General features: G+C 71.3%; 50 protein-coding genes (1 of these 50 running past the window's edge). 8 read left to right on the forward strand and 42 right to left on the reverse strand.

Translation table 11 applies throughout. The annotated features are described in order from the left end of the window. Nucleotides 1-502 precede the first annotated feature (502 nt). The 9 genes from tyrS to argC form a co-directional block, all read right to left on the reverse strand. Nucleotides 503-1,768: a tyrosine--tRNA ligase gene (tyrS, locus tag Mam01_RS26690; RefSeq protein ID WP_204287972.1), complete on the reverse strand. Its 1,266-nt coding sequence runs from the start codon at nt 1,766-1,768 to the stop codon at nt 503-505. Between the two features lie 131 nt (nt 1,769-1,899). Further along, nucleotides 1,900-2,583 (reverse strand): DNA-3-methyladenine glycosylase, encoded by a 684-nt coding sequence (locus Mam01_RS26695; protein ID WP_150938690.1) that lies wholly within the window; start codon nt 2,581-2,583, stop codon nt 1,900-1,902. Further along, a complete protein-coding gene (gene argH, locus Mam01_RS26700) occupies nt 2,565-3,977 on the reverse strand; it encodes an argininosuccinate lyase (RefSeq protein ID WP_204287973.1) in 1,413 nt (470 codons plus the stop codon). The genes Mam01_RS26695 and argH overlap by 19 nt, the downstream gene beginning before the upstream one ends. 252 nt (nt 3,978-4,229) lie before the next feature. Further along, a complete protein-coding gene (locus Mam01_RS26705; RefSeq protein ID WP_150938688.1) occupies nt 4,230-4,814 on the reverse strand; it encodes an arginine repressor in 585 nt (194 codons plus the stop codon). Then, nucleotides 4,811-5,800 carry an ornithine carbamoyltransferase gene (argF, locus tag Mam01_RS26710; protein WP_204287935.1) on the reverse strand — a complete coding sequence of 330 codons (990 nt, stop codon included), beginning with the start codon at nt 5,798-5,800 and terminating at the stop codon, nt 4,811-4,813. The genes Mam01_RS26705 and argF overlap by 4 nt, the downstream gene beginning before the upstream one ends. Further along, entirely contained in the window at nt 5,793-6,983 is a 1,191-nt protein-coding gene (locus tag Mam01_RS26715; RefSeq protein WP_204287936.1) for an acetylornithine transaminase, read from the reverse strand. The genes argF and Mam01_RS26715 overlap by 8 nt, the downstream gene beginning before the upstream one ends. After that, nucleotides 6,980-7,972 (reverse strand): acetylglutamate kinase, encoded by a 993-nt coding sequence (gene argB, locus Mam01_RS26720; protein ID WP_204287937.1) that lies wholly within the window; start codon nt 7,970-7,972, stop codon nt 6,980-6,982. The genes Mam01_RS26715 and argB overlap by 4 nt, the downstream gene beginning before the upstream one ends. After that, nucleotides 7,969-9,123 (reverse strand): bifunctional glutamate N-acetyltransferase/amino-acid acetyltransferase ArgJ, encoded by a 1,155-nt coding sequence (gene argJ / locus Mam01_RS26725; protein WP_150938680.1) that lies wholly within the window; start codon nt 9,121-9,123, stop codon nt 7,969-7,971. Before argJ ends, argB begins: the two co-directional genes overlap by 4 nt. Before the next feature lie 28 nt (nt 9,124-9,151). Continuing rightward, nucleotides 9,152-10,174, reverse strand: a complete 1,023-nt coding sequence (gene argC, locus Mam01_RS26730) for an N-acetyl-gamma-glutamyl-phosphate reductase (RefSeq protein ID WP_204287938.1) — start codon at nt 10,172-10,174, stop codon at nt 9,152-9,154. Nucleotides 10,175-10,358: 184 nt separating this feature from the next. Here argC and Mam01_RS26735 point away from each other — a divergent pair, with 184 nt between their 5' ends. Beyond that, complete coding sequence (locus Mam01_RS26735) at nt 10,359-12,014, forward strand: class I adenylate-forming enzyme family protein (protein ID WP_204287939.1); 1,656 nt, start codon at nt 10,359-10,361, stop codon at nt 12,012-12,014. On the opposite strand, the gene Mam01_RS26740 is transcribed toward Mam01_RS26735, so the two are convergent. Then, nucleotides 12,011-13,195: a serine hydrolase domain-containing protein gene (locus Mam01_RS26740; protein WP_204287940.1), complete on the reverse strand. Its 1,185-nt coding sequence runs from the start codon at nt 13,193-13,195 to the stop codon at nt 12,011-12,013. The genes Mam01_RS26735 and Mam01_RS26740 overlap by 4 nt on opposite strands. 678 nt (nt 13,196-13,873) lie before the next feature. On the opposite strand from Mam01_RS26740, the gene Mam01_RS26745 reads away from it, so the two are divergent. The 4 genes from Mam01_RS26745 (at nt 13,874) to Mam01_RS26760 (ending at nt 20,010) form a co-directional block, all read left to right on the forward strand. Beyond that, nucleotides 13,874-14,218, forward strand: a complete 345-nt coding sequence (locus Mam01_RS26745) for a hypothetical protein (protein WP_204287941.1) — start codon at nt 13,874-13,876, stop codon at nt 14,216-14,218. 453 nt (nt 14,219-14,671) lie between these two features. Next, the gene (locus Mam01_RS36960) at nt 14,672-15,838 is read left to right on the forward strand and encodes a polysaccharide deacetylase family protein (protein WP_239101639.1); all 1,167 of its coding nucleotides are present in this window, start codon (nt 14,672-14,674) and stop codon (nt 15,836-15,838) included. A 276-nt stretch (nt 15,839-16,114) separates the two neighbouring features. Next, nucleotides 16,115-16,621 carry a Uma2 family endonuclease gene (locus Mam01_RS26755; RefSeq protein ID WP_307820133.1) on the forward strand — a complete coding sequence of 169 codons (507 nt, stop codon included), beginning with the start codon at nt 16,115-16,117 and terminating at the stop codon, nt 16,619-16,621. A gap of 209 nt (nt 16,622-16,830) precedes the next feature. After that, nucleotides 16,831-20,010: a penicillin acylase family protein gene (locus Mam01_RS26760; RefSeq protein ID WP_204287942.1), complete on the forward strand. Its 3,180-nt coding sequence runs from the start codon at nt 16,831-16,833 to the stop codon at nt 20,008-20,010. A gap of 55 nt (nt 20,011-20,065) precedes the next feature. Here Mam01_RS26760 and Mam01_RS26765 read toward each other — a convergent pair whose 3' ends face one another. From Mam01_RS26765 to Mam01_RS26840, 16 genes are all read right to left on the reverse strand, one after another. Continuing rightward, nucleotides 20,066-22,651 carry a phenylalanine--tRNA ligase subunit beta gene (locus Mam01_RS26765; RefSeq protein ID WP_204287943.1) on the reverse strand — a complete coding sequence of 862 codons (2,586 nt, stop codon included), beginning with the start codon at nt 22,649-22,651 and terminating at the stop codon, nt 20,066-20,068. Beyond that, nucleotides 22,651-23,751 (reverse strand): phenylalanine--tRNA ligase subunit alpha, encoded by a 1,101-nt coding sequence (pheS, locus tag Mam01_RS26770; RefSeq protein ID WP_204287944.1) that lies wholly within the window; start codon nt 23,749-23,751, stop codon nt 22,651-22,653. The genes Mam01_RS26765 and pheS overlap by 1 nt, the downstream gene beginning before the upstream one ends. A gap of 107 nt (nt 23,752-23,858) precedes the next feature. Then, nucleotides 23,859-24,953: a sensor histidine kinase gene (locus tag Mam01_RS26775; protein ID WP_204287945.1), complete on the reverse strand. Its 1,095-nt coding sequence runs from the start codon at nt 24,951-24,953 to the stop codon at nt 23,859-23,861. A gap of 96 nt (nt 24,954-25,049) precedes the next feature. Beyond that, nucleotides 25,050-25,883: a TrmH family RNA methyltransferase gene (locus tag Mam01_RS26780; protein WP_150938657.1), complete on the reverse strand. Its 834-nt coding sequence runs from the start codon at nt 25,881-25,883 to the stop codon at nt 25,050-25,052. Nucleotides 25,884-25,952: 69 nt separating this feature from the next. Then, the gene (rplT, locus tag Mam01_RS26785; RefSeq protein WP_150938656.1) at nt 25,953-26,333 is read right to left on the reverse strand and encodes a 50S ribosomal protein L20; all 381 of its coding nucleotides are present in this window, start codon (nt 26,331-26,333) and stop codon (nt 25,953-25,955) included. 25 nt (nt 26,334-26,358) lie between these two features. Beyond that, on the reverse strand, nt 26,359-26,553 hold the full coding sequence (gene rpmI, locus Mam01_RS26790) for a 50S ribosomal protein L35 (protein WP_150938654.1): 195 nt from the start codon (nt 26,551-26,553) through the stop codon (nt 26,359-26,361). 142 nt (nt 26,554-26,695) lie between these two features. After that, nucleotides 26,696-27,307: a translation initiation factor IF-3 gene (infC, locus tag Mam01_RS26795; protein WP_204287975.1), complete on the reverse strand. Its 612-nt coding sequence runs from the start codon at nt 27,305-27,307 to the stop codon at nt 26,696-26,698. A gap of 260 nt (nt 27,308-27,567) precedes the next feature. Next, entirely contained in the window at nt 27,568-28,407 is an 840-nt protein-coding gene (locus Mam01_RS26800; protein WP_204287946.1) for a shikimate dehydrogenase, read from the reverse strand. Next, a complete protein-coding gene (gene mltG / locus Mam01_RS26805; RefSeq protein ID WP_204287947.1) occupies nt 28,404-29,558 on the reverse strand; it encodes an endolytic transglycosylase MltG in 1,155 nt (384 codons plus the stop codon). The genes Mam01_RS26800 and mltG (Mam01_RS26805) overlap by 4 nt, the downstream gene beginning before the upstream one ends. A 166-nt stretch (nt 29,559-29,724) precedes the next feature. Further along, nucleotides 29,725-30,759, reverse strand: coding sequence for an endolytic transglycosylase MltG (gene mltG / locus Mam01_RS26810; protein ID WP_204287948.1), 1,035 nt, complete (start codon nt 30,757-30,759; stop codon nt 29,725-29,727). Next, nucleotides 30,756-31,259 carry a Holliday junction resolvase RuvX gene (gene ruvX, locus Mam01_RS26815; protein WP_204287949.1) on the reverse strand — a complete coding sequence of 168 codons (504 nt, stop codon included), beginning with the start codon at nt 31,257-31,259 and terminating at the stop codon, nt 30,756-30,758. Before ruvX ends, mltG (Mam01_RS26810) begins: the two co-directional genes overlap by 4 nt. Nucleotides 31,260-31,266: 7 nt before the next feature. After that, the gene (gene alaS, locus Mam01_RS26820; RefSeq protein ID WP_204287950.1) at nt 31,267-33,939 is read right to left on the reverse strand and encodes an alanine--tRNA ligase; all 2,673 of its coding nucleotides are present in this window, start codon (nt 33,937-33,939) and stop codon (nt 31,267-31,269) included. Between the two features lies 1 nt (nt 33,940). Next, entirely contained in the window at nt 33,941-34,210 is a 270-nt protein-coding gene (locus Mam01_RS26825) for a hypothetical protein (RefSeq protein WP_150938642.1), read from the reverse strand. Beyond that, nucleotides 34,207-34,677, reverse strand: a complete 471-nt coding sequence (locus tag Mam01_RS26830; protein ID WP_204287951.1) for a DUF948 domain-containing protein — start codon at nt 34,675-34,677, stop codon at nt 34,207-34,209. Before Mam01_RS26830 ends, Mam01_RS26825 begins: the two co-directional genes overlap by 4 nt. Before the next feature lie 137 nt (nt 34,678-34,814). Further along, complete coding sequence (locus Mam01_RS26835) at nt 34,815-36,158, reverse strand: replication-associated recombination protein A (RefSeq protein ID WP_239101641.1); 1,344 nt, start codon at nt 36,156-36,158, stop codon at nt 34,815-34,817. Between the two features lie 16 nt (nt 36,159-36,174). Next, nucleotides 36,175-36,654 (reverse strand): DUF2231 domain-containing protein, encoded by a 480-nt coding sequence (locus tag Mam01_RS26840; RefSeq protein WP_204287952.1) that lies wholly within the window; start codon nt 36,652-36,654, stop codon nt 36,175-36,177. Nucleotides 36,655-36,841: 187 nt separating this feature from the next. On the opposite strand from Mam01_RS26840, the gene Mam01_RS26845 reads away from it, so the two are divergent. After that, the gene (locus Mam01_RS26845; RefSeq protein WP_239101642.1) at nt 36,842-37,750 is read left to right on the forward strand and encodes a peptidylprolyl isomerase; all 909 of its coding nucleotides are present in this window, start codon (nt 36,842-36,844) and stop codon (nt 37,748-37,750) included. A gap of 89 nt (nt 37,751-37,839) precedes the next feature. Here the strand turns inward: Mam01_RS26845 and aspS are convergent, their stop codons facing one another. Genes aspS through Mam01_RS26860 form a run of 3 tightly spaced genes read right to left on the reverse strand, consistent with a single transcriptional unit; the run spans nt 37,840 to nt 41,554 of the window. Further along, nucleotides 37,840-39,618: an aspartate--tRNA ligase gene (gene aspS / locus Mam01_RS26850; protein WP_204287954.1), complete on the reverse strand. Its 1,779-nt coding sequence runs from the start codon at nt 39,616-39,618 to the stop codon at nt 37,840-37,842. After that, the gene (gene hisS / locus Mam01_RS26855) at nt 39,615-40,871 is read right to left on the reverse strand and encodes a histidine--tRNA ligase (RefSeq protein ID WP_150938630.1); all 1,257 of its coding nucleotides are present in this window, start codon (nt 40,869-40,871) and stop codon (nt 39,615-39,617) included. The genes aspS and hisS overlap by 4 nt, the downstream gene beginning before the upstream one ends. Then, complete coding sequence (locus Mam01_RS26860) at nt 40,871-41,554, reverse strand: MBL fold metallo-hydrolase (RefSeq protein WP_204287977.1); 684 nt, start codon at nt 41,552-41,554, stop codon at nt 40,871-40,873. Before Mam01_RS26860 ends, hisS begins: the two co-directional genes overlap by 1 nt. A 237-nt stretch (nt 41,555-41,791) precedes the next feature. Here Mam01_RS26860 and Mam01_RS26865 point away from each other — a divergent pair, with 237 nt between their 5' ends. Beyond that, the gene (locus Mam01_RS26865) at nt 41,792-42,667 is read left to right on the forward strand and encodes a peptidylprolyl isomerase (RefSeq protein ID WP_150938628.1); all 876 of its coding nucleotides are present in this window, start codon (nt 41,792-41,794) and stop codon (nt 42,665-42,667) included. 59 nt (nt 42,668-42,726) lie between these two features. Then, entirely contained in the window at nt 42,727-43,956 is a 1,230-nt protein-coding gene (locus Mam01_RS26870) for a DUF349 domain-containing protein (protein WP_204287955.1), read from the forward strand. Nucleotides 43,957-44,026: 70 nt separating this feature from the next. Here Mam01_RS26870 and Mam01_RS26875 read toward each other — a convergent pair whose 3' ends face one another. From Mam01_RS26875 to Mam01_RS26940, 13 genes are all read right to left on the reverse strand, one after another. Then, nucleotides 44,027-46,207: a RelA/SpoT family protein gene (locus Mam01_RS26875; RefSeq protein ID WP_204287978.1), complete on the reverse strand. Its 2,181-nt coding sequence runs from the start codon at nt 46,205-46,207 to the stop codon at nt 44,027-44,029. A gap of 277 nt (nt 46,208-46,484) precedes the next feature. After that, nucleotides 46,485-46,991, reverse strand: coding sequence for an adenine phosphoribosyltransferase (locus Mam01_RS26880; RefSeq protein WP_150938623.1), 507 nt, complete (start codon nt 46,989-46,991; stop codon nt 46,485-46,487). A gap of 131 nt (nt 46,992-47,122) precedes the next feature. Next, a complete protein-coding gene (secF, locus tag Mam01_RS26885) occupies nt 47,123-48,166 on the reverse strand; it encodes a protein translocase subunit SecF (RefSeq protein WP_204287957.1) in 1,044 nt (347 codons plus the stop codon). After that, nucleotides 48,166-49,881, reverse strand: a complete 1,716-nt coding sequence (secD, locus tag Mam01_RS26890; RefSeq protein WP_307820131.1) for a protein translocase subunit SecD — start codon at nt 49,879-49,881, stop codon at nt 48,166-48,168. The genes secF and secD overlap by 1 nt, the downstream gene beginning before the upstream one ends. Before the next feature lie 98 nt (nt 49,882-49,979). Further along, complete coding sequence (gene yajC, locus Mam01_RS26895; RefSeq protein ID WP_373868727.1) at nt 49,980-50,288, reverse strand: preprotein translocase subunit YajC; 309 nt, start codon at nt 50,286-50,288, stop codon at nt 49,980-49,982. 341 nt (nt 50,289-50,629) lie between these two features. Further along, nucleotides 50,630-51,676, reverse strand: coding sequence for a Holliday junction branch migration DNA helicase RuvB (gene ruvB, locus Mam01_RS26900; RefSeq protein WP_239101644.1), 1,047 nt, complete (start codon nt 51,674-51,676; stop codon nt 50,630-50,632). A gap of 220 nt (nt 51,677-51,896) precedes the next feature. After that, a complete protein-coding gene (gene ruvA, locus Mam01_RS26905) occupies nt 51,897-52,514 on the reverse strand; it encodes a Holliday junction branch migration protein RuvA (protein WP_150938616.1) in 618 nt (205 codons plus the stop codon). An 88-nt stretch (nt 52,515-52,602) separates the two neighbouring features. Continuing rightward, complete coding sequence (ruvC, locus tag Mam01_RS26910; RefSeq protein WP_204287980.1) at nt 52,603-53,154, reverse strand: crossover junction endodeoxyribonuclease RuvC; 552 nt, start codon at nt 53,152-53,154, stop codon at nt 52,603-52,605. 94 nt (nt 53,155-53,248) lie between these two features. Next, nucleotides 53,249-54,625, reverse strand: a complete 1,377-nt coding sequence (locus tag Mam01_RS36965) for a GNAT family N-acetyltransferase (RefSeq protein WP_239101645.1) — start codon at nt 54,623-54,625, stop codon at nt 53,249-53,251. 87 nt (nt 54,626-54,712) lie between these two features. Further along, nucleotides 54,713-55,465, reverse strand: a complete 753-nt coding sequence (locus tag Mam01_RS26925) for a YebC/PmpR family DNA-binding transcriptional regulator (protein ID WP_117408942.1) — start codon at nt 55,463-55,465, stop codon at nt 54,713-54,715. A gap of 3 nt (nt 55,466-55,468) precedes the next feature. Then, nucleotides 55,469-56,059: a pyridoxal 5'-phosphate synthase glutaminase subunit PdxT gene (gene pdxT / locus Mam01_RS26930; protein ID WP_204287960.1), complete on the reverse strand. Its 591-nt coding sequence runs from the start codon at nt 56,057-56,059 to the stop codon at nt 55,469-55,471. An 84-nt stretch (nt 56,060-56,143) separates the two neighbouring features. Beyond that, the gene (locus Mam01_RS26935) at nt 56,144-56,569 is read right to left on the reverse strand and encodes a MarR family winged helix-turn-helix transcriptional regulator (protein ID WP_204287961.1); all 426 of its coding nucleotides are present in this window, start codon (nt 56,567-56,569) and stop codon (nt 56,144-56,146) included. Between the two features lie 40 nt (nt 56,570-56,609). Then, a protein-coding gene (locus Mam01_RS26940) for an alkaline phosphatase D family protein (protein ID WP_204287962.1) crosses the window boundary here: on the reverse strand, nt 56,610-57,671 show its 3' portion. The gene runs 645 nt beyond the window's last position; 1,062 of the gene's 1,707 nt are visible here — the last part of the coding sequence; its start codon lies off the right edge, out of view; it ends in the stop codon at nt 56,610-56,612.

A 57,671-nucleotide genomic window follows, 5' to 3' on the forward strand; every position in this document is an offset into this window, starting at 1 on the left:
GAAACCCGTAACGGGTCCCGAGATCCAGGGCGATTACTTCCGTCCGGCCGACTCTTCGCGATCACCGCATCACAGACCCGAAGCGGATCATGCGATCTCGGCCGATGCTCTTGTTAGAGTGACCTTCCCCTTTCGGGGCAACCACTCCATCTTAAACCCTCGCCCGCCTCACGTCAAACCTCTCGGTTCCGCCGTGCCGCAGACGATCCGGATCCGGCGCGAGCGCCTCGTCTGGATGGTTGTCAGAGTGGCTTGCCCGTCGGGGTCCGGCCGCCTCTCGGCGTCCCGCTCTCCCCGGGGGCGAGGAAAACATTAGGCAACGTCCGCCCGGCCGTCAAATCACGCCGAGATGGCCAAAACCCCAGGCCACACCGCAACTTCGGGCAATCACTGCCGCCAAGGCCACAAGATTGTTACCTGCGCCACAACGAACCTTGACCACGAAAGAGCCGCCCCGGACCGGGTCGGCCGGGACGGCTCCTGGTGATCGACGTACGGACGATCAGGCGACCTCGATGCCGCCGACGGTCTTCTTGCCACGGCGCAGCACGAGGAACCGGCCGTGCAGGAGGTCGTCCGCCGAGGGCACGTACTCCTCATCGGTGATCTTGGTGTTGTTGAGGTACGCGCCGCCCTCCTTCACGGCCCGGCGCGCCGCTGACTTGGACTCGACGAGCCCGCTCTGCGCGAGCAGGTCGACGTACGACGCCCCCAGGGCCGGCACGGCCGCCTTCGGCACCTCCGCGAGAGCCGACTCCAGCGTCCGGGCGTCCAGTTCCGTCAGCGAGCCCTGCCCGAACAGCGCACGCGAGGCGGCGATCACCCGGGCGAGCTCGTCGGCGCCGTGCACCAGGGTCGTCAGGTCCTCGGCCAGCGCGCGCTGCGCCGCGCGGGCCGCCGGCCGTTCCGCCACCGCCTTCTCCAGCTCCTCGATCTCCTCCCTCGTACGGAAGGTGAAGACCTTGAGGAACCGGACGACGTCGCGGTCGTCGGCGTTGAGCCAGTACTGGTAGAACGCGTACGGCGAGGTCAGCGCGGGGTCGAGCCATACGGCGCCGCCGGCCGTCTTGCCGAACTTGGTGCCGTCGGCCTTGGTGATCAGCTTGCCGGTGAGCGCGTGGACATGGGCGCTCTCCACCCGCCGGATGAGATCGACGCCGGCGATGATGTTGCCCCACTGGTCGCTGCCGCCGAGCTGGATCGTGCACCCGTGCCGGCGGTACAGCTCCAGGTAGTCGTTGGCCTGCAGGATCTGGTAGCTGAACTCGGTGTAGCTGAGCCCTTCACCGGCCAGCCGCGCGGAGACCGACTCCCTGGCGAGCATCCGGTTGACCGGGAAGTGCTTGCCGACGTCGCGCAGGAAGTCGATCGCGCTCAGCTCCGCCGTCCAGTCCAGGTTGCTGACCAGCGTGGCCGCGGTGGGCCCCTCGTCGAAGCTGAGGAACTTCTCGACCTGCACCCGGATGCGGGACACCCATTCGGCGACGATGTCGCTGGAGTTGAGCGCCCGCTCCGTGCTGCGCCCGCTCGGGTCGCCGATCAGACCCGTCGCGCCGCCGACCAGGCCGATCGGGCGGTGTCCGGCCCGCTGGAAGCGGGTCAGGATGAGCAGGGTCGCGAGGTTGCCCACATGCAGCGAGGGCGCGGTCGGGTCGAAGCCCGCATACACGGTGATCGGACCGTCGGACAGCGCCTTGCGCAGCGCGTCGATGTCGGTGGTCTGCGCGAGCACGTCGCGCCACTCGAGTTCGTCGAGGATGTCACCCATCTCCGACGTCGGCACGAGATTGCCTGAAGTTACGGTCACGGTCGTGGCTTTCGCTTATCGATGGTGGGTGTACGGGCTTCCGTACAAGCCTGCCTGATCACGGAACCCTATCGCCACTTGATAGCGACGCGTCAGCGTGCCGTTCGGCCACGGTGCCGGGGTACGTGCGCGCGGTAGGGAGACACGGTGGGGTCACCGTCGATCCAGAACCTCCAGGGCGTGTCGGCGCCGGCGGACACACCGGTGCGCGGACCCGTCCTCACCTGGGCGGGCGGCACCGGCCGGCCCTCGTGCACCTGGATGGGGCCACCCGAGCAGCAGTCCGTCCCGTTGTGCTCCCTGACCAGGCCGAGGGCCACCGTGAGCCGGGCCGGTCCCCTGGCGAGGTCCCGGTCGGGGACCCGGCGCGCCAGGCCCTCCATACCGGGGCCGTCGGCGTGCGGCATGCGGCGGATGCGGGCGGTGTGCACGCCCGCGACCACCTCGCCCGCCCGTAACAGGACGGCCGAGCCGGTGCCCGCAGGCATGCACACGAGGTTGGCGCAGTAGTGCATCCCGTACGTGAAGTAGACGTAGAGATGCCCCGGCTCCCCGAACATGACGGCGTTGCGCGGTGTGCGCCCCCGGTAGGTGTGGGAGGCCGGGTCCTGCCCCGGGCCGCCGTACGCCTCGACCTCGCTCAGCCGGACCGCCACCGACCCGTGCACGACCACCCGGCCGAGCAGATCGGGGGCGACCACCTCCGAAGGGCGGTCGAAGAAGTCGCGGCCGAGCGGCTCGCCCGCGACGTCGTCGATCAGTTCTCGTTCGCCCATGCCGCCTGGCCGTCGACGATCTCCCGGAGATTCGCGACCTGGTCGCGGACCCGGTCGGGCGCGGTGCCGCCGAGGGCGCTGCGGGCGGCCAGCGCGCCGTGCACGTTCAGCACGTCGCGGACGCTCGCGCCCGTCTCGTCCACCGCGAAGTGCGGCGAGACCTTCGCCAGCTCCTCGTCCGTCAGCTCGCCGAGGTCCTTGTCGTTCACCTGGCACCACACCACCAGGTGGCCGACGGCCTCATGCGCGTCCCGGAACGGGACGCCGCGGCGGACCAGCAGTTCGGCGAGGTCGGTCGCCAGCGCGAACCCGTCGGGCGCGCTGGTCTCCAGCTTGGCCTTGTTGACCCGCATCGTGGCGATCATGCCCGACACGGCCGGGAGCACCAGGAGCAGGGTGTCGACGGCGTCAAAGACCGGCTCCTTGTCCTCCTGGAGGTCGCGGTTGTAGGTGAGCGGCAGGCCCTTCAGCGTCGTCAGCAGCGACATCAGCGCGCCGATCAGGCGGCCGCTCTTGCCCCTGGCCAGCTCGGCGACGTCGGGGTTCTTCTTCTGCGGCATGATCGAGGACCCGGTGGAGTAGGCGTCGTCCACCTCGATCCACCGGAACTCCTGCGAGGCCCACAGCACGACTTCCTCGCCGAGCCGGGAGATGTGCACGCCGATCATGGCCGCGCAGAACAGGAACTCGGCGGCGAAGTCACGGTCGGCGACGGCGTCCATCGAGTTCGGCGCGGGGGCGTCGAACCCGAGCTCGGCGGCAACCGCGGCGGGGTCGAGCGGCAGCGAGGACCCGGCCAGCGCGCCGGAGCCCAGCGGCGAGACCGCCGCGCGCCTGTCCCAGTCCCGCAGCCGGTCCACGTCGCGGGTCAGCGGGTGGACGTGGGCGAGAAGCTGGTGCCCGAACGACACCGGCTGGGCGTGCTGCAGGTGCGTCATGCCGGGCGCCGCGACGTCGGCGTTCTCCTCGGCCTGGCTGATCAGCGCGGTCTCCAGTTCGACCAGCCGGGAGACGATCGTGCGGACGTGGTCGCGCAGGTAGAGGCGCAGGTCGGTGGCGACCTGGTCGTTCCGGCTGCGGCCGGCCCGGAGCTTGCCGCCCAGCGAGCCGAGCCGCTCCAGCAGGCCGCGCTCCAGCGCGGTGTGCACGTCCTCGTCGGCGACCGTGGGACGGAACTCCCCCTTGCGGCAGGCCCGGTCGAGATCGTCGAGCGCGCCCAGCATGCGGTCGAGCTCCTCCTGCGTCAGCAGGCCGGCGCGGTGCAGCACGCGTGCGTGCGCGCGTGAAGCCAGCAGATCGTACGGCGCGAGCCGCCAGTCGAACTGCACACTCACCGACAGGCGCGTGAGGGCGTCCGCGGGTCCCCCCTCGAACCTGCCACCCCAGAGCCGCATCGGCTTGTTGTCCGCCACCGTGTTCTCCCTCCGAATTCCGAATCTCTGCCGACAAAGGTGACCGCGTGCGTTTGCGCAGAAGCCCTCGTACGGAGATCTCACGCCATTCCGGTCGTCCCTGGGACGAGCCCTCGGCACGTTTCTCCATTTGGATCCTCGCGTCGAATCCTCGTATCGGATCCTCGTGCGACTAATCCGCGACCTTAGCCGACGGACTGCCCGGTCCCCGCACACGGCCCGGGCCACGCGGGGTCACGCTTCGTCGTCTCCATGCGCGTGATCATGGAGGTCGGCGGTGAGCTTGTGCCTGGTCACGTCAGGCGTCCTTCGGGTGGCCAGACTGAGCAGGGACTCCGCCAGCGCCTGCCCTCCCGTAGGGCTCCTGCTGATCACGAGGATCGTGTCGTCACCGGCCACCGTGCCGAGGATCGAGTCCCAGCCCGCGTGGTCGACGGCCGAGGCGAGGAACTGGGCCGCTCCCGGAGGCGTGCGGAGGATCACCAGGTTGGCGGACGCCTCCGCCGACACCAGGAGTTCCTCGGCGATCCTGCGCAGGCGCGCGTCGGGATTCTCGGTGAAGCCGTTGGCGACGCCGGCCCGATAGATCGGGATCCGGCCGCCGCCCTCACCGGGCAGCGCGTAGACCAGAGTGCCGTCGTCGGCCCGCAGCTTGAGCGCGCCGAGCTCGTCGAGATCGCGGGACAGCGTGGCCTGGGTCACCTCCACTCCCTGCTCGGCCAGCAGCCTGGCCAGCTCGGGCTGCGAGCGGACCTTGTGCCGGGTCAGCAGCTCGACGATCCGGGCGTGCCGGGCCGCCTTGGTGAGCGGGATGCTCACAATCCCTCCGCGCTCCGCGTCACGAGCCAGTGCAGCAACGCCTTCTGCGCGTGCAGCCGGTTCTCCGCCTGGTCCCACACGACGCTGCGCGGTCCGTCGATGACGTCGGCGGCGATCTCCAGCCCCCGGTACGCCGGCAGGCAGTGCAGCACGATCGCGTCGGCGTCGGCCAGGGCGAGCAGGGCGGTGTTCACCTGGTAGGGCGTGAACGCCGCCACCCGCTCGTCCTTGCCGTCCTGACCCATCGAGACCCAGGTGTCGGTGGCGATCACATGCGCCCCGGCCGCGGCCGCCTCGGGATCGCTGAGCGCCACGACCGATCCCCCGGTGGCTGCCGCGATCTCGGCCGCCCGGTCCAGCACCGCGGCGTCGGGCAGGTAACCCGCGGGCGCCCCGATCCGGACGTGCATCCCGGCCGTGGCGCAGCCCAGGAGGTAGGAGTGCGCCATGTTGTTGGCGCCGTCGCCCAGGTAGGCGAGCGTCAGCCCGGCGGCCGTGCCCTTGTGCTCCCGGATCGTCTGCAGGTCGGCGAGGATCTGGCAGGGGTGGAACTCGTCGGTCAGCGAGTTCACCACCGGCACCGACGAGTAGGCCGCCATCGTCTCGATGCGCTCCTGGCCTCCCGTGCGCCAGACGATCGCCGCGACCTGCCGCGACAGGACCCGCGCGGTGTCCTCGACGGGCTCGCCGCGTCCCATCTGCGAGGTGCCGCCATCCATGATCAGCGGTAGCCCGCCCAGCTCTGCCACGCCCACCGAGAACGAGGCGCGGGTCCGGGTCGACGGTTTGTCGAAGAGGAGAGCGACTGCCCGGGGGCCTTCGAACGGCCGGTAACCGAACCGGTCCTTCTTCATCGCCTCGGCGAGGTCGAGCACCTGCGCCTGCTCCTGGGGGGACAGGTCGTCGTCGCGGAGGAAATGCCGAACCCGCGCCGCGGTGGCGTCAGGCGCCGGGTTCGCGGCGGTGTCGATCAGGGTGTCAGGCATCGGCGGCCTCCAGGATGCCGGGCAGCGCGTCGAGGAAGACCCGCGCGTCGGACTCGGTGATCACAAGCGGCGGCGCGAGCCGGACCGCGTCGGGCTGCAGGGCGTTGACCAGGAAGCCGGCTTCCTGGGCCGCGGCCTGCACCTGTGCCGACCTGGGGGCGGTCAGCACGGCGGCGAGCCACAGTCCGCGCCCTCTGACGCCCTTGAGCAGCGGGTGCCGCACGGCGGCGATGCCCTCCGAGAGGAGCGCTCCCACACGCACCGCGTTGCCGAGCAGGCCGTCACGCTCGATGGTGCCGAGCACCGCCAGCGCCGCCGCGCACGAGACCGGGTTGCCGCCGAAGGTCGAGCCGTGGTCTCCCTTGGCGAAGACCTCACCGGCCTCTCCCAGGCCGATGCAGGCCCCGATCGGCATGCCCCCGCCGAGCCCCTTGGCCAGCGTCACGATGTCGGGGACGACTCCCTCCGCCTGGTGGGCGAACCAGTGTCCGGTGCGGCCGATGGCCGACTGGATCTCGTCGGCGACCAGGAGGGCGCCGGTGGCGGAGCAGATCTCCCTGGCCGCGCGGAAGTAGCCCTCGGGCGGCGGGACGACCCCGGCCTCGCCCTGCGTGGGCTCCAGGAAGACCGCGGCGCAGTCGTCGGTCACGGCGTTCTTGAGCGCGTCCGCGTCGCCGTACGGAACGAACCGCACGTCAAGCGGGAACGGGCCGAACTGGTCGCGGATCGACTGCTTGCCGGTGAGTGACAGCGCGCCGAGCGTGCGGCCGTGGAAGCCGTTCTCGGCCGCCACCATGTAGCCGCGGCCATGCGTCCGGCCGTACTTGATGGCGATCTTCAGCGCGGCCTCGTTGGCCTCGGTGCCGGAGTTGGCGAGGAAGACCCGGGCCGGCTCCCCGAGCAGGGTGCGCAGCCTCTCGGCGAGCAGCACCTCCTGCTCGTGCAGGAACAGGTTCGAGGTGTGGGCGAGCGTGGCGACCTGCCGCGACACCGCTTCGACCAGGGCCGGGTGGCCGTGCCCGAGCGAGCTCACCGCGATGCCGCCGATCAGGTCGAGGTAGCGGCACCCGTCCACGTCCCAGACGGCGCAGCCCTCGCCACGCGCCAGGGCGACGGGCGGCACCCCGTAGTTGTGCATGAACGCCGACGCGAAACGTCCGCGCAGTTCGTCGTTGCCGGTCACCTGGCATCTCCTCCGCTCACGACACCGCTCACGACACCGTCCGCGACCTCCGCGGGGCTCCGGCCGTCCGTCTCCGGGTCCGCGTCCGGCTCGACCATCGTGCCGATCCCCTCGTCGGTGAAGACCTCCAGCAGCAGGGCGTGCGGCACCCGCCCGTCGAGCACGTGCGCCTGCGGGACGCCGCCGCGCACGGCCGTCAGGCACGCCTCCATCTTCGGCACCATCCCGCTGGACAGCGAGGGCAGCAGCGCGGCGAGCTCCGAGGCGGTGATCCGGCTGACGACCTCCAGGCCCGAGCCTGGCTCCTCGCCATCGCCTGGAGGCTGCCAGTCCGCGTACAACCCCTCGACATCGGTCAGGACGATCAGCTTGGACGCCTTGAGCGCGACGGCGAGCGCCGCGGCCGCGGTGTCGGCGTTGACGTTGTATATCCCGCCGTCTTCACCGCGTGCCACCGAGGACACCACCGGGATGCGCCCGTCGTCCAGGAGTGCCCGCACGGCTCCCGCCTCGACGCGGACGATCTCCCCCACCTGCCCGATGTCGACTTTGACGCCGTCAACCGTCACGTGCTTGCGCTCGGCCGTGAACAGGTGGGCGTCCTCGCCGGACATCCCGACCGCGAACGGACCGTGTCCGTTGATCAGCCCGACGACGTCGCGGTTGACCTGCCCCACGAGGACCATCCGGACGACCTGCATGGCCTCGGGGGTGGTCACCCGCAGACCGGACACGAAGTGGCTGTCGATCCCGAGCAGGTCGAGGTGCGACTGGATCTGCGGCCCGCCGCCGTGCACGATGACCGGCCGCAGGCCCGCGTAACGCAGGAAGACCACGTCGGCGGCGAACTTCGCCCGCAGGTGCTCCTTGGTCATCGCGTTCCCGCCGTACTTGATGACGACGGTCGCGCCGTGGAAGCGGGAGAGCCAGGGCAGGGCCTCGATCAGCGTGTGCGCCTTGTCCAGGGCGCCGTTGCGTCGGACGCTCATGACGAGTACGCCGAGTTCTCGTGCACGTAGGCCGCCGTGAGGTCGGTGGTGTGCACGGTCGCGCTGTGCGGCCCGGCCGACAGGTCGATCGTGATGGTCACGTCGCGCGGACGCAGGTCCACCTTCGAGCGGTCGTCACCCGCCGCGCCTCCCCTGCAGATCCAGATGCCGTTGACGGCCACGTTGACCCGCTCGGCCTCGAAGACCGCATCGGTGGTGCCGACCGCGCTGACCACCCGGCCCCAGTTGGGGTCCTCTCCGTGGATCGCGCACTTCAGCAGGTTCGAGCGGGCCACGGCCCGGCCCACCGCCACCGCGTCGTCCTCCGACGCCGCGCCGACGACCTCGATGGCGATCGCCTTGGTGGCGCCCTCGGCGTCCACCAGAAGCTGCCGGGACAGGTCGGCGCAGACGGCCGTGACGACCTTCTCGAACTCGGCGAGGTCGGGGCGCACGCCGGACGCGCCGCTGGCGAGCAGCAGCACGGTGTCGTTGGTGGACATGCAGCCGTCGGTGTCGAGCCGGTCGAACGTCACCGACGTCGCCTTGCGCAGCACCGTGTCGAGTTCCTCGGACGTGAGATCGGCGTCGGTGGTCAGCACGCACAGCATGGTGGCCAGGCCGGGCGCGAGCATCCCCGCGCCCTTGGCCATGCCGCCCACCATGTAGCCCCCCTCGCCACGCCGGAAGGAGATCTTGCTGACGGTGTCGGTGGTCCGGATCGCGTCGGCCGCGGCCAGCCCGCCGTCCCGGCTGAGCTGGGCCGCCGCGGTTCCCACGCCGCCGAGCAGCGCGTCGAGCGGGAGCCTCTCGCCGATCAGCCCGGTCGAGCACACCGCGATCTCGGCGGCGGAGTCGCCGAGGACCTCGGCCGCCTTCTCGGCGGTGGCGTGGGTGTCCTGGAAGCCCAGCGGGCCGGTGCAGGCGTTGGCGCCGCCGGAGTTCAGCACGACCGCCCTGACCCGTCCGCCGTCGAGAACCTGGGCGGACCACAGGACCGGCGCGGCCTTGAACCGGTTGATGGTGAAGACCCCTGCCGCGGCCCGCGAGGGGCCGTCGTTCACGACCAGGGCGAGGTCGCGGGCGCCGCCGCTCTTGATCCCGGCGACGACCCCGGCGGCACGGAAGCCCAGGGGTGCGGTGACACTCATGCACGCTCCTCGGAAGGGAAGATCTTGCTCACGGGGCGACTCCATTGGTGGGAAGGCCGAGTTCTTCCGGAAGACCCAGCGCGAGGTTGGCGCTCTGGATCGCGCCGCCCGCGGTGCCCTTGGTGAGGTTGTCGATGGCGATGACGGCCACGATCCGCCCGGCCCGCTGGTCCAGGGCGACCTGCAGGACCGCGGTGTTCGCCCCGACCGTCATCGCCGTCGCCGGCCACACGCCCTCGGGCAGGAGGTGGAGGAACGGCTCGTCCTTGACCGCCGCCTCGTACGCCTCGCGCACGGCGGCGGGGGTCGTCCCGGAGATGGCGGTAGCCGTACAGGTGGCGAGGATTCCGCGGCTCATGGGCGCGAGGGTCGGCGTGAACGACACCCGGACGGGTCGTCCGGCGACCGCCGACAGGTTCTGCTCCATCTCCGGCGTGTGCCGGTGGACCCCGCCGACTCCGTACGCGCCGACTGAGCCCATGACCTCGCTGCCGAGCAGGTTGGCCTTGGGCGCGCGCCCCGCCCCGGAGGTGCCGCTGGCCGCGACCACCACCACGTCGGGCTCGGCGAGCCCGGCCGCGAAGGCGGGGAACAGCGCCAGGGTCGCGGCGGTCGGATAGCAGCCGGGCACGGCGATCCGCCGGGCGCCCCGCAGGACCTCCCGCAGGCCGGGCAGTTCGGGAAGGCCGTAGGGCCAGGTGCCGGCGTGGACGCCTCCGTAGAAAGCCGTCCACTCCTCCGCGCTGGCCAGCCGGAAGTCGGCGCCGCAGTCGACGACCAGCGTGCCGTCGCCGAGTTCGGCCGCGACGGCGGCCGACTGACCGTGCGGCAGCGCCAGGAAGACCACATCGTGCCCGGCCAGCGCCTGCGGGGTAGTCTGCTCGATGACCCGGTCGGCGAGGGACGGCAGGTGGGGCTGGTGCGCACCCAGTCTCGATCCGGCGCTGGACGCCGCGGTGAGCGCGCCGATCTCGACGGCGGGGTGGCCCAGCAGCAGGCGGAGCAGCTCTCCCCCCGCGTATCCGCTCGCTCCGGCGATCGCCGCCCTCATCGGCCCCCCAGACTCCTCTGCATGGCTATGCAGACAACCTCATGTTCTTGCTTGTGTAGAGAGTATGCACCGCCGGGCATGGGCATGCAAGCGGCGTTTCGCGAGGTGGACACCTGGCGGCCATACCTACCGGTCGGTATCGTGAAACCTCCGGTTAACGTATTCATCCGGGAGCACCTCCATCATGACGATCACGCATGAACAGGTCCAGGCCCAGCTCACCGCCCCCGGTCAGCTCTTCGAGATGGAGGAGATCGAGGTCGGCGGCGGCAGGATCCGGGCGTGGAAGCACGCCCCCGCGACCTTCCGCGCGCTCCTGGAGATCACCCGGTTCCACGGGGACAAGGTGTTCGTCGTCTACGAGGACGAGCGGATCACCTACGAGGAGCACTTCCGGCTGGTCGCGACCCTCGCCAACCGGCTCGTGGACGACTACGGCGTGCGCGCCGGCGACCGCGTCGCCCTCGCCATGCGCAACTACCCCGAATGGATCGTCTCCTTCTCCGCCGTGCTCGCCGCCGGCGCGGTGGCCGTACCGCTGAACGCCTGGTGGACCGAGCAGGAACTGGAGTACGCCCTCGGCGACTCGGGCGCGAAACTGGTGATCGCCGACGGCGAGCGCGCCGCGCGCATGTCCGGCAGCGGCCTGCCCGTGATCGTCGCACGTGGTGAGGGCGCCAACTGGGCCGGCGTCCTCGGCGAGGTCCGCGCCGACGTGACCCTGCCCCCGGTCGACCTCCGCCCCGACGACCCGGCGACCATCTTCTACACCTCCGGCACGACCGGCAGGCCCAAGGGCGCGCTCGGCAGCCACCGCAACCTCGGCCAGGCGCCGATGACCGTGGCGTACGCCATGATGCGCACCGTGGCCCTGGCGGGCAGGGACGTCTCCTCGGCGGCCGGCAAGCGCAGGATCACCCTGCTCACCGTGCCGCTCTTCCACGTCACCGGGTGCTTCGCCGTACTGATGACCACGATGTTCAGCGGCGGCGGGCTCGTGCTGATGTACAGGTGGGACCCCAAGCGGGCCCTGGAGCTCATCGAACGCGAGCGGGTCACCATCCTGAGCGGCGTCCCGACCAACGCGTGGCAGCTGCTGTCCCATCCGGGCCTGGACGGGCACGACATCTCGTCGCTCGGCTCGATCTCGTACGGAGGGGCGCCCGCGCCGCCCAAGCTGCTGGAACGGATCACCGAGACACTTCCCGAGCGCACGCCCGCGAACGGGTACGGCATGACCGAGACCACCGCGCCGGCCATCTACAACAGCGGCCGGGACTACCTGGCCAAGCCCGGCAGCATCGGCCGCCCGCTCGCGGTGGTGGACGTGAGGATCTGCGACCCGTACGGCGCGGAACTGCCGCCCGGCGAGGTCGGCGAGCTGTGCGTGCGCGGGCCGATCGTGATCAGCGGCTACTGGAACCGCCCGGACGCCACCGCCGAGACGTTCGTGGACGGCTGGCTGCACACCGGCGACCTGGCCCGCGTCGACGAGGACGGCTTCGTCTACATCGTCGACCGGGCCAAGGACATGGTCATCCGCGGTGGCGAGAACGTCTACTGCGCCGAGGTCGAGGCCGCCCTGTTCGAGCATCCGGCGGTGGACGACGTGGCCGTGATCGGCGTACCCGACGACGAGATGGGTGAGCAGGTCGGCGCGGTGGTCCGGCTGAAGCGGGGCGCCGAGGCCGGCGGCGAGGAACTGCGCGACTTCCTGCGCGACCGGATCGCGGCGTTCAAGGTGCCGTCGCGGTTCTGGTTCAGGGAGGCCGAACTGCCGCGCAACCCCGGCGGCAAGGTGCTCAAGACCCGCCTGCGCAAGGAGACCCTGGGACTCTAGCTGGGCCTCTGGCTGGGCCTCGGCGTCGCCGGGCAGAACTCGGCGACGTTGGCCGCCGTGGTGAGCTCCGCCTGGTTCACGGTGTCGCCGTTCAGGTCGAAGGACAGGGTGTGGCGGCCGTCCCGGGTGCCCGCCATCCAGGTGAGCGAACCGAAGATGGTGCCGCCGTGTCCGTACACCGTGACCCCGCAGGGCAGGGTGACCATCATGAGGCCGAGCCCGTAGCGGTACGGGCCGGGTCCGTGGAAGACGTCCGACTTCGGCGTCGGGGTGAGCATCTGCTCCAGCAGCGCCGCCGGCAGCAGGCGCCCGGAGAGCAGCGCCGCGTCGAACCGGCTCAGGTCGCCGACAGTGGAGATCATCTCACCGGCGGCCCCGGCCCAGGACGGGTTGAACCGCGAGAGGCGGTCCTTGCTGTACGCGTGGATGAAGGGCGCGCGGACGTCCGGCGAGGTGCCGGGGAAGTAGGTCTCCCGCAGGCCCAGCGGGCGCAGGACGCGCCGGGTGATCTCCTCCGCGTACGGGTGCCCGGTCACCCGGCGGACGATCATCCCGAGCAGGGTGTAGTTGGTGTTCGAGTACTCCCAGGACGTCCCGGGCGGGAACACCGGCGGATGGCTCAGCGCGTAGCCCACCAACTGGCGTGGCGTGAAGCCCGTCAGCGGGTCATGGTCGAGTGCCTCCGGCACGCGGCGGTCCTTCGTGTAGTTGAACAGCCCGCTCGTGTGGTTGAGCAGCATCCGCACGGTGACCGCCCGCCCGTCGTTGCCGTTGCCGGTGACGAGCCCCGGCAGCCACCGCTCGACCGTGTCGTCCAGCCGTAGGCGGCCCTCGGCGACCAGTTGCAGGACGACGGTGGCGACGAAGGTCTTGGTCGTGCTGCCGACGCGGAACCGCATGTCGGCGCGGGGCCGCTCGCGGGTCCGCGTGTCCGCCAGGCCCCGCGCGACCGTCTCCGTACGGCCGGCCTTCGACACCTCGGCCAGCGCGCCGGGAGAGCCCTCGCGGACCGCCCGGTCGAGCACGGCCCCCAGCTCCGACCCCGGGACGCTGCCGGCGACGGACGCCACGGGCGCCCGCGGTCCCGGCTCGGCCACGGGCGCGGGAGCAGCGGCTCCGAGGATCAGAACCGAGGCCGTCAGCGAGCGAAGCGCCTTCGTCCCGCACGAGATGAGGCCCATGCCGACTCCTTCCGGCCAGGGCCGGCGCATCCGTCCGGACGCGCCGGCGACCCGCAGGATGAGCATTCCCCGCAGAGGGCCGGCGCAGCGTACGGAGACCTCCCGCGACCGCGGGATCTACCGCCTGGCGAAGACGGGAGTCGTCACCTGTGCCGCCCCAAGGACGAGCCGCGGCAGATGAGGTTCTCAGTCCCGTGGCAAGGACAGCCTGATCTGTCTCGATGCTGGTGACGTTGGCGTCCCCGAGGCGATGAGCCGGCAGCCCGCCGTCCATCCCGTACCGGTGCCGATCTCCAGGACTTCGTCGCCCTCGTACGGGTCGAGCAGATTCAGATCAGATATCCCGGCCCGCCGCCCGGGGAGTGTAGAGAGCGGTCACCCTGAATGGTTGACCATGGTTGGACACGGTGACCGTCTGCTGACGACCGTCGTCGAGGACGTCCAAGGCCAAAGAGAACGAACAAGAGTGCCTCAGGGTGGAGGCGTAGATCAGAAATGCTATATCCTCGTCTCGCTTCAGGGAGATGCTCCTGAGCGAGAAATAGTCTCCCCTGGGATCAAAGCCCTTCAGCATTTGAGCACGCGGCCGAGGCCTGTCTAAATCGAAGTACAGCCGAGTGATCTCGTCCGAGGCCCCGCTGCAGAAGGAACAGGCGAGGCCATGGGCGTAAGGGTCAGATGCGGGGCGACGGAAGCCAGGTTCCTCGACGACGAAGGGGGCGGCTGACTGACGGTGGCGCAACCGCCGCAGGAGAAGAGGAACCGGACAACGCGTTCTGGATCGCCCATGTGATGAGCCCGGCTACCACAGTCGCCGCGATCGTGGTGCCGGTCCATTTGATGACGGCCGGGCGTTTCAACCAGTTGACGGTTCTCGTCCAACGACCGGCCGACGACGGGCGTGAGTCCATCCGCATGCTCCCGATCCGACGCCATGACCGCCGCACGGTATCACACGCTTTTAGGAGAAATCCGCAGCCCTATCAGGATTACATCATTTCGGCATCCTCGCCGAGGCATTGACATCAGAGACAATGACCGTATGAGCATTGACACACCCCCTGTAGGACAAGAGCGGCACCGTGTTTGATTTCACCCATATCGACTATGTCTTTTCACGCTTGGGCGCCGGGCAGGTTGTTGTGCGTCGCGCTGCGGCCGACCTCACGGCGGCGGTGCCGTCGCCGGCGTCCCGGCAGCGCGACGGGAGGACCGCCGAGCATGCGCTCACCCATCAGCGGAGCGGAAGGCATCCACGGCGACGTGAAAAGTTCATCGGAGTTCCAGCAGCTCAAGCCTGGTCTGATCGACATCTGACTGAAACATTTCTGGCCAGTCTTTGACATGTTTCGGTGATGGTTTCCAGAATGAGGCCTCGGCGAACCCCCGGGGCCGGGCGTCGCTCCCCACCCAGGACACCGCGCCGCCCGGCCCGCCACCGTGCCCGATCACAGGGTTCCGACTTGAGGAGCAAAGATGGCCGACAGCGCCGTGCCCGTCGTCAGACGTCCCGGTTTACGCAAGTCCCTCGCCGCCGCGCTCGCGAGCGTCGCCGCCGCGGCACTGGCGACCGTGGCCCTGTCCCCGACCGCGGCCAACGCCGCCGACTGCAGCGCCGGATACGTCGGCCTCACCTACGACGACGGACCCAACCCCAGCAACACCACCAACCTGCTCAACACCCTCAAAGCCAACGGCCTGCGCGCCACCATGTTCAACATCGGGCAGAACGCGCAGAACAACCCCTCACTCGTGAGGGCGCAGGTCGACGCCGGGATGTGGGTGGGCAACCACAGCTACACCCATCCGCACCTCACCCAGCAGAGCAGCTCCCAGATCCAGTCGGAACTCCAGCGGACCCAGCAGGCCATCCAGCAGGCCACCGGAACCGCACCCAAGCTGTTCCGGCCCCCGTACGGCGAGACCAACAACACCCTCAAGTCCGTCGAACAGCAGCTCGGCCTCCGGGAGATCATCTGGGACGTCGACTCCCAGGACTGGAACGGCGCCAGCACCTCCCAGATCGTCCAGGCCGCCGGCCGTCTCCAGAACGGCCAGATCATCCTCATGCACGACCAGTACTCCACCACCGTCGCCGCCATCTCCCAGATCGCCGCCAACCTCCGCAGCCGCAACCTCTGCGCCGGCATGATCTCCCCCAGCACCGGACGCGCCGTCGCCCCCGACGGCAGCGGCCCGGGTTCCCCGTCTCCGTCGATCCCGCCGCAGTCCCCCAGCGCGACCCCCACCTCCGGTGGTGGCAGTGGGGCGATCAAGGGCGTGGCCTCCGGCCGGTGCCTGGACGTGCCCAACGCCAGCCAGAGTGACGGCACGCAGGTGCAGCTGTACGACTGCAACGGCCAGAGCAACCAGACCTGGTCGTCCTCGTCCTCCGGCGAGATCCGGGTCTACGGCAGCAAGTGCCTCGACGCCGGCGGCACCGGCAACGGCGCCGTCGTACAGATCTACTCCTGCCACGGCGGCGACAACCAGAAGTGGCGGGTGAACTCCGACGGCAGCATCCAGGGCGTCCAGTCCGGGTTGTGCCTCGACGCCGCCGGAGCCGGCACGGGCAACGGCACCAAGCTCCAGCTCTACAGCTGCCACGGCGGCACCAACCAGAAGTGGACCTGGACCAGGTAGTCCGCCTGGGCTGACCACCGGGAACGGTGCGGCGCTCTCCGGGAGCGCCGCACCTTCTTGCTGTCCGGGTGTGCTCCGCGACCGCGGTGCCGTCATGGAAAGCCCGCGTTCCGGCAGGGGACAGCGGGGGGAACACTTCGCGTGACGCTCACGCGTTGCTACCGTGAGTGCATGACGGCTGAGGTGTGGAGCCAAGTACCCATGAGCGGTCTATGTGGCGTCCCGCGCTGGGTCTTCCCTCCCCCGGAAGGATTTCGGGCCACCGACCTCGATCACATGCCGCAACTCCCTGCGCACACAGAGTTGATTGACGGAAGCTTGGTCTTCGTGAGATCCCGAGCTTCCTTCCACACACTGATGTTGTTCCTCCTGGAGCGGGAACTGCGCCGTTACGTCCCCTCTCAGCTACGCGTACGTCGCGACATGAGCGTCGTTCTCGGAACTCGCCAGAGGCCCGAGCCCGACATGGTGATCATTCGCGCGGAGGCGGTGCAGGGAACAGGCGAGACCGCCTATCAGGCCGGCGATGTGATCCTGGTTGTGGAGGTCGTCTCGCCCGAGTCCGAGGAGCGGGACCGCAAGCGTAAGCCGCAGCTCTACGCAGAGGCGGGGATCGCGCACTTCTGGCGCATCGAGAACCAGTCCGGGCGGCCCACGGTCTACGTGTACGAACTCGATCCCGCCACCGCCGCGTACGCGCTGACCGGGATCTACCACGACCGGCTCAAGGTGTCGGTGCCCTTCGACGCCGACATCGACCTCGCCGAGATCGACGAGCTGTAGGCCCCGGCCCTCCCCCATCGCGACGCGCGCCGGCACGGGCGCGCATTGACTGCGATCGGCAGGTTCTGCCACGATCGCGGCAAAGTTGGCATTGCTCCTCTGGTTACCCCCGCGTATCGTCCAGAGTTGAGCCCGACTCACGTTCACGCGCGTGACAGCACCACCCTGCCGTCCCTTCACCCCCTGACACCGCGAAGGGAAGTTCCCCCATGCACGCGCGCCTTCGACGGGCGATCACCGCTGCCGTCGCGCTGGCCCTCGTCGCCGTCGGCCTGCCGGCGACGACGGCCGTAGCCGCCCCCTACTATCCGCCTGACGACTACTGCCTGGGCCAGTGCGCGGACATCCTGCCGCCCGGGCAGAACGGCAACGCCACGCTCGTGGACATCCTGGGCAACCAGACTCTGGGCACCTACCCGGCCCACAGCAGGGACCAGCTCGGCAGGTACGCCGACCTGATCTCCGGCTACACCGGGCTGACCGACGAGCAGATCTCCGCGTTCTTCGGCGACAGCGGCTTCGGCGTGCCGGCGAACCAGGTCGAGAGCACGGTCAGCCCGCGATCGGACGTCACGATCGTCCGGGACAAGGCCACCGGCGTGCCGCACGTCACCGGCACCACCCGCGAGGGCACGATGTTCGGCGCCGGATACGCCGGGGCCCAGGACCGCCTGTGGCTCATGGACCTCATGCGGCACGTCGGCCGGGGCGAGCTGACGCCGTTCGCCGGGGGCGCGGCGGGCAACCGGGAGCTTGAGCAGAGCGTCTGGCGCAACTCCCCCTACACCGAGGCCGACCTCCAGGCCCAGATCGACCGGCTGCGGACCTCCGGCGGCCGCGGCGCCCAGCTCTACACCGACGTGCAGAACTACATCGCCGGGATCAACGCCTACATCGACCGCTGCATGTCCGCGCGCAACTGCCCGGGCGAGTACGTCCTCACCGGCCACCTCGACGCGATCACGAACGCGGGAGGCCCGAAGTACTTCACGACGACCGACCTGGTCGCCGTCTCCGGGGTCATCGGCGGCCTGTTCGGCGGGGGCGGCGGCGCGGAGATGCGGTCCGCCCTCGTACGGGTGGCCGCGCGGGCGAAGTTCGGCGCCACCGAGGGCGACCGGGCCTGGGCGGCCTTCCGTTCCCAGAACGACCCGGAGACCGTGCTCACGCTGCACGACGGGCAGAGCTTCCCCTCCGGCACGGCGCCGTCCGGCGCCACCGGCGTCGTGCTGCCCGATGCGGGCACGGCGGCCCCCGTCGACGTAACGGCGAACGAGACCGGCAGCGCGACCTCCCCCACGACGGCGGTCACGAGCGCGCTGACCGGGCTGACCGTGGACAACTCCCGGCCCGGCATGTCGAACGCGCTCGTGGTCTCGGCCGCCAAGGCGACCGGCGGCCACCCGATCGCCGTGTTCGGCCCGCAGACCGGCTACTTCGCGCCGCAACTGCTCATGCTGGAGGAGCTGTCCGGCCCCGGCATCCGGGCGCGGGGGGCGGCGTTCGCCGGGCTCAACCTCTACGTGCTGCTCGGCCGCGGCACCGACTACGCCTGGAGCGCCACGTCGGCCGCCGAGGACATCACCGACACGTACGCGGTGACGCTGTGCGACCCGAACGGCGGCACGCCCACGCTGTCGTCGGACCACTACCTCTACCACGGCACCTGCACCGCAATGGAGACGCTGAAGAAGACCAACTCCTGGAAGCCGAACACGGCCGACTCCACCGCCGCCGGTTCCTACGACCTCGTCATCAAGCGGACCAAGTACGGCCTGGTGACCTGGCGGGGGATGGCCGGCGGCGTGCCGACGGCGTTCACGGCGCTGCGCTCGACCTACCAGCACGAGACGGACTCCGCGATCGGCTTCCAGATGTTCAACGACCCGGCCGAGATGGGCTCGCCGGCGGCCTTCACGAACTCGGCGTCCAAGATCGGCTTTGCCTTCAACTGGTTCTACGTGAACTCCGCCGACACGGCGTACTTCATGTCCGGCAACGTCCCGGTGCGCTCGGCGGTGTCCGATCCGAACCTGCCGATGGCGGGCGACGCGGCACACGAGTGGAGCGGCTTCGACCCGGCGGCCAACACGGCGACTTACACGCCGCCCTCTGCCCACCCCCAGGGCGTCAACCAGGACTACTTCGTGAGCTGGAACAACAAGCAGGCCAAGGACTACGGCGCGGCCGACGGCAACTTCAGCTTCGGTCCGGTGCACCGCGCCGACCTGCTCGACGCGCCGCTCCGGGCCGCCCTGTCCGCGGGCCCGGTCGACCGGGCGGGGGTGGTGAAGATCATGGCCTCGGCCGCCGTCACCGACCTGCGCGGGTGGAAGGTGCTGCCGAAACTGCTCCGGGTGATCGGCAGCGCGTCCGTGTCCGATCCCGCCCTGGCCTCCGCCGTCACCAAGCTGTCGGCCTGGGCCGACGCGGGCGCCCGGCGGCAGGAGACCGCCAAGGGGAGCAAGACGTACGCGCACGCCGACGCTATTCGGATATTCGACGCATGGTGGCCGAAGCTGGTGCGGGCGCAGTTCCGGCCGGGCCTCGGTGACGGGCTCTACGAGTCGCTGACCGGGGCGCTGCAGATCAACGAGTCGCCGTCCGGGCACCAGCAGGGCGACGTCTCCACGCTGCCCGGGTCGGCCAACGAGTCGCAGCCGCACAAGGGCTCGGCGTTCCAGTACGGCTGGTGGGGTTACGTCGACAAGGACATCCGGGCCGTGCTGGGCGATCCGGTGAGCGCTCCCCTGCCGGCGAAGTACTGCGGCGCGACCGTGGCGGCCTGCCGTACGGTCCTGCTGGACAGCCTGTCGGCCGCGCTGGCCGAACCGGCGGCGACGACCTACCCCGGTGACGACTCCTGCTCCGCCGGAGACCAGTGGTGCGCCGACGCTATTCGGCAGTCGCCGCTCGGCGGGATCAAGCAGTCGCTGATCTCCTGGCAGAACCGGCCGACCTACCAGCAGGTGGTCTCGTTCCCGGCGCACCGGGGCGACGACGTGAGCGACCTCGCGCTGGGCCGTACGGCGAGCGCCTCGAGCACCGAGGGCTCGAACGCGCCCGGGCGGGCGGTGGACGGAGACCCGGCGACCCGGTGGGCCAGTGGATGGAGCAACAACCAGTACATTCAGGTCGATCTCGGCTCGGCGAGGACCGTGCGGCGGGTCATCCTGCGCTGGGAGTCGGCCTACGGCTCGTCGTACCGGATCGAGACGTCGCCCGACGGCGCCGCGTGGACCACCGCCGCGCAGACGACCACCGGCGACGGCGGCGTGGACACCGTGACGTTCGCCCCGGTCGGCGCGCGGTACGTGCGCATGCAGGGGGTCAAACGCGCCACCCTCTTCGGCTACTCGCTGTACTCCTTCGAGGTGTACGGGAGGTGACGCGCCCGCGGGCGAGCGCCGGCGACAGACCGGCGCCCGCCCGCGATCGTGCTCGTCAGGCGCCGCGGAGGTGGGCTCCGGTGCGCTCGGCCGCGAGGGCGACGGCGGCGTCCCGCGCCGCCGTGGTCTCCTCGGCCGTGAGCGTGCGGTCCGGCGCCCGGAACCGCAGCGTGTAGGCCAGGGACTTGTTGCCCTCGCCCACCTGCGGCCCGGTGTAGACGTCGAACAGCCTGATCGACTCCAGCAGGCCGCCCGCGCCCTCGCGCAGGGCTGCCGCCACCTCCGCGACCGGGGTCGCGGCGGGAACGGTCAGCGCGACGTCCTGGGTCGCCACCGGGTAGGCGGACACGGGAGGCGTCTGCACCGGCCCGGCGGGCCGCAGCAGCGACAGCTCCAGCTCCATCGCGCACGTGCGCGGCGGCAGGCCGTACGCCTCGATCACCCGGGGATGCAGCTCACCGGCGTGACCGGCGAGCACCTGCTCCCCGGTCTCCGGGTCCGGCACGGTCAGCGCGGCGCAGCGCCCGGGGTGCCAGGGCTCGTGCCGGTCGGCCCGTACGGCGAGCTCGACGCCGGCCGCCCGCGCGACCGTGCGGGCCGCCTCGACGGCGTCCGCCCAGGTCGCCTGCCTGCCCTCACCCCACCAGCCGGAGCGGTGGAACTCCCCGGCGAGCACCACGGCCACCCGGAACGGCTGCCGCGGCAGCGCGCTCTCGATCGCCGCCAGGTCCTCCTCGGAGGGCCGGTGATCGACCGGGAGGATCGGGGCCGTCGCGGGCGCGTCCGGAGCGGGCCGGTAGACCAGCCCCGACTCGAAGAGCGCCACGTCGGCGAACCCACGGCCCACGTTGCGCACCAGCGTCTTCAGCAGACCCGGCAGCAGCGTGGTCCGCATGTACGGCTCGTCCTCGCTGAGCGGGTTGACCAGCCGGGTCGTCCGCCTGCGCGGGTCCTGCTCCGGCAGCAGGAGGTTGTCGAGGTCGCGCGGGCCCATGAACGGATAGGCGAGCACCTCGACGTATCCCGCGTGGGCCAGGGCCCGGCCGACGCGGCGGCGCTGCCGCTGCTCCTCGGTCAGCCCGCCGCCGGCGGGGGCGGGCGGCAGCACCGACGGGATGCGGTCGTAGCCTTCGAGCCGGATGACCTCCTCCGCGAGGTCGTTCGGGTCGGTGAGGTCGGGCCGCCAGCTCGGCGGGGTGACCGTGATCAGGTCCTCGCCCTGGACGGTCAGCTTCCCGGCGAGGTCGCCCGAGGCGAGCACCCCGGTCGCGGCGACGCCCTGGCCGCCGCTCGGGCCGCCGCTCTGGGGGGAGGCGGCGGCGCCCTCGGTCACCACGCAGCCGACCTGCTCCAGCCGGCGGATCACCGTCTCCCGCCCGTAGGTCACGCCCGCGACGCGGTCGGGATGGCCGGCCGGGATCGTGATCCGCACCGGGGCGACGTCCACCTGCGCGTGCGTCACGCCGGGGTCGGCGACGGCCCCGCCCAGCTCGGCCAGGAGCCGGACGGCGCGCCAGGACGCTGCCAGCGGCAGCTCCCGGTCGACGCCGCGCTCGAACCGCTTGGACGCCTCGCTCACCAGGTTGTGCCGCCGCGACTCCCGGGCGATGCCGGTGGCGGAGAAGTGGGCCGCCTCGATCACGATGTCGGTCGAGGTCTCGGAGATCTCCGTGTGCAGGCCGCCCATCGTGCCCGCCATCGAGATCGGGCCCGAGTCGTCGGTGATGAGGATGTCCTCCTGGTGGAGCGTCCGCACGACGTGGTCGAGCGTCTCCAGCGTCTCCCCCGGACGGGCCCGCCGTACGACGATCGGGCCGGACAGGCGCGACCGGTCGAAGGCGTGCAGGGGCTGGCCGAGCTCCAGCATCACGTAGTTGGTGACGTCGACGGCCAGCGACACCGAGCGCATGCCGGCGCGGGCCAGCCGCACCCGCATCCACAGCGGCGACTCGGCGGCGGGGTCGAACCCGGTCGCCGAGCGCAGCACGAACCGGTCGCAGGCGGTCGGGTCGCCGATCGACGCCGGCCAGGACTCGCCGTCGCCGTCCGGCGTCTCGATCGCGGCGGGGTCGCGGAACGGCACGCCGAAGGCGGTCGCCGCCTCGCGGGCGACGCCCCGGATCGACAGGGCGTATCCCCGGTCGGTCGCGACCTCCAGTTCGAGCACGTCGTCACGCAGGCCGAGCAGCTCGACGACGTCCGCGCCGATCGGGGTGTCCTGCGGCAGCAGCAGGATGCCCGGGGACGACTCGGCGACGCCGAGCTCGGCCTCCGAGCAGATCATGCCGTCCGACAGCCGCCCGTACGTCTTGCGGGACCCGATCTCGAAACCGCCGGGCAGCACGGCGCCGGGCAGCGCGACCGGGACCACCGCGCCCTCGGAGAAGTTCGTCGCGCCGCAGACGATCTCGCGCGGCGTGGCCTCGCCGACCTCGACCCGGCAGTGCCGGATGGGCTTCTTGAACCCGGTCAGCTCCTCGATCTCGAGGACCCGGCCGACCACGATGTTCTTGATCTCGTGGCCGTGCGAGTGGATGGCCTCAAGCTTGAGGCCGGCGGCGGTGAGCCGGTCGGCCACCTCCTGCGCGGTGACCGCGGGGAGATCGACGTACTCCCGCAGCCATGAAAGCGGGACCTTCATCAGACCTCCATCCCGAACGGCAGGGTGAACCGGACGTCGCCCTCGACCATGTCACGCATGTCCTCGGCGTTGTGGCGGAACATCAGCGTCCGCTCCACGCCCATGCCGAAGGCGAACCCGGAGTAGACGGCGGGGTCGGCGCCGCAGGCGATCAGCACGCGCGGGTTGACCATCCCGCAGCCGCCCCACTCGATCCAGCCCTCCGACTTGCAGGTGCGGCAGGGCGGGTTGCCCGGCACCGCGGAGGAGCCCCGGCAGACGAAGCAGCGCAGGTCGAGCTCGGCCGACGGCTCGGTGAACGGGAAGTAGTGCGGCCGGAAGCGGGTCGTGATGCCGGCGCCGAACATCACCTCGGCGAACCGGTCGAGCGTGCCCTTCAGGTGGGCCATCGTCAGACCCTTGTCGACCGCCAGGCCCTCGACCTGGTGGAAGACCGGAGTGTGCGTGGCGTCGAGCTCGTCGGTGCGGAAGGTCTTGCCCGGCGACACCACGTACACGGGCAGCGGGCGCGACAGCAGGGCCCTGATCTGCACCGGCGAGGTCTGGGTGCGCAGGACCTTCCCCGAGTCGACGCTCTCCACGAAGAACGTGTCGTGATCGGACCTCGCGGGGTGGTCGGGCGCGATGTTCAGCGCGTCGAAGTTGAACCACTCGCCTTCGAGCTCGGGCCCCTCGGCCACCTCGTAACCCATCGCGACGAAGGCGTCGGCGATGCGCTCCTGCAGGGTGGTCAGCGGGTGGCGGGCGCCGCGCGGCGCGTGGTCCCACGGCAGCGTGACGTCGACGGTCTCCTCGATGAGGACCCGCGCGTCGCGCTCGGCCTCCAGCTCGGCCTGACGGGCGGCCAGCGCCTCGCCGATCGCCTTGCGCGCGGCGCCGATCCGCTTGCCCGCCTCTGCGCGGGCGGCGGGCGGGAGCGCGCCGATCTCACGGTTGGCCAGCGCGATCGGCGAGCGGTCGCCCGCGTGCGCCAGCCTGGCCTGCTTCAGGTCGTCGAGGTCGCGCGCCGCCGCTACGGCGGCGAGGGCGTCCGCCTGTGCCCGCGCGACCTCGTCGGCGTGCAGCGGCGTCACCTCGACCGGGTCATAGGTGTTCGACAAGAGAGAGCTCCGTATCCAGGGGCCTGCGAGCGCCCTGCGCTCAGCGTGGTCAGTTTAGTCCGATCAGCCCACCGGGCCGTCCTCCGCGCGAGGGCCTGTGGAAAAGCTCAGGCGAAGTCGGGGGTGCCGGTGGGCAAGGTAAATCGGAACTCGGCGCCGCCGCCGGGCGCGCGCTGCACGCTGATCGTGCCGCCGTGGGCCTCGACGAGACCCTTGACGATGAACAGGCCGAGGCCGGTGCCGCCGCGGCGGCGGCCGTTGCCCCGCCAGAACTGGCGGAAGACGCGGCCGACCAGCTCGGGCGCCACGCCCTCGCCCTGGTCCCGCACCGACACCGCCACACCCCACTCGACCGGCTCCACCACTACGGTCACGGTACCGCGTCCGTGGCGCACCGCGTTCTCCACCAGGTTGCCGAGAACCTGGTCGATCTTGTCCTGGTCGAGCCACGTCTCGGGCAGCTCGCCGAGGACCTCCAGCCGGAAACGGTCCTCCGGCTCTCCCGCCGCCACCCGGCCGGCGATGATCCGGCGCGCCCGGGCCGGCACGTCCACGACCTGCCGGTGGATCTCCAACCGGCCCGACTCGATCCGCGAGACGTCGAGGAGCTCCGTGATCAGCCGCGTCACCCGGTCGGCGTCCGCGTTGACCGTCTCCAGCATGACGAGCTTCTGCGCGTCGGTGAGCCGCTCCCACTTCGCCAGCAGAGTCGCGGTGAACCCCTTGACGCTGGTCAGCGGAGAGCGCAGCTCGTGCGCGACCGTGGACACCAGGTCGGCGCGGCTGCGTTCGACCCGTGCGCGCGCCGACGCGTCGCGCAGCGTGATGACGACCCGCCGCACCTCGCCGCCGCGCTCCGGCTCCCGGACGAAGCGCGCGGCGACCAGCAGTTCCTGCCGCCCGGGCAGGTGCAGCGGCCGTTCGGGCTGGCGGCTGCGGGTGCACAGCCCGCCGTGCGGGTCGAGCCACTTCCACCAGTCGCGGCCGTCCTGGTCGCGCAGCGGCAGGACGTCACCGATGAGCCGGCCCACCGCCGCCCGCCGGGTCACCCCGGTCAGCCGCTCCGCCGCCCGGTTGACCATCAGGATCACCCCGTCGGGATCGGTGGCGACGAGGCCGTCGGGAAGGTCGTCGACGTCGATGCGCGCCCGCCCTCCGGCGTCCCCTTCAGGGGTGCCGCCGGGGGTGTCGTCACCTCGCACGAGACCGCCTCCTGAAGCTCCGGAACTGCGCGCGCCGCCCCTTCCCGCGCGGCTTCTTCGCCGACAATAGCGGGTTTCCGCGGCGCCGCAGCAGCCTCAGCGGCCGGGGGTGGTGGGTTCTTCCACGGTTTGTAAGATCTGCCGCTGAACCCGCGCGGAAGAGTAGAGACACACCGCCGCGGCGGTGGCGAGATTGAGGCTCTCGGCCCGTCCGTAGATCGGGACGCGGACGACCTCGTCGGCCAGGGCGAGGAGCTCGGGCGGCAGCCCCCACGCCTCGTTGCCGAACAGCCAGGCGGTTGGCGCGTCCAGCGCGACCTCGTCGAGCGTCCGGGTGCCCGCTCCGTCCGCGGCCAGCACGCGCAGCCCGGCCTCCCGCACGTGCCGTACGGCGTCGGCCACGGAGGTGCCGGTCACCACGGGGAGGTGGAAGAGGCTCCCCGCGCTCGCCCGCACGCACTTGCCGTTGTACGGGTCGACCGAGGCGTCGGTGAAGACCACGGAGTCGGCGCCCGCGGCGTCGGCCGTACGCAGGACGGTGCCCGCGTTGCCGGGGTCGCGGACGTGGGCGAGGATCGCCACCAGCCGGGACGTGGGCGTGACCGCCTCCGCCAGCGGGACGTGCACGAAGCGGCACACGGCCAGCAGCCCCTGCGGGGTGACGGTCTGGGTCAGCTCGGCCATGACCTCGCCGCTCGCGCGGTGCACGGGCACGCCGGCCGCGTGGGCGGCCGCCACGATGTCGGCGTGCCGCGCCTCGGCCTCGACCGTCGCGAACAGCTCCGCCGTGACGTCCTTGACCGCGAGCGCCTCACGGACGGCCTGCGGCCCCTCGGCGAGGAACGCCCTGTCCCGGTCGCGGAAGGCGCGTTTGGTCAGCCTTCGGGCCGCCTTGACCCGCGGCGACCTGATGTTGGTGAGCTCCGCCATCCCTGCTCATTCCCCCCTTGACGTCGATGAGGGCCCACCGCAGGCGGCGGGCCCTCGTCGGAGCAGGTCTCAGGCGACCGGCGCGTTCACGTCGGACGGGAGCGCCTTCTTGGCGGACTCGACCAGCGTGGCGAAGGTCGTGGCGTCGTTGACCGCGAGGTCCGCGAGGATCTTGCGGTCCACCTCGATGCCCGCGAGGCGCAGGCCCTGGACGAACCGGTTGTAGGTCATGCCGTTGGCGCGGGCCGCCGCGTTGATCCGCTGGATCCACAGACGGCGGAACGTGCCCTTCTTGTCCTTGCGGTCCCGGTACGCATAGGTCATCGAGTGGAGCATCTGCTCCTTGGCCTTGCGGTAGAGGCGCGACCGCTGCCCCCGGTAACCGCTTGCCCGCTCGAGTACGACCCGGCGCTTCTTCTTGGCGTTGAGCGCCCGCTTCACGCGTGCCATGTTGTTCTATCTCCCCGGGTCGTTACTACTTTGCGAGCAGCTTCTTGATCTTCTTGGTGTCGGCGTCGGACATGACGACGGCACCCTCGAGACGGCGCGTACGGGTGGACGGCTTGTGCTCGAACAGGTGCTGCCGGTTGGCGCGGCGGCGGACAACCTTGCCGGTGCCGGTGAGCCGGAACCGCTTCTTCGCACCGCTGTGCGTCTTCATCTTCGGCATCTCAGCCGTCTCTCCCTCTTTGGTCCGTGCCGACGGCCCGGGCCGGTAACCCGAGCCGGCGGCTGCCTGACTCCGCGAGACCGTCCCGGTCTCGGATTCCGCGTGACGTTGCGGGCGCCCCGCCCGGTGGTTCAGGCGGGCGTCACTGCACCGGGGCGGCCTGCTCCTGCGCGGATTCCTCCGCCGGGTGGTCCTCGTCCCGGTGCGCCTTGGCGGCGGCCTTCTCGGCCCTCGCCTCGGCCTTCTTCTTGTGCGGCCCGATCACCATGATCATGTTTCGGCCGTCCTGCTTCGGCTGCGACTCGACGAACCCCAGGTCGGTGACGTCTTCGGCGAGGCGCTGCAGGAGCCGGAAACCCAGCTCTGGCCGGGACTGCTCGCGACCCCGGAACATGATCGTGACCTTGACCTTGTCGCCGGCCTTGAGGAAGCGCACGACGTGACCCTTCTTGGTCTCGTAGTCGTGCGGGTCGATCTTCGGCCGGAGCTTGATCTCTTTGATGATCGTGTGCGCCTGGTTGCGACGGGCCTCGCGCGCCTTCATGGCCGACTCGTACTTGAACTTGCCGTAGTCCATGAGCTTGCAGACGGGCGGGCGGGCCGTGGCCGCCACCTCCACCAGGTCGAGATCGCTCTCCTGCGCCAGCTTCAACGCGTCGCCGATGGAGACGATGCCGACCTGTTCGCCGTTCGGGCCGACGAGGCGGACCTCGGGCACACGAATACGGTCGTTGATGCGGGGTTCGGTGCTGATGGGACCTCCAAAGGACTTCCGCTTGTCTCGACCGTGCGGGAAAAACGAAAACCCCGCACGTCACGCATGCGGGGTCACTGAGCTCTCCTGCCGAAAACTCCGGTGTGATCCTGAACCCGTCCGCCTTTCGGCGGAGCAGGTGGGAGGAGGACCTCCGCTTGCGCGTCCAGCTCATGCCGGACCGATCGAGTTCCTACGTTACCACAAACCAGGACGGCCCCCGGAGTATTCCGGCCCGGGCCGTCCTGCCCCGGAGGCGCTCAGGAGGCCGCGCGCCGGGCGATCTCCGCCTCGCCAGCCGCGCGCATCGCCGCGACCGGCACGTCCGTCCGGCCCGTCATGAGTGCGACCTGCCGCGCCGCCTGGTGCAGCAGCATGGGGAAGCCGCCCACGACGGTGCGCCCCCGCGCCCGTACGGCCCGGGCCAGCGCCGTCGGCCAGGGCGCGTAGACGACGTCGAACACGGCCCCCTTGTCGGGCAGCCGGGCCGCGACCCGCTCGGCCAGCGCGTCGGCCGCGCCGGACGGCAGCGTGGAGACGACCAGTCCGGCCGCGGGGTCGAAGTCGTCGAAGGAGCGCACGGTCACCGCGACGCCGAGGCGCTCGGCGACGCGCAGGGTCTCCCCCGCGCGGGCCGGGTCGCGCACGACCAGGGTGGCCTCCGCGAGGCCCGTCTCCCGCAGGGCCGCGAGGGCCGAGGCCGCGGTGGCGCCGCCGCCGAGGACGACCGCCGAGGACGGCGCGGTCACGCCCGCCTCGGTCAGCGCCTCGACGATGCCGTACACGTCGGTGTTGTCCCCGTGCCGCCCGCCGTCGCGGAACACGACCGTGTTCGCGCCGCCGACCGCCAGGGCGAGATCCGACACGGTGTCGAGCAGCGGGAGCACGGCGCGCTTGAGCGGCATCGTGAGCGACAGGCCCGCCCACTCCGGGCCCAGCCCGGCGACCAGGCCGGCGAGCCCGTCCTCGGCGCACTCGATCGCGTCGTAGCGCCAGCCGCCCAGGCCCATCTCCGCGTACGCCGCCCGGTGCAGCACCGGGGAGAGCGAGTGGGCGACGGGCGAGCCCAGGACGGCGGCCCGGCGGACGGTCTCGCTCACTGGTAGTTCCTGTTGAACTCGTCGCGCAGCTTCCAGAACTCCGACTCCTTGTCGGTGAACTTGGTGATGCCCCGCTTCGGGTCGACCGTCACGAAGTAGAGCCAGTTGCCGTCGGCCGGATGCAGCGCGGCCTCGATCGCGTGGTCGCCCGGGTTGCTGATCGGGCCGGGCGGCAGGCCGGCGTACTTGTAGGTGTTGTAGCGCGAGGTGCTGGTCAGGTCCGCGTGCGAGGCCGCGATGCCGTACTTGTTCAGGCCGTACATGACCGTGCTGTCCATGCCCAGCTTCATGGGCGGGTTCGACAGCAGCCGGTTGTAGATCACGCGGGCCACCTTGGGCATGTCCTCGGCGCTGCCCGACTCGGCCTGGACGATACTGGCAATGATCATGATCTGCCGGGGCGAGAAGCCGACCTGCCTGGCCTGGCCCTCCAGGTCGATCTTGTCGGCGGTCTGGTTGAACCGGTCGACCATGCTGGTGAGGATCTGCTGCGGCGTGAGCTTGCTGTTGATCTCGTACGTCGCGGGGAACGCGTAGCCCTCCAGCCGGCCCTTGGCGTACGCGGGGAGGCCGATGTCGGCGCGGGCCGCCTTCTTGAAGTCCTCGACCGGCTTGCCCGAGGCGGTGGACAGCTCCTCGAAGATCTTGCTGAGCCGCAGCCCCTCACGGATGGTGAGCCGGTTGAGCACGCGGTTCTTCGGGTCGAGCAGGCTCAGCGCCGACGCGGCGGACATGCCCTTGCGCATCGCGTACTGGCCCGGCTGGAGCGAGGAGCTCTTCCCGGCCGCGCCGATGGCGTTGACGAACGCCCGCGCGCTGGCCACGACGCCCTGCTCCTCCAGCATCTGGGCGACGTCGGTGGCGCTCTCGCCCTCCTGGATCTCGACGACGACCTCACCCGTCCCCTCGCCGGTGAAGTCCTTGGGGATCATGACGCCGCGCGCCCAGGTGAAGCCCAGGTAGCCGAGACCGGCGAGGACCCCGACGATGATCACGACAGCGAACAGCGTGGCGACCCTGCCCTTGCGCCGCTGCCGCTTGCGGCGCCTGCGGCTGCGTCGTTGCTGGGCCCGGCCGCCGGAAGGGCGACGCCGGGGCGAGCCGTCGTCGTCCTCTGCGCCGAGCAGGAAGTCCATGTCCAGATCGTTCATAGTGCGCTGGCCAATCTCTCGGTACGAGAGGCCTCCCGTCAAGCGAGTGTGCCAGACCGAGGGGGTCCGGTGGGGGTCCGGTACGGGTCCGGTATGACTCCGGACAGGGGGACGTTCGCCTACCGTGGGCCGTCCTGGCGGCGCCCTGGACGCGCCGGGGGCACCGCTAGTTCGTCCCGAGATACCTGTTCAGCTCCTCCCGATATTTCCTGAACTCCATCTCTTTGTCAGTGAATTTGGTGATTTTACGACGGGGATCGGTGGTCACGAACCAGTACCAGGCCCCCTCGGCGGGGTGGAGCGTCGCCAGCAGCGCGCTCTCCCCCGGGTTGCCGATGGGTCCGGGCGGCAGCCCGGGGCGCGCGTAGGTGTTGTACGGGGAGCCGTTGCGCGTGTCCTCGGCGGTGACCTTCAGGGTGTGCCGGTTCAACGCGTAGTTGACCGTGCTGTCCATCTCCAGCTTCGCGCCCCGCGCCAAGCGGTTGTACACCACTCTGGCGATCTTGGGGTAATCGGCCGGGACGCCGCCCTCGGCCTGCACGATGCTCGCGACCGTCACCGCCTGCCGGGGGGTGAGGTTCAGGCGCGGCGCCAGATCCTCCAGGCCCACCTTCTTCGCGGCGAGGCGGAACCGCGCCACCATCTTCCTGAGCATGTCACCGGCCGTCGCCCCCGGCTCTATCTCGTACGTCGCCGGGAACAGGAACCCCTCGGCCTCGCCCTCGGCGTACGCGGGCAGGCGCAGGCGCCGGGGCTCTCCGGCGGCCTCGGTGAAGTCCGCCAGCGGGATGCCCGTCCCCTTCGCGAGGACGCGCAGCACCTCCCCCATGCGCAGCCCTTCGGGCACGGTGACCCTGCGCACCACCCGGCTCGCGGGCGCCAGGAGCATGTCGAGGGCGGCGGAGGCCGACATGCGGCGCCGCAGGACGTAGCGGCCCGGGTGCAGGCCGCTCTCCTTGGAGCGGCTGATCACCTGCTCCACGAACGACTGGGCGCTGGCGACGACGCCGGCCTTCGCCAGCGTCCGGCCGACCTCGCCGGCGCTGGTTCCCGGCGTGATCTCGATCGTCACCGTCCCCGAACCGCCGCCGGAGTAGTCGGGCGGACTGCCGGGCTGGCCGACGACCGCGTGCACGCCGTACGCCACCGCCGCCGCGACCAGGGCGAACCCTCCGCCGGCGACGAGCGCCGCCCGCCTCACCGGGCGGTCCCGCCGCTCGCTTCCTCACCCGGCCCCGCGGAGGGGCCCGGTGGTCCGAGAGGTCTGCCGGGGGGATTGCCGGTGGCCCGCTCGCCGTCGAGCGCGGCCTGCAGCAGCAGGACGGCCGCCGCCTGGTCGATCACGTCACGCTGGTCGCGGGCCTTCACGCCGCTGGAGCGCAGCCGCTGCTGGGCGCCCACGGTCGTGAGCCGCTCGTCCACGAGCCGGATCGGGACCGGCGCGACGCTGCGGGCCAGCCGCGCGGCGAACGCCCGCGCGGCCTCCGCGGCGTGGCTCTCGCGGCCCGACAGCGACGTGGGCAGGCCGACGACGACCTCGATCGCCTCGTGCTCGGCCGTGATCTCGGCGATCCGCGCGAGGTCGCCCCGGCCGCGCCGTACGGTCTCCACCGGCGTGGCCAGCAGGCCCGAGGGGTCGCTGCGGGCCACGCCGACGCGGACGGAGCCGACGTCGACCCCGATCCTGACGCCATGTCTCATCGGCGGATCAGGCCACCGCGGAGGAGATGGCCTCCTCGACCGCGCGAAGCGCGTCACCGATCGCCTCTGGCCGGGTGCCACCACCCTGCGCCACGTCGTCCTTGCCGCCACCGCCACCCCCGAGAGCCTTGGCGGCGACGCCGACGAGACGGCCCGCCTTCAGGCCACGCTCGCGTCCCGCCTCGCTGACCGCGGCGACGACGACCGGCCGGTCGGAGGGGACGCCGGAGACGACGACGACCGCGGCGCGGTCGCCAGGGAACCTGCCGCGCACATCGAGGGCGAGTTTACGCAGGTCGTCGGCGGAGGTGCCATCAGGCGCGCGGTGCGTGACCACCGAGACGCCCTGGATGTCGCGGGCCTGCGCCGCCAGCTCTCCGGCCACCGCGAGCACCTGGGCCGAGCGCAGCCTCTCCAGCTCCTTCTCGGCCGTGCGCAGCCGCGTCACGATGCCCTCGATCCGCTCGGGCAGCTCCTCGCGGCGGGTCTTGAGCTGCTCGCTCAGCTGCGCGACGAGCACGCTCTCCCGGGCGAGGAACCGGAACGCGTCGAGGCCGACGAGCGCCTCGACCCGGCGCACGCCCGCGCCGATGGACGACTCGCCCAGCACCTTCACCAGGCCGAGCTGGCCGGAGCTGGCCACGTGGGTGCCGCCGCACAGCTCGCGGGAGTAGTCGCCGACCTCGACCACCCGGACCTCGTCGCCGTACTTCTCGCCGAACAGGGCGAGCGCGCCCATCGCGCGGGCCTGGGCCTGGCTGGTGTAGAACGCGTTGACCTTGAGGTCGCCGATCAGGACCGCGTTGACCTCGTCCTCGACGTCGCGCAGCATCGACGCCGGCACCGCGCCCGCCGCGGTGAAGTCGAAGCGGAAGCGTCCCGGGGAGTTCTCCGAGCCCGCCTGGGCCGCCGACTCGCCGAGGGCGTTGCGGAACCCGCGGTGGACCAGGTGGGTCGCCGTGTGGCTGCGGGAGATCGCCCGGCGCCGCTCGAGGTCGATGTCCGCCTGCGCCTGGTCGCCGACCCGCACCTCGCCCGTGCGCACCTTGCCGCGGTGCACGACCAGGCCCGGCACCGGCGACTGGACGTCCACGATCTCGATCTCGGCGCCGCCGGTGCGGATCAGGCCCTGGTCGGCGAGCTGGCCGCCGCCCTCCGCGTAGAACGGGGTGCGGTCGAGCACGACCTCCAGGGTCGTCCCCGCGCCGGCCGCCGGGACCGACGCGCCGTCGACGAGCAGGCCGATCACGTTGGCCTCGGAGGTGGTGTGGTCGTAGCCGAGGAAGTCGACCTTCCCGGCCTTCTCCAGGATCGTCGTGAAGACGGAGATGTCGGCGTTGCCGGTCTTCTTCGCCGCGGCGTCGGCCTTGGCGCGGTCCCGCTGCTCCTTCATGAGCCGGCGGAAGCCCTCCTCGTCCACCTGGAGGCCCTGCTCCGCCGCCATCTCCAGAGTGAGGTCGATCGGGAAGCCGTAGGTGTCGTGGAGCTGGAACGCCTGCTCGCCGCCGAGCGTGCCGCCGCCCTTGCGCCTGGTCTCCTCCACCGCGACGTCGAAGATCGCCGTACCGGTGCGGAGCGTGCCGAGGAACGACGCCTCCTCGGCGTCGATCACGGTGTGGATGTTCGCTGCGTCCGCCTTGAGCTCGGGGTACTGCTGGCCCATGGCGTCGATCGTGACGGCGGTGAGCGCGTGCATGTGCCGCTCCTCGCCCGCGCCGAGCAGGCGGAGGTTGCGGATCGCGCGGCGCAGCATGCGGCGCAGCACGTAGCCGCGGCCCTCGTTGGACGGCAGCACGCCGTCGCCGACGAGCATGACGCCCGCCCGCATGTGGTCGGCGATCACCCGCAGCGAGACGTCCGCCCGCTTGTCGCGCCCGTAGCGCGACCGGGTGAGCTCGGCCGCCGTGTCGAGGATCTTGTACGTGGTGTCGATCTCGTAGATGTTGTCGACGCCCTGCAGGATCGCGGCCATGCGCTCCAGGCCCATGCCGGTGTCGATGTTCTTGGCCGGCAGCTCGCCCGCCACGTCGAAGTCGATCTTGGTGCGGACCTGGCTGAGCTGGAACTGCATGAAGACGAGGTTCCAGACCTCGAGGAAGCGGTTCTCGTCGGCGATCGGCCCGCCCTCGCGGCCGTACTCGGGGCCGCGGTCGTAGTAGATCTCCGAGCACGGCCCGCCGGGGCCGGGCACGCCCATGTGCCAGTAGTTGTCGGCGAGGTCGCGGCGCTGGATGCGGTCGAGCGGCAGCCCCACCTTGCGGTGCCAGATGTCCTGGGCCTCGTCGTCGTCCAGGTAGACGGTCGCCCACAGGCGGTCCTCGGGGAAGCCGAAGCCGCCCTCGGACTCGGGCCGGGTCAGCAGCTCCCAGGCGAACGGGATCGCCTGCTCCTTGAAGTAGTCGCCGAAGGAGAAGTTGCCGAGCATCTGGAAGAAGCTGGCGTGGCGGGTGGTCTTGCCGACCTCGTCGATGTCGAGGGTGCGCATGACCTTCTGGGCGCTGGTCGCCCGCCGGAACGGCGGCGTCTGCTGCGCCAGGAAGTAGGGCTTGAACGGGACCATCCCCGCGTTCACCAGAAGCAGCGTCGGGTCCTCGGCGACCAGGCTGGCCGAGGGCACGACTGTGTGCCCGCGCTCCTCGAAGAAGCGCAGGAAGCGGCGCGCGATCTCTGCCGACTCCATTTCAGCGGCCATCCTTTACGTCGTAGATTCTGTTGTTGCCGGTAGTGGTGTCATCAACGGTGTCCAGCCCGAGCTCGGCCCGCAACTGGGTTTCCCTGCTCGCCGACAGGTGGCGCACCTCGCCGGCGAAGTCCCTGAGCTGGTCCGCGAGGGCCGCCGCGCGGCCGGCGGTGCGCCTGGCCACGTGGTCGGGCCGCAATGACTGAAGCTTACGCATGGCCCAGACCGCGAGGTACGCGCCGAGGGACATGTAGAAGAGACGGCGGATCATCCGCGCCCCCTTCCGATGGCACGCGGCTCGGCCACGCGCTCGGCGGTGTGCCGCTCCCTGATCCTGTCACCGGTGCGGGGACCGCCGCGGGCGACCCTCCGGGCCGGGGCCCTGCGGGCCGCGCGGCGGGCCAGCGCGAGGCGGAAGCCGTCGCGGAAGGCGGCGATCTTGAGCACCGGGCCGGCGAACAGCGTGGACGCCACCCCGGTGATCCTCACCATGTTGCCGCTGACGTCGCGCATGTTGTCCGAGATCGTCTCGGCCGCGACCAGCCGCCGGTTCGCCTCGGTGACGGTCTGGCTCATGTCGTCGAGGAGCGGCCCCAGGCGGTCGCTCAGCTCGGCCACCGACCTGCGGGTCTCGGTCAGCAGTCTGGCCAGCCTGACCAGCACGACGACCATGAAGCAGACCAGGATCGCCCAGAAAATGGCGACCACGAGGCCCGCCAGCTCTCCCGCGGTAAGCATGTGCCGATCTCCCTGGATCACCGGAGCTGGAATGGCAAGACCCTATCGCGAACGCCCTGCCCGCCGTTCCGCAGCGCACACGCGGCACGCCCCCGTGCCCGCCGGGGCACGCACCGCCGGAGGGCGCCCGGTGACGCTCAGCCTCCGCGCAGGAAGGCCCGGATCTTCGCCCAGCGCTCGGCGAACCGCGCCTCGGCGCCGTGGGAGGTCGGTTCGTAGTAGCGGCGCTCGCGCAGTTCCTCCGGCGCGTAGTCCTGGCGGACGAGGCCGTGCTCGAAGTCGTGCGGATACTGGTAGCCCTTGCCGTGGCCGAGCTTCCTCGCGCCGGGGTAGTGGGCGTCGCGCAGGTGGCCGGGGACGCGGCCGACCAGGCCGCGCCGCACGTCGTCGGAGGCGGCGCCGATGGCCTTGACGACCGCGTTGGACTTGGGCGCCAGCGCGCAGTGGATGACGGCCTGCGCGAGGTTGATCCTGCCCTCGGGCAGGCCGATGAAGTCCACCGCCTGGGCGGCGGCCACCGCGACCTGCAGGCACGTCGGGTCGGCCATCCCCACGTCCTCGCTCGCGAAGATCACGATCCGGCGGGCGATGAACCGGGGGTCCTCCCCCGCCTCGACCATCCGGGCCAGGTAGTGCAGGGCCGCGTCGGCGTCAGAGCCGCGCATGCTCTTGATGAACGCGCTGGTCACGTCGTAGTGCTGGTCGCCCTGCCGGTCGTAGCGCACGGCGGCCTTGTCCACGGCCCGCTCGACGACCTCGATCGTGACCTCGGGCGTGGCCTCCGGGGCGGCGTCCGGAGGGGCGTCGCCGACCAGCATCGCCGCCGCCTCCAGGTAGGTCAGCGAGCGCCGCGCGTCGCCGCCGGCCAGCCGTACGAGCTGGTCGAGGGCGTCGGGCCGCACCGCGACCCGCCCGCCGAGGCCGCGCGGGTCGGTCACCGCGCGCTCCAGCACGGCGCGCACGTCGTCGTCGGCCAGCGGTTCGAGGGTGAGCAGCAGCGAGCGGGACAGCAGCGGCGAGATGACCGAGAAGAAGGGGTTCTCGGTGGTCGCGCCGATGAACGTCACCCAGCGGTTCTCCACCGCCGGCAGCAGCGCGTCCTGCTGCGCCTTGTTGAAGCGGTGGACCTCGTCGACGAACAGCACGGTCTGCCTGCCGGTCATGCCGAGGTCGCGGCGGGCCTGGTCGATGGCGGCGCGCACGTCCTTGACCCCGGCCGAGACGGCCGAGACCTCGACGAACCTCCGCTTGGTGGCACCCGCGACGACGTAGGCCAGCGTGGTCTTGCCGGTGCCGGGCGGCCCCCACAGGAAGAGCGACATCGGGGCGTCGCTCTCCACCAGGCGGCGCAGCGGGGTGCCGGGGCCGAGCAGGTGCCGCTGGCCGATCACCTCCTCCAGCGAGCGCGGACGCATCCGCACGGCGAGCGGCTCCTGGCCGCGGTGCGCCTCCTCGGCCGCCGAGTCGAACAGGCTCTCCACGCCGCCGACACTACCGTCAGTCGCCCCACACGGCCGTCGCGCCGGTGTGCCCGGTGCGCACGGCGTAGTAGGCGACGGCCACGGCGAGGATCACGGCGACGCCCGAGACGACCAGGACGACCGTGCGCGGGCCCGTCCCCTCCGGGGCCCGGCGCGCCCGGGTGAGCCACACCAGCGCCAGGGAGACGACGGTCAGCAGCGCGGTCACCGGCAGGAGGGTCTCGGCGAGCCCCGAGTGGACCTCGATCGCCTCGGAGACCTGGCCCTGGAACATCCGGTGCTCCAGCTGTTCGCCGCTCTCCTTGGCCGCGAACACCGAGACCAGCGCCGCCAGCGCCGTCGCCACCAGCGCCCAGTCGAGCCGGTGCCGCACGCGGGGCAGGACGGCGTACGCGATCGACAGCGCCGCGAGCAGTGGCGCGAAGATCACCGCGGCGTGGACGACGAGGGCGTGGACGGGGAGTCCGAAGATCTGGTCGAACATCGTGGTCGTCACTCCTGAGACGAGGGGGCCGGGCGCGTGGTCCGGGTTTGGTTCGTCAGGAGGTTCTCAGGCAGTTCTGAGAGCTAGATGAGCGCAAACACCGATGATACCCATGCGACGCCTGTTTTACACGAACCCGACGGGATCGCGGATAGAGTGACCCAGCGTCATAACAAAAGGGGAAATGGAAGGCATAGCGGTGACCGACACTGATCGGCAGAAGCAGCCGGCTTCGCGCGTGAGCACGACCGGGCGCACCACCACTCTCCGCGGTCGCCTGGGGAGCACCCTCGGCGCCGGGCTGGGGGTTCTCGCGCTCGTGGGCGGCCTGGCGGCCTGCAGTGACGGCTCGGCCAAGGAAGCGGCCGGGGCGACCCCCTCGGCCTCCGCCTCGGCGGGCCCGTCGACGGGCCCCTCCGCGGTCCCGTCCGAGTTGCCGGCGGCGACGCCGTCCGCCAAGCCCACCGACCTGCGTCAGGTCAGCTGTGAGTATCGCAAGGACGACACGGGCAGCCCGGCGAAGTTCGTGGGCTTCCCGCCCAAGAAGCTGAACAGGGCGGTCATCAAGGCGTCCAAGATGATGATCAAGACCAACCTGGGGAACATCGTCATCGACCTGGCCACCGGCGACGCGCCGTGCACGGTGAACTCGTTCGCCTTCCTGGCGAAGAAGAACTTCTTCGACAACACCGTCTGCCACCGGCTCACGACGGTCGAGACGAACGGCCTCGGCCTCCTGCAGTGCGGGGACCCGCAGGCCAAGGGGGACGGCGAGAACCCGACCGACGGCACCGGCGGGCCGGGCTACCTGTTCGACGACGAGAACCTCGGGCCGCAGTACAGCCGGGGCGTCGTCTTCATGGCCCAGCCGGGTGACGCGTCGAACTCCAACGGCAGCCAGTTCGTCATCTCCTACACGGACGAGAACGCGCAGCTGCCCCAGTCGTACACGCCGTTCGGCATCGTCAGCAAGGGCCTGGACATCGTCGACAAGATCGCCAAGGGTGGTGTCAACACGGCCAAGGACGGCGTCGACATCACCAGTGACGACGGCGGCTCCAACGCCCCCAAGATCAAGGTCCGTATCAAGGACGTCGTCGTGTCCTGATCCGGCCGGATCGGAAACGGCCCGCGATCTCGTGATCGCGGGCCGTTCTCGTGCCGGCGGGCGGAGCCGCCGGCTCCGGCACTAGACGGTCACGAGCGGGGAGCCGCTTCGGCGCCGGGCCTGTCGCCCTTCGGAGCGGCGTCCACGCCGGCCTCCTTGCGCTGCTCCACCGTGATCGGGCTGGGCGCGCCGGTCAGCGGGTCGTACCCGGAGGCCGTCTTGGGGAAGGCGATCACGTCACGGATCGACTCGCCGCCCGCCAGCAGCATGCAGACCCGGTCCCAGCCGTAGGCGATGCCGCCGTGCGGCGGCGGGCCGTACTTGAACGCCTCCAGCAGCCAGCCGAACTTGCTCTCGGCCTCCTCCTTGGAGATGCCGAGCACGTCGAAGACGCGCTGCTGCATCTCGGCCCGGTGGATACGGATCGAGCCGCCGCCGATCTCCATGCCGTTGCAGACCATGTCGTAGGCGTAGGCGAGCGCCTCGCCGGGGTGGTCCTGGAAGCTGTCGGCCCACTCCGGCTTGGGCCCGGTGAACGGGTGGTGGACCGGGGTCCAGCCGCCCTCGCCGCCCTTCTCGTCGGACACAGGCTCGAACATCGGCGCGTCCACGATCCACAGGAACGCCCACTGCGACTCGTCGATCAGGCCGCAGCGACGGCCGATCTCCAGGCGGGCGGCGCCGAGCAGGTCGCGGGAGGCCGCGGGCGCGCCCGCGGCGAAGAAGATCGCGTCGCCCGGCCGGGCCCCGGTCTGCCCGGCGAGGCCGGCCAGCTCGGTCTCCGAGAGGTTCTTCGCCACCGGGCCGCCGAGGGTGCCGTCCTCCTGCACCAGCACGTACGCCAGGCCGCGCGCCCCGCGCGACTTGGCCCACTCCTGCCAGGCGTCGAGCTCCCTGCGGGTCTGCGAGGCGCCGCCGGGCATCACGACCGCCCCCACGTACGGCGCCTGGAAGACCCGGAACGTGGTGTCGGCGAAGTAGCCGGTGAGGTCGGTCAGCTCGACCCCGAAGCGCAGGTCGGGCTTGTCCGAGCCGTACCGCGCCATCGCCTCGGCGTACGTCATCCGGGGCAGCGGGACGGGGAGCTCGTAGCCGAGCGTCTCCTTCCAGATGCGCCCGATGAGGGCCTCGCCCAGGGCGATCACGTCGTCCTGGTCGACGAACGACATCTCGATGTCGATCTGGGTGAACTCCGGCTGCCGGTCGGCCCGCAGGTCCTCGTCGCGGAAACACCGGGCGAGCTGGTAGTAGCGCTCCAGGCCGGAGACCATGAGGAGCTGCTTGAACAGCTGCGGCGACTGCGGCAGGGCGTACCAGCTGCCCGGCTGGAGCCGCACGGGCACCAGGAAGTCGCGGGCGCCCTCGGGCGTGGAGCGGGTCAGGGCGGGCGTCTCGACGTAGACGAACCCGTGCTCGCGCATGACCTCGTTGGCGAGGTAGGTCGCCTGCGACCGGACGCGCAGCGCGTGCGCGATCTGCTGGCGGCGGATGTCGAGGTAGCGGTACCTCAGCCGCGCCTCCTCCGACACGCCGGAGCCGCCCTCGATCGGGAACGGCAGCGGCGCGGACTCGCTCAGCACCTCCACCTCGGAGGCGACGACCTCGATCTCGCCCGTGGGCAGATCGGGGTTCTCGTTGCCCTCCGGGCGCGTGCGGACCTCCCCCGTGATCTTCACGCAGTACTCCGCGCGCAGGTCGTGGGCGTGGTCCTCCTCGCGGAAGACCACCTGGGCGGAGCCGGAGGCGTCGCGCAGGTCGATGAACACGACGCCGCCGTGGTCACGCCGGCGCGCCACCCATCCGGCCAGCGTCACCTTGTGGCCCGCGTGCTCCCTGCGGAGCGTGCCTGCCTCGTGGGTGCGGATCACGAGTCTTTCCCCTTCAAGAACTCGACGACCTCCGCGAGCGGGACCGCGGTCTGGTCGCCTGTTGCCAAATCCTTCACCTGCGCGGTTCCCGCCTCGATGTCCCGGTCGCCGAGGATGAGCGCGTAGCGCGCGCCGCTGCGGTCGGCGGCCTTCATCGCGCCCTTCACGCCCCGGCCGCCGAACGCCATGTCGGTGGCGAGACCGGCCCGGCGCAGCTCGCCGACCAGCGGGAAGATCCGCCGCCTCGCCTCCTCGCCGAGCGGGACGGCGAACACGCCGAGGGCGCGCGGCCGCTCGGTCAGCAGCCCCTCCGCCTCCATCGCGAGCACCGTGCGGTCGACCCCGAGGGCCCAGCCGACGCTGGGCAGCGCGGGGCCGCCGATCTGCTCGCTCAGGCCGTCGTAACGCCCTCCCCCGCCGACCGCGGACTGCGCGCCCAGCCCGTCGTGCAGGAACTCGAAGGTCGTACGGGTGTAGTAGTCGAGGCCGCGGACGAGCCGGGGGTCGTCCTCGTAGGCCACCCCGGCGGCCGTCAGCAGCCCCCGGACCTCCTCGTGGTAGGCCTTGCAGGCCCCGCACAGGTGGTCGGTGACCAGCGGCGCGCCCGTGAGCTGCGCCCGCACCTCGGGGCGCTTGTCGTCGAGCACGCGCAGCGGGTTGATCTCGATCCGGTTGCGGGTGGCCTCGTCGAGGTCGAGCCCGCGCAGGAAGTCCTGCAGCGCGGCGCGGTAGGCGGGGCGGCACTCCTTGCAGCCCAGCGAGTTGAGCAGCAGCCGGACCCGGCGCAGGCCGAGCGAGGCGTAGCCGTCCATCGCCAGCACGATCAGCTCGGCGTCGAGCGCCGGGTCCTCCGATCCCAGCGCCTCGGCGCCCACCTGGGAGAAGTGGCGGTAGCGGCCGGCCTGGGCCCGCTCGTAGCGGAAGTAGCTGCCGGAGTACCAGAGCTTGATCGGCAGCGGGCCGCCGTACAGGCCGTGTTCGAGCACGGCCCGCATCACGCTCGCCGTGCCCTCCGGGCGCAGCGTCAGCGACTGGCCGCCCCGGCTGGTGAACGTGTACATCTCCTTGGTGACGATGTCGGTCGACTCGCCGACGCCGCGGGAGAACAGCGCGGTGTCCTCGAAGGCCGGCGTCTCGATGTAGCCGTAGCCGGCGCGGCGGGCCGGCGCGGACAGCGCGTCCCGCACGGTGAGAGCCCACTCCGAGCGCGGGGGCATCCAGTCGAAGGTGCCCTTCGGCGCCTGAAACGTCATCACAATCCCCTGGTCGGGCCTGCGGACGGCGCGACGTCCCCGAGGAAGGGGTTGGTCGCGCGCTCGCGGCCGATTGTCGTCTGAGGTCCGTGGCCGGGCAGGACCAAGGTCTCGTCCGGCAGCGTCAGCGTCTTGGCGAGGCTGCGCAGCATGGCGGCGTGGTCGCCGCCGGGAAGGTCCGTGCGGCCGATGGAGCCGGCGAAGAGCAGGTCGCCCGCGAACAGGACCTGGATGTCCTCGGCGGGCGCCCGGAACGTCACCGACCCCCTGGTATGGCCGGGCCGGTGCTCGACCGTCAGCTCCAGGCCCGCCAGGCTCAGCACGGCGCCGTCGGACAGCTCGCGCACGTCGTCGGGCTCGGAAAGTTTCAGGCCGCCGAACACCCCACCGGCCTGCGGCGGAAATCCCTTCGCCGGGTTTGACAGCAGGTCGCGGTCGTCCGGATGGATCCACGCGGGCACGTCGCGGGCGCCGCACACCGGGGCCACGGACCACACGTGGTCGATGTGGCCGTGGGTGAGCAGCACCGCGACCGGCTTCAGCCGGTGCTCGCCGAGCAGCGCGTCGAGGTCCCCGACAGCGTCCTGACCTGGGTCGATGACCACGCACTCCTCGCCTGCTGCGGGAGCGACGACGTAACAGTTGGTCTGGAACGACCCTGCGGGAAACCCGGCGACGAGCACGGAAGCGGCCTCTGCGTCTCTACGGATCAATCAAGGATTGCGCGAGCGAATGTAACCGAAGGGTACCGGTGCGGGTCGGCAGGCTGCGAACCGATACCCGTCAGCCGATACGATTCGCCCACCTCAATAGTCATTCTTGGAGCAGTCGAGCCGGATGCTATAGAACGGGCCACCGCTCCGGAGGACCCCTCCGGCGCGGGCAGTCATCCGGGCGCGACCGCGTCCGGGCGCACGACCATGGGAAACACGACGAGTCGGGAGGTCGAAGTGGTCACCGGCAAGGACCGGCAGAAGCAGCTGGCCCGGGAGCACTACCAGCGGCAGATGCAGACGCGCGTGGAGCGCGAGCAGAAGGCGCGGCGCAACGCGATCATCGGCACCACCACGGCGGTGGTGGTCGTGATCGGCGGCGTCGTGGCGGCGACGACCCTCCTCGGCGGTGACGACAAAGCCGATCCCGCCGCCTCCGCCGCGCCGAGCGCCAGCGCTCTCGCGAACGACCCGAAGCCGTACGATCCGGCCACCGGCACCTGCGGGTACGTGGCCGACAAGGGCAGCGGCCAGGTCAAGGACGTCGGCGTGCCGCCGGAGAAGGTGAGCACGGCTCCGGCGACGATGACCATCAGGACCAATCTCGGTCCCATCGTCGCCACGCTCGACAGCGCCAAGGCGCCGTGCACGGTCAACTCGTTCAAGTACCTGGCGTCGAAGGACTACTTCGACGACACCAGGTGCCACCGGATGGGCACGGACTTCCCGATCCTGCAGTGCGGCGACCCGCTGGCCAAGGCCGACGGGAAGAACCCGACCGACGGCCAGGGCGGTCCCGGCTACCGCTTCGCCAACGAGAACCTGGCGGGCGCCAAGTACACGCGCGGCGTGCTCGCGATGGCGAACAGCGGGCCGAACACCAACGGCAGCCAGTTCTTCATCGTCTTCGGGGACACCGGGCTGTCGCCCGACTACACGCCTTTCGGTACCGTGACGACAGGACTCGAAATCCTGGACAAGGTGGCCAAGAAGGGCGTGATCGCCGGTGCCACCGGCGACGGCACCGGAGCCCCGAAGCAGCCCGTAGTCATCAAAGACGTGACAATCACCAGCAAGAGCTGACGTAATACAACCAAGGGCACATCGGGCCCTGGAGGCTGATTCAAGTGCGGGAGGACACGGTGAGCACCGACCCGTGGGGCCGGGTAGACGAGGACGGCACCGTCTACGTGCGTACGGCTGAGGGAGAACGGGCCGTCGGGTCCTGGCAGGCCGGAGAGCCGGAGGAGGCGCTGGCCTATTACCGCCGCAAGTTCGACGAGCTGGCCGGCCAGGTCCAGCTGCTGGAGCAGCGGGTGCGGGGCACCGACCTCGCCCCCGCCCAGGCCGAGTCGAGCATCGCCAAGCTGCGGGAGTCGGTCGCCGAGGCGCACGCCGTCGGCGACCTGGCCTCGCTGGACGACCGGCTCACGGCGCTGACCGAGCTCGTCGGCAAGCGGCGCGAGGAGCTGCGGGCGGCCCGTGACCAGGCCCGGGTGCACGCCCGGGAGGTCAAGGAGCGCATCGTCGCCGAGGCCGAGCGCATCGCCGAGGAGACGACCCACTGGAAGTCCGGCGGCGAGCGGCTGCGGCAGCTCGTCGAGGAGTGGAAGGCGGCCGAGCGGGTCGACCGGGCCACCGAGGCGGCGCTGTGGAAGCGGCTGTCCACGGCCCGTACGGCCTTCGCCAAGCGGCGCAAGGCGTACTTCTCCTCCCTGGACGAGCAGCGCGACGCGGTGCGGGGCGCCAAGGAGCGCATCGTGAACGAGGCCGAGGCGCTGGCCGGCTCGACGGAGTGGAACGCCACCGCGGCGGCCTACCGTGAGCTGATGAGCCAGTGGAAGGCCGCGGGCCGGGCCTCCCGGGAGGCCGAGGACGAGCTGTGGACGCGCTTCAAGGCCGCCCAGGACGAGTTCTTCCACGCCCGCTCCGCGGTGTTCGCCGAGCGGGACGCCTCGTTCGCGGCCAACGCGGAGGTCAAGGAGGGGCTGCTGACCGAGGCCGAGCGGCTGCTCCCGGTCGGCGACGCGCGCGCGGCGCGGTCGGCGCTGCGCGGCATCCTGGAGCGGTGGGAGGCGGCCGGCCCGGTGCCGCGCGACCAGCGCGACCGCCTGGAGGGCGGGCTGCGCAAGGTCGACGAGGCCGTCCGCAGGGCCGAGGAGAACGAGTGGAAGCGCTCGAACCCCGAGGCCAGGGCGCGCGCCCAGGACACCGTCAACCAGCTCCGCAGGTCCATCGAGCAGCTGGAGACCCGGCTGTCGAAGGCCCAGACGGCGGGCCGGGACAAGGACGTCAAGGAGGCCGAGGAGGCCCTGGCCGCCCGCCGCTCCTGGCTGGAGGAGGCCGAGCGCACGCTCGCCGAGTTCTCCTGACCCTCCCCGCTCTCCCCGGCGCTCTCCTCCCCGGCGCGGCCGCACGGCCCGCCGGGGACGGCGGCGGTCGTCAGTTGGTCACGCGGTAGACGTCGTAGACGCCGGCGATGCCCCGCACCGCCTTGAGCACGTGCCCCAGGTGCTTGGGGTCGCCCATCTCGAAGGTGAACTTGCTGATGGCGACCCTGTCCCTGCTGGTCGCGACCGAGGCGGACAGGATGTTCACGTGCTGGTCCGACAGGGTCCGCGTGACGTCCGACAGCAGGCGGGGCCGGTCGAGCGCCTCCACCTGGATCGCGACGAGGAAGACCGAGTCGTCCCCGGGCGACCAGGCGACCTCCACCAGCCGGTCGGGGACGGCGCTGAGCTGCTCGACGTTCGGGCAGTTCGCCCGGTGCACCGACACGCCGTGCCCGCGGGTGACGAACCCGACGATGTCGTCCCCCGGCACCGGGGTGCAGCAGCGCGACAGGCGCACCCACACGTCGGGATCGCCCGCCACCATCACCCCGGCGTTCGAGCCGGCCCTCGGCCTGCCCTTGAGCCGCGTCGGGACCTGGGCCTCGGCGATGTCCTCTTCGGCCCCCTCGACGCCTCCCAGGGCCTGCACGAGCTTGTCCACGACCGACTGGGCGGCGACGTGCCCCTCGCCCACCGCGGCGTACAGGGCGGAGACGTCGGCGTAGCGCAGGTCGCGGGCGAGCGCCAGCAGCGCCTCGCCGGACATCAGCCGCTGCAGCGGCAGGCCCTGCTTGCGCATGGCCCGTCCGATCGCCTCCTTGCCCGCCTCGATGGCGGTCTCGCGGCGCTCCTTGGTGAACCACTGGCGGATCTTGTTGCGGGCCCGGCCGCTCTTGACGAACTTGAGCCAGTCTCGCGACGGGCCCGCGTCCGGCGACTTCGAGGTGAAGATCTCGACGGTGTCGCCGTTGCCGAGACGGGACTCCAGCGGGACCAGCCGGCCGTTCACCCGCGCGCCGATGCACCGGTGGCCGACCTCCGTGTGCACCGCGTACGCGAAGTCGACCGGGGTCGCGCCCTCCGGCAGGGCGATCACCTGGCCGCGCGGGGTGAAGACGAACACCTCGGAGACCGACAGGTCGAAGCGCAGCGACTCCAGGAACTCCCCAGGGTCGGAGGTCTCCTTCTGCCAGTCGAGGAGCTGGCGCAGCCAGGCCATGTCGCTGACCGGCTTGACCTTCCCGGGGCCCGCCCCGATCATCTCCTCCTTGTACTTCCAGTGCGCCGCCACGCCGTACTCGGCGCGGTTGTGCATCGCCCGGGTGCGGATCTGCAGCTCGATGGCCTTGCCGTCGGGTCCCATGACCGTCGTGTGCAGCGACTGGTACATGTTGAACTTCGGCATGGCGATGTAGTCCTTGAACCGCCCCGGCACCGGCTTCCACTGGGCGTGGATCGTTCCGAGCGCGGCGTAGCAGTCGCGGACCGTGTCGACCAGCACGCGGATGCCCACCAGGTCGTAGATGTCGTCGAAGGCCACGGCCTTGGCGATCATCTTCTGGTAGATCGAGTAGTAGTGCTTGGGCCGGCCCCGGACGGTCGCCTTGATCTTCGCCTCGCGCAGGTCGGCGGAGACCTTCTCGATCACCTCGTGCAGGTACAGGTCGCGGCGCGGCGCCCGCTCCGACACCATGCGGGCGATCTCGTCGTACCGCTTGGGGTAGAGCATGGCGAACGCGAGGTCCTCCAGCTCCCACTTGATGGTGTTCATGCCGAGCCGGTGCGCCAGCGGCGCGAAGATCTCCAGCGTCTCGCGCGACTTCTGCTGGCGCTTGTGCTCGGGCATGTAGCGCATGGTCCGCATGTTGTGCAGCCGGTCGGCGAGCTTGATCACCAGCACGCGGATGTCGCGCGACATCGCGACGACCATCTTGCGCACGGTCTCGGCCTGCGCCGCGTCGCCGAACTTCACCTTGTCGAGCTTGGTCACCCCGTCGACGAGCAGCGCGATGTTGTCGCCGAAGTCGGCTCGTAACTCGTCGAGGCTGTAGGCGGTGTCCTCGACGGTGTCGTGCAGCAGGGCCGCGCACAGCGTCTCGTCGTCGGTGCCGAGCTCCGCGAGGATCGTCGCCACCGCGAGCGGGTGCGTGATGTACGGATCGCCGCTCTTCCGCTTCTGGTCGCGGTGGTGATAGGCGGCGACGTCGTACGCGCGCTCGATCAGCCGCAGGTCGGCCTTGGGATGGGTGGCACGGACCGTCTTGAAGAGCGGTTCCAACACCGGATTCATAGCACCCCACTGCCCCCCGAAACGGGCGAGCCTACGTCGCGTGGCCGGCGACGCCGGCTTGTCCTCAGGGCCCGCCGCGGGGTCGCGCGCCTCCTCGGGGGGCACGTCGGTGACGGGCTCGGGGACGTCGCGGGGCGTCTCACCGCGATCGACCCGCGCGTCGTCGGGCACGACCACATCACGGGGCACACAGACTCCTCACGTCGAGTCCAGATTCCACAGTGTATCCGTGCTGCCACAGCGCTCTCGGCCGCGTGCCCCTTTTCGCCCGGTTCACTCAGACGGTGAGCAGGGTGCGCACCTCCAGCCCGGGCAGCCGGTCGCGGCCGGAGAGGAAGGACAGCTCCATCAGGAAGGAGACCGCCACCACCTGCGCGCCGGTCCGCCTGACCAGCTCCACGGCGGCCCGGGCGGTGCCGCCCGTGGCGAGGACGTCGTCCACGATCAGCACGCGGTCGCCGGACTCGAAGGCGTCGGCGTGGACCTCGATCGTCGCGGAGCCGTACTCCAGATCATAGGACGCCTCGTACGTCTCCGAGGGCAGTTTGCCCTCTTTGCGCACTGGTACGAATCCCGCGCCGCTGCGGTAGGCCACCGGGGCGGCGAGGATGAACCCGCGGGCCTCGATGCCGACCACCTTGTCGAACGCGAGTCCCTCGCCGAGCTCGTCCACGACCTGCGTGAAGGCCGCGTGGTCCGCCAGCAGCGGGGTGATGTCCTTGAAGAGGATGCCCGGCTTGGGGTAGTCGGGGACATCCCTGATGAGTGCCGTCCAGTCAGTCACGACGTTCACCCTAGTGCCGCGACCGCCGGGATTCTCCCGGGCTCCTGAAGGGCTCCTGCGTACGTGAAGGCGCCCCCGGAACCCGTGCGGGTTCCGGGGGCGCCTCCGTGGTGTGCGCGTCCGGCGAGCGCTCAGCGCTTCTTGCGCTTGTCGTCGGCCGGGGTCGTGCCCTGCGAGCCGGCCGAGACCGGCTCCTTGACCGTACGGGAGGCCTTGGCGGTGGAGACCTCCTTGGCGTGCACCCGCTTGGCGAGCGCCTGCCACTTGGGCTCCCGCTCCTTGAGCGTGACCAGGATCGGCGTCGCCACGCACAGGGACGAGTAGGTGCCGACGACCATGCCGACGAACAGGGCCAGCGACAGGTCCTTCAGCGTGCCCGCGCCGAGCAGCGTGGTGCCGATGAACAGGATCGCCGCCACCGGCAGGATCGCCACCAGCGAGGTGTTCAGCGACCGGATCAGCGTGTGGCTGAGCGCGTTGTTGGCGGCCTGAGTGTAGGTCATCTTCGCGCTCGTGCCGAGCTTGCCGGTGACCTCCTTGATCATGTCGAAGACGACGACCGCGTCGTACAACGAATAACCGAGGATGGTGAGGAAGCCGAGCATGGTCGCCGGGGTGACCTCGAAGCCCGACCAGGCGTAGACGCCTGCCGTGATGACGAGGTCGTGCATGAGGGCGACGATCGCCGCGAGGGCCATCCGCCACTCGAACGCCACCGACAGGTACAGCATGATCGCGATCATGAAGACCACGAGGCCGATCCAGGCCTTCTGGGAGACCTCGCCACCCCAGGTCGCGCCGATGACCTGCGAGCTGACCTGGCTCTCCGGGACGCCGTACTTCTGGGCGACCGTCTGCTGGACCTTGGTCACCTCCTCGGCCTTGAGGCTCTCGGTGGTGACCCGCCAGTTCGGGCCGGCCTGCTGGACGATGACCTGGTGGGGCCCGGCCTCCGCGACGGTCTCCCGGACCTGCTCGATGCTGGAGCCGGGCGTGCGGGCGAAGTCGAAGACCGAGCCGCCGCGGAACTCCACGCCCAGGTTCAGCCCGTGCAGCGCCAGGCCCAGGATCGAGACGGCCAGCAGGAACGCCGACAGGCCGTACCAGGTCTTGCGCTTGCCGACGAAGTCGATGTCGATGTCGCCGCGGTAGAGGCGGCTGATCACTCCCGGCATCACGCCTCCTGCAGGGTCTGCTCGGCGCGGCCGGTGCGGCCCATGCGCTCCGCGTCGAGTCCGGACAGCTTGTGGCCCTTGGCGAAGAACCGCATCCGCGCCGCGAGGGACATCAGCGGCTTGGTGAAGAGGAACACGACGACGACGTCGATGAGCGTCGTCAGGCCCATCGCGAACGCGAAGCCGGCCACGTCGCCGACCGCGAGGAAGTAGAGCACCACCGCGGCGATGAACATGACGGCGTCGGCCACCAGGATGGTGCGCCGGGCGCGCCGCCAGGCCACCTCGACCGCCGAGCGCAGCGTACGGCGGCCTTCCTTGATCTCGTCGCGGATCCGCTCGAAGTAGACGATGAACGAGTCGGCCGTGATGCCGATGGAGACCACCAGGCCGATGATGTGCGGCAGCGAGAGCCGGAAGCCCGCGTTGTGGCTCAGGACGTCGACGGTCAGGAACGTGACGATCGCCGCCACGCAGAGGCTGGCCATGCCGATGAGCCCGAGGCCGCGGTAGTAGAGCAGCAGGTAGAGCATGACGATGATCAGGCCGAAGGCACCGGAGATGAGACCGCCGCGCAGCTGGTCCTGGCCGAGGGTCGAGGAGACCGACACGACCGAGCTCTGCTTGAACTTCAGCGGCAGCGCGCCGTACTTGAGCTGGTCGGCCAGGTCGGTGGCGGTCACCTGGGTGAAGCTGCCGGAGATGCGGGCGCTGCCGCCGGGGATGGCCTCCTCGATCGTCGGGGCGACGATGACGACGCCGTCCAGCACGTTGGCGAGCTGGTTGCGCGGGGCCGGCAGGCTGGTGATGCGCCGGGTGATGTCGGCGAACTGCGTGGCGCCCTTCGACTTGAAGTTCACCTGGACGATCCACTCACCGGTGGTGGGGTCGGTGCCCGCCTGGGCACCGCTGATCTCGGTGCCCTGTACGGCGGCCTTGTCCAGGATGTAGCGGGCCGAGCCGTCGTCGCTGCAGGCGACGATCTGCTTGTTCGGGTCGTCGAGGGCGCCCTGGCCGCGGTTCTTCGCGCTGCAGTCGATGTTGCGGAACTCGGTGAGCAGCGCCTGGTCGATGCCGCTCGTGTCCTGGCCCGCCAGCGGGTCGCTCGCGTCCTCGGGCGCGGCGCTCGACGACGGCGCGGCGGAGGCGGAGGCCGAGGGAGAGGCCTTCGCGGCACGGCCGCCGGACGTCCTGGCACGCTTGGTCTCGCTCGGCTCCGGCGTCGGCGCGGTCAGCGCCTTCGACAGCGCCCGGCCGGCCGGTGTGGCGTTCCCGCTCGGGGCCGCGCTGGCCTTGGCCGTCGAGGCCACGCCTGGGGAGGCCGCCGGGGAGGCCGCGGCCGAGCCGCTCGGAGCCGGCGCGGCGGTGGACGGCTGGACCGGCGGCGCCTTGGCCGCGGCCACCGCGAGCACCTGCCGCATGCGCAGTTCGGCCGTGGTGGACACCAGCTTGAGCGCCTCGTCCCGGCCCGCTCCCGGGATCTGGATCACGATGTTGTCGTTCGACTTCGCGACCTGGGCGTCGGAGATGCCGGTGCCGTTGACGCGCTGCCGGATGATCGTCACGGCGCGGTCGAGGCTCTCCTGCGAGGGAGTCTTCCCGTTCGCCAGCACCGGCGAGAGCGTCACGGTGGTGCCGCCCGCGAGGTCGAGGCCGAACTTGGGGACGAACGCCTTCTGAAGGGCGACCGTCGCGCCCATGACAATGATGAGCACGAGGAGCAGCAGGAGTGTGCGTCCCGGCTTGCTCTGGCTACTGGTCGGTGGGGCCACTGGAGGTCAGTTCTTTCGTCGAAAGGTTGCGATCAGCCTACTCAGGACTGCTTGGTGCTCGTATCGTCGCCGTTCCCCGTGTCGGGACCACCGGTCACGGTCTCCTCGGTCTCCACGCCGGTCACGTCGCCCACGGGAGTGAGCACGCGGCCGATCGCGCCCTTGACCCAGCGGGTCTCGACGCCGGGCGCGAGTTCGAGCACGACGTCGTCGTCCTCCAGGGCGACGACCGTCGCGAACAGGCCTGTCGTGGTCATGACCCGGACGCCCGGGGTGAGGGAGTTCTGCATCTGGACCTGCTCCTGCTGCCGCTTGCGCTGCGGGCGGATCAACAGGAAGTAGAAAACCACTACCAGCAAGATCAGTGGCAGGAACGTCCCAAGCGGGTTGTTACCCACGGGGGCCACCCTTCCGTAACGTGATGAACCGGCCTGACGCCGGAGGTCTGGTGCGCTGCGACACGCGGGCCACCGCGACGCTGCTCGCGCCGGCGTGAGCGGCCAGTCAAGCCACGCAGTGTATGCGAGCCCGCCGAAGCCCGGCAACGAACCCACGGCTCGGCGAGCAGGAAAGTTCCCGTTTCATGGGCTTCGCAATCGGTCTGTTACCTCTTTGCCCCGGTTTCCGCTTCCGGGGAGCGCCCGGGGAGTGCCCGGGGAGTGCCCGGAGGGCGCTTCCCGGTGACGCGCGGTCAGCCCTCGAAGAGCGTGGGGGCGACGGGCGATCCGAAGCTGTCAGGAGGCGGAGTCAGGCCGAGGTGCGCCCAGGCGGAGGCGGTGGCGACCCGCCCGCGCGGCGTGCGGGCCAGCAGGCCCTGCCGCACCAGGAAGGGCTCGGCCACGACCTCGACGGTCTCCGGCTCCTCCCCCACCGCGACCGCGAGCGTCGACAGGCCCACCGGCCCGCCGCCGAACTTGCGCAGCAGCGCGTCGAGCACCGCCCGGTCGAGCCGGTCGAGGCCCTCCGCGTCCACCTCGTACAGGTTGAGCGCCGCCGCCGCGATCTCCCTGGTGACCACGCCTTCCGCGCGGACCTCCGCGAAGTCGCGCACCCGCCTGAGCAGGCGGTTGGCGATGCGGGGCGTGCCGCGCGAGCGGCGGGCGATCTCCAGGGCGCTGTCGTCGGGCAGCTCCACCGACAGCAGGCGGGCCGAGCGCCGCAGCACCAGCTCCAGCTCCGCCACCTCGTAGAAGTCCATGTGGGCGGTGAAGCCGAACCTGTCACGCAGCGGCGCGGGCAGCAGGCCCGCCCGGGTGGTGGCCCCGACCAGCGTGAACGGGGCGATGTCGAGGGGGATCGAGGTGGCTCCGGGGCCCTTGCCGACGACGATGTCGACCCGGAAGTCCTCCATCGCGAGGTAGAGCATCTCCTCGGCGGGCCGGGACATCCGGTGGATCTCGTCGATGAACAGGACCTCGCCCTCGGTCAGCGTGGACAGGATCGCGGCGAGGTCGCCCGCGCGCTCCAGCGCGGGGCCCGAGGTCATCCGCAGCGGCGCGCCCAGCTCGGCCGCGATGATCATGGCGAGTGTGGTCTTGCCCAGGCCGGGGCCGCCGCTCATCAGGACGTGGTCGGGCGGCCGGTTGCGGCGCAGCGCGCTCTCCAGGACCAGCGAGAGCTGCTCGCGCACGCGGCCCTGCCCGATGAACTCGTCGAGCCGCCTCGGACGCAGCGCGGCCTCGATCGCCCGCTCGTCGCCCTCGGGCTCGGGCGACACGAGATCCCGCTCCACACTCACTCGGCACCATCCGCTCGGCCTGCCGGGAACCATCCGCTTCCCGGTGAATCTTTCATCGAACCGCCCGGCCCTCGCGCATTCCCCGGCCCGCCTCGCGCCTCCCGGGCCCGCCTCCCGGGTCCGGCCGCCGGACCCGATGCCGGGCCGGTCGCCGCGTCGGGTCCGCCTCTCCCGTGACCGCCGATGCTCACCGGACGGACGTTCACCGGACGCCCCATTCTCACCGGACGCTCAGGGCGCGCAGGGCCGACTTCAGCAACGCGGCCACCTGCGGGGCGCGGCCGGCCGCGACCTCCGCGTCGGCCTCCGGGGCCACCGCCGCGACCGCCTCGTCGGCGTCCCTGGCCGAGTAGCCGAGGCCGACCAGACCGGAATGCACCTGGTCGCGCCAGGCGGGCCGGGCGCCGCCGTTCAGCGCCGCGTCGACGGCCTGCGCGGGCGCGCCGAGCTTGTCCTTCAGTTCCAGCACGATGCGCTGGGCGCCCTTCTGCCCGATGCCGGGCACCATCGTCAGGGCCTTGAGATCGGCGCTCGCCACCGCCATCCGCAGCGCGTTGGGCGCGTGCACGGCGAGCATGGCGAGGGCGAGGCGCGGCCCGACCCCGCTGGCCGTCTGCAGCAGTTCGAAGACGGCGCGCTCGTCGTCCGAGGCGAAGCCGTACAGCGTCAGCGAGTCCTCGCGCACGACGAGCGAGGTGGACAGCCGGGCGGGTTCGCCGGCGCGCAGCCCGGCCAGGGTCCCCGGGGCGCAGTGGACGAGCACTCCGACCCCGCCGACCTCGACCACGGCACTGTCGGCGCCGACCGCCGTCACCTGCCCCGCAACGGATGCGATCACCGCGTGCTCCCTCCCCGGCCCTGCCACCCGGCCGCGACCGCGCCGGGCCTCCCAGTCCTACCAGAGCCTTGGTGGCCTGCGTACGGGGTCACGCGTCCTCCCGGCGTGCGGGGGCCGGTCGCGGGGCGGAGCGGGCGCGGGCCAGGGCGTCGGCCAGGCGGTGCTGCACGCCGCCGCGCCAGACGTGGCAGATGGCCAGGGCGAGCGCGTCGGCCGCGTCCGCGGGCTTCGGCATGGCGTCGAGCCGCAGCAGCCGGGTGACCATCGTGCCCACCTGCTTCTTGTCGGCGTTGCCGTGGCCCGTGATGGCGGCCTTGACCTCGCTCGGCGTGTGCAGGGCGACCGGCAGCCCGCGCCGGGCCGCGCAGACGATCGCGACGGCCGACGCCTGCGCCGTCCCCATGACCGTGCGCACGTTGTGCTGGGCGAACACCCGCTCGACGGCGACCGCGTCCGGTTTCAGCTCGTCGAGCCACCGCTCGATCTCGGCCTCGATGACGACCAGCCGGGCGCCGATGTCGTCGTCGGCCGGAGTCCGCACGACCCCGACCGACACCAGGCTCAGCGGCGCGCCGGGCCTGCCCTCCACGGCGCCGAGGCCGCACCGCGTCAGCCCCGGGTCCACCCCCATCACCCGCACGTGGGGCAATCGCACCGGCTCGCCTCTCCGCCGAACATCAGTTCGGTCGGTCACTCTACCGCGATCACCGGCGGCGCGGGGGCGCGACGCGGCGTCAGAACGCGTCGATCATGTAGGCGGCGCAGGCGAAGGCGGCGTCCAGCGCGTCGTCGGTCTCGGGGGAACCACCCGTCAGCCTGCCCGAGCGCCGCAGCGTGGCCGTGGGCACCCCGGCGAAGAGCGCGGACGCGCCGCCGATCGTCAGCCGCGTCGCCTCCCCCGGGCCGGAGCCCGGCCCAGTGCGCGGCCCGGTGCCTGGCCCGGTGCCCGGCGCCGTACGTGACGCCGGGTCCGACCGCGTCACGGAGCCGGAGCCGCCCGCCACGCGGAGCGTCCACGATCCCGTGTTGCCGGGACGCAGCCGGTCGGTCACCTCGACGACGGTCTCCAGCGCGACCCCGGCGGGGAAGCCGCGTCCCGCGACCGCGGCGGGCAGGTCGATCACCCGGAGCATCCACCGGCGCACCGTGACGTCGTCGTCCGACCGCTCGCGCAGCAGCCAGAGCACGGGGTCGGCCGGGTCGACGCAGGCGTGCACCGACTTCGCGACGGAGGAGGCGCTGCCGACCAGCGACCACAGCGCCCTGGCCGTCGCCTCCGAGCCCGCCACCAGGTTGTCGACCTCGATGTCGCCGTCGCTCCAGCGGTAGAGGACGAACCCGTCGCCTGCGAGGTAGCAGTAGTCGTCCTCGTCGGCGAGCCACAGCCGCCAGGTGCGCTCGTCGTAGGACATCGGGCCGCTCGCGCGGGTGGCGGCGTGGAGCCTGCCGATCAGTGCCACCACTTCGGCCGCGTCATCGGGGCCGGCCCGGCGCAGCCCCGGCGCGCCACCGTGACCACCGGAGGCATCCGGCTCACCGCCGCCCTGACCACCGCGACCACCGCGACCGCTGTGACCGCCGGAGACAGCGGGATCACCTCCGTGACCGCCGGAGCCACCGGGCCCACGAGAGGCACCGGGCTCGCCGTAGCCGCCGTGACCGCCGGTGCTGCCGAGGGTGCGCAGCGCCTCGGCGGGCAGCGTGATCCTCGTCATGCCGCCGGCGTGCTCGTAGCCCACGCTCCGGTAGAGCGGGGTGGTCGCGGGGTAGAGCGCCGACACCACGTGGCCGAGCGCGGCGCAGCGCTCGACGGCGGCCTCCATGAGCGCGCGGCCCACTCCCCTGCCGCGGTCCTCGGGCGCGACGGTCACGCTGGCCACGCCGCCCATCGACAGCGGCCGGCCGTGCCACCACTGGACGTACGGGTTGATCCTGGCCGCGCCGGCGAGCCTGGGCCCGTCGAACGCGCCCAGGTAACGCCCCTCCGGCAGCATCGGGGAGACCAGGTCGCGCCAGGTCCGCGCGCCTTCGGCGGACAGCGGGCCGAAGGCGCGTCTCCGGATGTCGAGCGCGGCGTCGAGGTCGCCGGCGGTGAGATCGCGGATGTCCACGACGCGTCAACCTATGCCGATCGCGGTACGGCGGGCCAGCGGTTTTCCGTCAGCCCCGATCAACCGGCCGCGATGGGGCCGGTCGGATCAGACGTCCAGCTTCTCCATGACGTCGTCGCTGACGTCGAAGTTCGCCCAGACGTTCTGCACGTCGTCGCTGTCCTCCAGCGCGTCGATGAGCTTGAAGACCTTGCGGGCGCCGTCCTCGTCCAGCGGGACGTTGAGGGTCGGCATGAAGCTCATCTCGGCCGACTCGTAGTCGATGCCGGCGTCCTGCAGCGCCTTGCGCACGGGGATCAGGTCGGAGGCCTCGCTGACCACCTCGAAGTTGTCACCGAGGTCGTTGACCTCCTCGGCGCCCGCGTCGAGGACGGCCATGAGCACGTCGTCCTCGCTCAGCGACCCCTTGGGGACGAGCACGACGCCCTTGCGGTTGAACATGTACGACACCGAGCCGGGGTCGGCGAGCGAGCCGCCGTTGCGGGTCAGCGCCACGCGCACCTCGGACGCCGCGCGGTTGCGGTTGTCGGTGAGGCACTCGATGAGAACCGCGACACCGCCCGGGGCGTAGCCCTCGTACATGATGGTCTGCCAGTCGGCGCCGCCGGCCTCCAGGCCGCCGCCGCGCTTGCGGGCCCGCTCGATGTTGTCGATCGGGACCGAGTTCTTCCTGGCCTTGGTGATGGCGTCGTACAGCGTCGGGTTGCCGTCCGGATCGGGCCCGCCGGTCCTGGCCGCGACCTCGACGTTCTTGATGAGCTTGGCGAACAGCTTGCCGCGCTTGGAGTCCAGCGCCGCCTTCTTGTGCTTCGTCGTCGCCCATTTGGAGTGGCCGGACATCGCCTAGAACTCCCTCACCATTTCGACAAAATACGAGTGCACGCGCGCGTCGCCGGTCAGCTCCGGATGGAAGGACGTCGCGAGCAGCGGTCCCTGTCGGACCGCGACGATCCTATCCCCAGCTTCGGTCCGGCCCAGCACCTCGACGTCCGGCCCCACCGACTCGACCCAGGGCGCGCGGATGAACACGGCCCTGATCTCCCCGCGCCCGGCGAAGTCGAGATCGGCCTCGAAGGAGTCGACCTGGCGGCCGAAGGCGTTGCGGCGGACCACCATGTCGATGCCGCCGAGGGTCTCCTGGCCCTCGACGCCGCCCTCGATCCGGTCGGCCAGCATGATCATCCCTGCGCAGGAGCCGTAGGCGGGCATGCCCTCCTTGATCCGCAGCCGGATCGGTTCGAGCATCTCGAAGGTGACGGCGAGCTTCCACATCGTGGTCGACTCTCCGCCCGGGACGACCAGCGCGTCCACCGCGGCGAGCTCCCCCGGGCGGCGCACCGGGACGGCGGTCGCCCCCGACTCCTCCAGTGCGCGGACGTGCTCGCGCACGTCGCCCTGCAGGGCGAGCACGCCGATCTTGGGTGCGGACGTCACGGTTTCCCCTTCTGTGGTGACCAGTTCAGGGTATGGCCACGGCCTCCCCCGCCCAAAACGCGGTCATGTCCGTCCCAGGGAGTGTCAGACACGACCCAGCTTCGCCAGGGCGGGCAGGGCGCTCTCGATGGCCGAGCGCTCCTCGGGGGTCAGCGCGCCGAGCCTGCCGGAGAGATAGGCGATGCGCGCCCGCCGTACGGCACGCAGGCGGTCGCGGCCCTCGTCGGTGAGCTCGACGGTGCGCACCCGGGCGTCGGAGGCGTCGGTGCCCCGCGCCACCAGGCCCGCCTCCTCCAAGCGGTTGACCTGCACGCTCATCGTGGGGAGCTGCACTCCGTGCTCCTCGGCGAGCTCGGTCATCCGGCAGGGCGCCTCCTCCAGCGAGCCGAGCACGGAGTACTGCTGGGCGGTGACCGGCTGTCCCGCCGTCGTACGGCGCAGCAGCATCACGAGGTGACGCAGCTCACGCGACAGGCGCTCGGCGAGCCGCCCGGTGTCGTCGGTCGTCATAGCCGGTCACGATAACGCCGCCGCCGTACGGCCGCGCCGGTCAGGGGCGCTCGGTCTCCTGCCGGATCGTGTCCTCGGCGGTGACGCCCGCCGTCCGGGCCGCGCTCGGGGGGGAGAACGGGCGCAGATAGGTCTGCTGGACGCCGGGCACCCGGTCCTCGACGACGAAGGTGGCCCTGGTGTAGGCCTCCGCGCCAGGGACGCTGACCCGGGGCACCACCCTGAAGTCGGCTGTCATCGCCTCCCGCTCGACGCGGGTCAGGACGTAGCCGCGCTGGTCGTTGTAGAACCTCAGGTGCGGGTTGATCCGCAGGAAGGGGTGGTCGGCGGGGTCGGAGTCGGCTCCGTCGCCGGTGGTGCTGACGGAGGTCGTGACGAGCTCGGACCCGACGGTGGGACCGGCCGGGTGGTCGTAGTCCAGCTTCAGGTCGCTCGCCCAGTGCGCGTGCACGTCGCCGGTGAGCACGACGGGGTTGCGCACGCCGGCGTCCATCCAGCCCTGGGTGATGCGCCTGCGGGAGGCGGCGTACCCGTCCCAGGCGTCCTGGCTGGTGCGCGTGCCCGGCCCGGCGTCGCTGTCGCGCCGGGCGAAGAACACCTGCTGGCCGATGACGTCCCACCGCGCCGCCGAGCGCCGGAAGCCGTCGAGCAGCCAGGCCTCCTGCTCGGCGCCGGTGATCGACCGCTCCGGGCCGGCCGACTCGGGGCAGTCCTTGTACCCGTCGCCGCAGGCCTGGTCGTCGCGGTACTGCCGGGTGTCGAGCAGGTGGAAGGTCGCCATCCTGCCCCATCCGACCCGCCGGTAGAGCCGCATTCCGGCGCCGCACGGGACCGAGGTGCGGCGCAGCGGCATGTTCTCGTAGTAGGCGCGGAACGCGGCCTCCCGGCGTTGCCCGAAGGCGGGCCGCTCCTCCGGGTGCGCCGGCGTCTCGCCGGCCCAGTTGTTGTCCACCTCGTGGTCGTCGAAGACCACGAGCCACGGCGCGGCGGCGTGGGCCGCGCGCAGGTCGGGGTCGGTCTTGTACTGCGCGTGCCGCCTGCGGTAGTCCGCCAGGGTCACCGTCTCCGGCCCTTCGTGGTCGCGCACGTTGCCGGTGGGGGC

The sequence above is a fragment of the Microbispora amethystogenes genome (assembly GCF_016863015.1).
GTDB classification, from domain to species: Bacteria; Actinomycetota; Actinomycetes; order Streptosporangiales; family Streptosporangiaceae; genus Microbispora; species Microbispora amethystogenes.

What these genes read in the sequence shown, in the direction of transcription:
- tyrS (WP_204287972.1), bottom strand. Translation starts at nt 1,768, where the DNA reads ATGGGTGACATCCTCGACGAACTCGAGTGGCGCGACGTGCTCGCGCAG.
- Mam01_RS26695 (WP_150938690.1), bottom strand. Translation starts at nt 2,583, where the DNA reads ATGGGCGAACGAGAACTGATCGACGACGTCGCGGGCGAGCCGCTCGGC.
- argH (WP_204287973.1), bottom strand. Translation starts at nt 3,977, where the DNA reads ATGCGGCTCTGGGGTGGCAGGTTCGAGGGGGGACCCGCGGACGCCCTC.
- argF (WP_204287935.1), bottom strand. Translation starts at nt 5,800, where the DNA reads ATGCCTGACACCCTGATCGACACCGCCGCGAACCCGGCGCCTGACGCC.
- argB (WP_204287937.1), bottom strand. Translation starts at nt 7,972, where the DNA reads ATGAGCGTCCGACGCAACGGCGCCCTGGACAAGGCGCACACGCTGATC.
- argJ (WP_150938680.1), bottom strand. Translation starts at nt 9,123, where the DNA reads ATGAGTGTCACCGCACCCCTGGGCTTCCGTGCCGCCGGGGTCGTCGCC.
- argC (WP_204287938.1), bottom strand. Translation starts at nt 10,174, where the DNA reads ATGAGGGCGGCGATCGCCGGAGCGAGCGGATACGCGGGGGGAGAGCTG.
- Mam01_RS26735 (WP_204287939.1), top strand. Translation starts at nt 10,359, where the DNA reads ATGACGATCACGCATGAACAGGTCCAGGCCCAGCTCACCGCCCCCGGT.
- Mam01_RS26740 (WP_204287940.1), bottom strand. Translation starts at nt 13,195, where the DNA reads ATGGGCCTCATCTCGTGCGGGACGAAGGCGCTTCGCTCGCTGACGGCC.
- Mam01_RS26745 (WP_204287941.1), top strand. Translation starts at nt 13,874, where the DNA reads ATGCGGGGCGACGGAAGCCAGGTTCCTCGACGACGAAGGGGGCGGCTG.
- Mam01_RS36960 (WP_239101639.1), top strand. Translation starts at nt 14,672, where the DNA reads ATGGCCGACAGCGCCGTGCCCGTCGTCAGACGTCCCGGTTTACGCAAG.
- Mam01_RS26755 (WP_307820133.1), top strand. Translation starts at nt 16,115, where the DNA reads ATGCCGCAACTCCCTGCGCACACAGAGTTGATTGACGGAAGCTTGGTC.
- Mam01_RS26760 (WP_204287942.1), top strand. Translation starts at nt 16,831, where the DNA reads ATGCACGCGCGCCTTCGACGGGCGATCACCGCTGCCGTCGCGCTGGCC.
- Mam01_RS26765 (WP_204287943.1), bottom strand. Translation starts at nt 22,651, where the DNA reads ATGAAGGTCCCGCTTTCATGGCTGCGGGAGTACGTCGATCTCCCCGCG.
- Mam01_RS26780 (WP_150938657.1), bottom strand. Translation starts at nt 25,883, where the DNA reads ATGGCGGAGCTCACCAACATCAGGTCGCCGCGGGTCAAGGCGGCCCGA.
- rplT (WP_150938656.1), bottom strand. Translation starts at nt 26,333, where the DNA reads ATGGCACGCGTGAAGCGGGCGCTCAACGCCAAGAAGAAGCGCCGGGTC.
- rpmI (WP_150938654.1), bottom strand. Translation starts at nt 26,553, where the DNA reads ATGCCGAAGATGAAGACGCACAGCGGTGCGAAGAAGCGGTTCCGGCTC.
- mltG (WP_204287947.1), bottom strand. Translation starts at nt 29,558, where the DNA reads ATGAACGATCTGGACATGGACTTCCTGCTCGGCGCAGAGGACGACGAC.
- ruvX (WP_204287949.1), bottom strand. Translation starts at nt 31,259, where the DNA reads ATGAGACATGGCGTCAGGATCGGGGTCGACGTCGGCTCCGTCCGCGTC.
- alaS (WP_204287950.1), bottom strand. Translation starts at nt 33,939, where the DNA reads ATGGAGTCGGCAGAGATCGCGCGCCGCTTCCTGCGCTTCTTCGAGGAG.
- Mam01_RS26825 (WP_150938642.1), bottom strand. Translation starts at nt 34,210, where the DNA reads ATGATCCGCCGTCTCTTCTACATGTCCCTCGGCGCGTACCTCGCGGTC.
- Mam01_RS26830 (WP_204287951.1), bottom strand. Translation starts at nt 34,677, where the DNA reads ATGCTTACCGCGGGAGAGCTGGCGGGCCTCGTGGTCGCCATTTTCTGG.
- hisS (WP_150938630.1), bottom strand. Translation starts at nt 40,871, where the DNA reads ATGACGTTTCAGGCGCCGAAGGGCACCTTCGACTGGATGCCCCCGCGC.
- Mam01_RS26865 (WP_150938628.1), top strand. Translation starts at nt 41,792, where the DNA reads ATGGGAAACACGACGAGTCGGGAGGTCGAAGTGGTCACCGGCAAGGAC.
- Mam01_RS26875 (WP_204287978.1), bottom strand. Translation starts at nt 46,207, where the DNA reads ATGAATCCGGTGTTGGAACCGCTCTTCAAGACGGTCCGTGCCACCCAT.
- secF (WP_204287957.1), bottom strand. Translation starts at nt 48,166, where the DNA reads ATGCCGGGAGTGATCAGCCGCCTCTACCGCGGCGACATCGACATCGAC.
- Mam01_RS26925 (WP_117408942.1), bottom strand. Translation starts at nt 55,465, where the DNA reads ATGTCCGGCCACTCCAAATGGGCGACGACGAAGCACAAGAAGGCGGCG.
- Mam01_RS26935 (WP_204287961.1), bottom strand. Translation starts at nt 56,569, where the DNA reads ATGACGACCGACGACACCGGGCGGCTCGCCGAGCGCCTGTCGCGTGAG.